At 58.4% G+C, this 57,331-nt stretch carries 52 protein-coding genes (2 of these 52 only partly in view); 20 read left to right on the forward strand and 32 right to left on the reverse strand.

What is annotated here, in order from left to right:
• The 4 genes in view from AC0KVQ_RS05780 to ampD are tightly spaced (at most 2 nt apart) and all read left to right on the forward strand, a layout consistent with a single transcriptional unit that may run on beyond the window.
• Positions 1 to 36, forward strand: the end of a protein-coding gene (locus AC0KVQ_RS05780) for an RNA pyrophosphohydrolase (protein ID WP_473420192.1). The gene continues 480 nt to the left of window position 1, outside the view; 36 of the gene's 516 nt are visible here — the last part of the coding sequence; the start codon falls outside the window, past its left edge; its stop codon occupies positions 34 to 36.
• Positions 37 to 38: 2 nt separating this feature from the next.
• Positions 39 to 1,652 carry a sensor histidine kinase gene (locus tag AC0KVQ_RS05785; RefSeq protein ID WP_473420193.1) on the forward strand — a complete coding sequence of 538 codons (1,614 nt, stop codon included), beginning with the start codon at positions 39 to 41 and terminating at the stop codon, positions 1,650 to 1,652.
• Positions 1,630 to 2,994 (forward strand): sigma-54-dependent transcriptional regulator, encoded by a 1,365-nt coding sequence (locus AC0KVQ_RS05790; RefSeq protein WP_473420194.1) that lies wholly within the window; start codon positions 1,630 to 1,632, stop codon positions 2,992 to 2,994. The genes AC0KVQ_RS05785 and AC0KVQ_RS05790 overlap by 23 nt, the downstream gene beginning before the upstream one ends.
• The gene (gene ampD / locus AC0KVQ_RS05795; protein ID WP_473420195.1) at positions 2,991 to 3,539 is read left to right on the forward strand and encodes a 1,6-anhydro-N-acetylmuramyl-L-alanine amidase AmpD; all 549 of its coding nucleotides are present in this window, start codon (positions 2,991 to 2,993) and stop codon (positions 3,537 to 3,539) included. Before AC0KVQ_RS05790 ends, ampD begins: the two co-directional genes overlap by 4 nt.
• A gap of 59 nt (positions 3,540 to 3,598) precedes the next feature.
• On the opposite strand, the gene AC0KVQ_RS05800 is transcribed toward ampD, so the two are convergent.
• The 6 genes from AC0KVQ_RS05800 to AC0KVQ_RS05825 all read right to left on the reverse strand — a co-directional run bounded on the left by AC0KVQ_RS05800 (position 3,599) and on the right by AC0KVQ_RS05825 (position 10,156).
• A complete protein-coding gene (locus tag AC0KVQ_RS05800) occupies positions 3,599 to 4,390 on the reverse strand; it encodes an ABC transporter ATP-binding protein (RefSeq protein ID WP_473420196.1) in 792 nt (263 codons plus the stop codon).
• An 11-nt stretch (positions 4,391 to 4,401) separates the two neighbouring features.
• Positions 4,402 to 5,241, reverse strand: a complete 840-nt coding sequence (locus tag AC0KVQ_RS05805; RefSeq protein WP_473420197.1) for an ABC transporter ATP-binding protein — start codon at positions 5,239 to 5,241, stop codon at positions 4,402 to 4,404.
• 11 nt (positions 5,242 to 5,252) lie between these two features.
• On the reverse strand, positions 5,253 to 6,170 hold the full coding sequence (locus tag AC0KVQ_RS05810; protein ID WP_473420198.1) for an ABC transporter permease: 918 nt from the start codon (positions 6,168 to 6,170) through the stop codon (positions 5,253 to 5,255).
• The gene (locus tag AC0KVQ_RS05815) at positions 6,170 to 7,207 is read right to left on the reverse strand and encodes an ABC transporter permease (protein ID WP_473420199.1); all 1,038 of its coding nucleotides are present in this window, start codon (positions 7,205 to 7,207) and stop codon (positions 6,170 to 6,172) included. Before AC0KVQ_RS05815 ends, AC0KVQ_RS05810 begins: the two co-directional genes overlap by 1 nt.
• A 78-nt stretch (positions 7,208 to 7,285) precedes the next feature.
• Complete coding sequence (locus AC0KVQ_RS05820) at positions 7,286 to 8,896, reverse strand: ABC transporter substrate-binding protein (RefSeq protein WP_473420200.1); 1,611 nt, start codon at positions 8,894 to 8,896, stop codon at positions 7,286 to 7,288.
• 105 nt (positions 8,897 to 9,001) lie between these two features.
• Complete coding sequence (locus AC0KVQ_RS05825; protein WP_473420201.1) at positions 9,002 to 10,156, reverse strand: mandelate racemase family protein; 1,155 nt, start codon at positions 10,154 to 10,156, stop codon at positions 9,002 to 9,004.
• 267 nt (positions 10,157 to 10,423) lie between these two features.
• On the opposite strand from AC0KVQ_RS05825, the gene AC0KVQ_RS05830 reads away from it, so the two are divergent.
• The gene (locus AC0KVQ_RS05830; protein ID WP_473420202.1) at positions 10,424 to 11,176 is read left to right on the forward strand and encodes a FadR/GntR family transcriptional regulator; all 753 of its coding nucleotides are present in this window, start codon (positions 10,424 to 10,426) and stop codon (positions 11,174 to 11,176) included.
• A 153-nt stretch (positions 11,177 to 11,329) separates the two neighbouring features.
• Here the strand turns inward: AC0KVQ_RS05830 and AC0KVQ_RS05835 are convergent, their stop codons facing one another.
• Together AC0KVQ_RS05835 and AC0KVQ_RS05840 are read right to left on the reverse strand one after the other, a co-directional pair.
• Entirely contained in the window at positions 11,330 to 12,307 is a 978-nt protein-coding gene (locus AC0KVQ_RS05835; protein ID WP_473420203.1) for a tripartite tricarboxylate transporter substrate binding protein, read from the reverse strand.
• A 123-nt stretch (positions 12,308 to 12,430) separates the two neighbouring features.
• Positions 12,431 to 13,576, reverse strand: coding sequence for an L-talarate/galactarate dehydratase (locus AC0KVQ_RS05840; protein ID WP_473420204.1), 1,146 nt, complete (start codon positions 13,574 to 13,576; stop codon positions 12,431 to 12,433).
• Positions 13,577 to 13,993: 417 nt separating this feature from the next.
• Between AC0KVQ_RS05840 and AC0KVQ_RS05845 the strand changes: the two genes are divergently transcribed.
• Positions 13,994 to 14,992: a LacI family DNA-binding transcriptional regulator gene (locus AC0KVQ_RS05845; protein ID WP_473420205.1), complete on the forward strand. Its 999-nt coding sequence runs from the start codon at positions 13,994 to 13,996 to the stop codon at positions 14,990 to 14,992.
• Between the two features lie 467 nt (positions 14,993 to 15,459).
• On the opposite strand, the gene AC0KVQ_RS05850 is transcribed toward AC0KVQ_RS05845, so the two are convergent.
• The 12 genes from AC0KVQ_RS05850 to argB all read right to left on the reverse strand — a co-directional run bounded on the left by AC0KVQ_RS05850 (position 15,460) and on the right by argB (position 29,126).
• Positions 15,460 to 16,626 (reverse strand): sugar diacid recognition domain-containing protein, encoded by a 1,167-nt coding sequence (locus tag AC0KVQ_RS05850; protein ID WP_473420206.1) that lies wholly within the window; start codon positions 16,624 to 16,626, stop codon positions 15,460 to 15,462.
• 2 nt (positions 16,627 to 16,628) lie between these two features.
• Positions 16,629 to 17,513, reverse strand: a complete 885-nt coding sequence (gene garR, locus AC0KVQ_RS05855) for a 2-hydroxy-3-oxopropionate reductase (RefSeq protein WP_473420207.1) — start codon at positions 17,511 to 17,513, stop codon at positions 16,629 to 16,631.
• A gap of 92 nt (positions 17,514 to 17,605) precedes the next feature.
• Positions 17,606 to 18,505 (reverse strand): dihydrodipicolinate synthase family protein, encoded by a 900-nt coding sequence (locus AC0KVQ_RS05860; RefSeq protein WP_473420208.1) that lies wholly within the window; start codon positions 18,503 to 18,505, stop codon positions 17,606 to 17,608.
• 386 nt (positions 18,506 to 18,891) lie between these two features.
• Positions 18,892 to 19,866: a Bug family tripartite tricarboxylate transporter substrate binding protein gene (locus AC0KVQ_RS05865; protein ID WP_473420209.1), complete on the reverse strand. Its 975-nt coding sequence runs from the start codon at positions 19,864 to 19,866 to the stop codon at positions 18,892 to 18,894.
• Between the two features lie 84 nt (positions 19,867 to 19,950).
• Positions 19,951 to 21,462, reverse strand: coding sequence for a tripartite tricarboxylate transporter permease (locus AC0KVQ_RS05870; protein WP_473420210.1), 1,512 nt, complete (start codon positions 21,460 to 21,462; stop codon positions 19,951 to 19,953).
• Between the two features lie 10 nt (positions 21,463 to 21,472).
• A complete protein-coding gene (locus AC0KVQ_RS05875) occupies positions 21,473 to 21,982 on the reverse strand; it encodes a tripartite tricarboxylate transporter TctB family protein (protein ID WP_473420211.1) in 510 nt (169 codons plus the stop codon).
• Positions 21,983 to 22,183: 201 nt separating this feature from the next.
• Positions 22,184 to 23,332 (reverse strand): glycerate kinase, encoded by a 1,149-nt coding sequence (locus AC0KVQ_RS05880; RefSeq protein WP_473420212.1) that lies wholly within the window; start codon positions 23,330 to 23,332, stop codon positions 22,184 to 22,186.
• Between the two features lie 138 nt (positions 23,333 to 23,470).
• The gene (gudD, locus tag AC0KVQ_RS05885) at positions 23,471 to 24,808 is read right to left on the reverse strand and encodes a glucarate dehydratase (protein WP_473420213.1); all 1,338 of its coding nucleotides are present in this window, start codon (positions 24,806 to 24,808) and stop codon (positions 23,471 to 23,473) included.
• Between the two features lie 542 nt (positions 24,809 to 25,350).
• Positions 25,351 to 26,703 (reverse strand): MFS transporter, encoded by a 1,353-nt coding sequence (locus AC0KVQ_RS05890; RefSeq protein WP_473420214.1) that lies wholly within the window; start codon positions 26,701 to 26,703, stop codon positions 25,351 to 25,353.
• A gap of 348 nt (positions 26,704 to 27,051) precedes the next feature.
• A complete protein-coding gene (locus AC0KVQ_RS05895) occupies positions 27,052 to 27,705 on the reverse strand; it encodes a pyrimidine 5'-nucleotidase (protein ID WP_473420215.1) in 654 nt (217 codons plus the stop codon).
• Entirely contained in the window at positions 27,702 to 28,133 is a 432-nt protein-coding gene (locus AC0KVQ_RS05900) for a CBS domain-containing protein (RefSeq protein ID WP_473420216.1), read from the reverse strand. The genes AC0KVQ_RS05895 and AC0KVQ_RS05900 overlap by 4 nt, the downstream gene beginning before the upstream one ends.
• Before the next feature lie 111 nt (positions 28,134 to 28,244).
• Positions 28,245 to 29,126, reverse strand: a complete 882-nt coding sequence (gene argB / locus AC0KVQ_RS05905; protein ID WP_473420217.1) for an acetylglutamate kinase — start codon at positions 29,124 to 29,126, stop codon at positions 28,245 to 28,247.
• A 203-nt stretch (positions 29,127 to 29,329) separates the two neighbouring features.
• Here argB and AC0KVQ_RS05910 point away from each other — a divergent pair, with 203 nt between their 5' ends.
• The 4 genes from AC0KVQ_RS05910 (at position 29,330) to AC0KVQ_RS05925 (ending at position 34,990) form a co-directional block, all read left to right on the forward strand.
• Entirely contained in the window at positions 29,330 to 30,643 is a 1,314-nt protein-coding gene (locus tag AC0KVQ_RS05910; RefSeq protein ID WP_473420218.1) for a TolC family outer membrane protein, read from the forward strand.
• A 92-nt stretch (positions 30,644 to 30,735) separates the two neighbouring features.
• Positions 30,736 to 31,059: an H-NS histone family protein gene (locus tag AC0KVQ_RS05915; RefSeq protein ID WP_473420219.1), complete on the forward strand. Its 324-nt coding sequence runs from the start codon at positions 30,736 to 30,738 to the stop codon at positions 31,057 to 31,059.
• Positions 31,060 to 31,146: 87 nt separating this feature from the next.
• Positions 31,147 to 33,261, forward strand: a complete 2,115-nt coding sequence (locus AC0KVQ_RS05920; RefSeq protein WP_473420220.1) for a UvrD-helicase domain-containing protein — start codon at positions 31,147 to 31,149, stop codon at positions 33,259 to 33,261.
• Between the two features lie 13 nt (positions 33,262 to 33,274).
• On the forward strand, positions 33,275 to 34,990 hold the full coding sequence (locus tag AC0KVQ_RS05925; protein WP_473420221.1) for a response regulator: 1,716 nt from the start codon (positions 33,275 to 33,277) through the stop codon (positions 34,988 to 34,990).
• A gap of 105 nt (positions 34,991 to 35,095) precedes the next feature.
• Here AC0KVQ_RS05925 and ntrC read toward each other — a convergent pair whose 3' ends face one another.
• From ntrC to glnA, 6 genes are all read right to left on the reverse strand, one after another.
• Entirely contained in the window at positions 35,096 to 36,493 is a 1,398-nt protein-coding gene (ntrC, locus tag AC0KVQ_RS05930) for a nitrogen regulation protein NR(I) (protein ID WP_473420222.1), read from the reverse strand.
• 2 nt (positions 36,494 to 36,495) lie between these two features.
• Entirely contained in the window at positions 36,496 to 37,557 is a 1,062-nt protein-coding gene (gene glnL / locus AC0KVQ_RS05935) for a nitrogen regulation protein NR(II) (RefSeq protein WP_473420223.1), read from the reverse strand.
• 325 nt (positions 37,558 to 37,882) lie between these two features.
• On the reverse strand, positions 37,883 to 38,365 hold the full coding sequence (locus tag AC0KVQ_RS05940) for a DUF4124 domain-containing protein (RefSeq protein ID WP_473420224.1): 483 nt from the start codon (positions 38,363 to 38,365) through the stop codon (positions 37,883 to 37,885).
• Positions 38,366 to 38,397: 32 nt separating this feature from the next.
• Positions 38,398 to 38,694 carry an Rdx family protein gene (locus tag AC0KVQ_RS05945; RefSeq protein ID WP_473420225.1) on the reverse strand — a complete coding sequence of 99 codons (297 nt, stop codon included), beginning with the start codon at positions 38,692 to 38,694 and terminating at the stop codon, positions 38,398 to 38,400.
• Between the two features lie 279 nt (positions 38,695 to 38,973).
• A complete protein-coding gene (locus tag AC0KVQ_RS05950) occupies positions 38,974 to 39,597 on the reverse strand; it encodes an HAD family hydrolase (protein WP_473420226.1) in 624 nt (207 codons plus the stop codon).
• Positions 39,598 to 39,687: 90 nt separating this feature from the next.
• Positions 39,688 to 41,097: a type I glutamate--ammonia ligase gene (gene glnA, locus AC0KVQ_RS05955; protein ID WP_473420227.1), complete on the reverse strand. Its 1,410-nt coding sequence runs from the start codon at positions 41,095 to 41,097 to the stop codon at positions 39,688 to 39,690.
• 331 nt (positions 41,098 to 41,428) lie between these two features.
• Between glnA and AC0KVQ_RS05960 the strand changes: the two genes are divergently transcribed.
• From AC0KVQ_RS05960 to AC0KVQ_RS05995, 8 genes are all read left to right on the forward strand, one after another.
• A complete protein-coding gene (locus AC0KVQ_RS05960) occupies positions 41,429 to 41,881 on the forward strand; it encodes a rhodanese-like domain-containing protein (protein WP_473420228.1) in 453 nt (150 codons plus the stop codon).
• A gap of 99 nt (positions 41,882 to 41,980) precedes the next feature.
• On the forward strand, positions 41,981 to 42,793 hold the full coding sequence (aroE, locus tag AC0KVQ_RS05965; protein WP_473420229.1) for a shikimate dehydrogenase: 813 nt from the start codon (positions 41,981 to 41,983) through the stop codon (positions 42,791 to 42,793).
• Positions 42,793 to 43,500 (forward strand): monofunctional biosynthetic peptidoglycan transglycosylase, encoded by a 708-nt coding sequence (gene mtgA / locus AC0KVQ_RS05970; protein WP_473420230.1) that lies wholly within the window; start codon positions 42,793 to 42,795, stop codon positions 43,498 to 43,500. Before aroE ends, mtgA begins: the two co-directional genes overlap by 1 nt.
• An 83-nt stretch (positions 43,501 to 43,583) precedes the next feature.
• Complete coding sequence (locus tag AC0KVQ_RS05975) at positions 43,584 to 44,588, forward strand: serine/threonine-protein kinase (RefSeq protein WP_473420231.1); 1,005 nt, start codon at positions 43,584 to 43,586, stop codon at positions 44,586 to 44,588.
• The gene (locus AC0KVQ_RS05980; protein WP_473420232.1) at positions 44,581 to 45,405 is read left to right on the forward strand and encodes a Stp1/IreP family PP2C-type Ser/Thr phosphatase; all 825 of its coding nucleotides are present in this window, start codon (positions 44,581 to 44,583) and stop codon (positions 45,403 to 45,405) included. The genes AC0KVQ_RS05975 and AC0KVQ_RS05980 overlap by 8 nt, the downstream gene beginning before the upstream one ends.
• A 5-nt stretch (positions 45,406 to 45,410) precedes the next feature.
• The gene (locus AC0KVQ_RS05985; protein WP_473420233.1) at positions 45,411 to 46,088 is read left to right on the forward strand and encodes an FHA domain-containing protein; all 678 of its coding nucleotides are present in this window, start codon (positions 45,411 to 45,413) and stop codon (positions 46,086 to 46,088) included.
• Positions 46,089 to 46,090: 2 nt separating this feature from the next.
• Positions 46,091 to 46,852: an MBL fold metallo-hydrolase gene (locus tag AC0KVQ_RS05990; protein ID WP_473420234.1), complete on the forward strand. Its 762-nt coding sequence runs from the start codon at positions 46,091 to 46,093 to the stop codon at positions 46,850 to 46,852.
• A gap of 26 nt (positions 46,853 to 46,878) precedes the next feature.
• Positions 46,879 to 48,513, forward strand: a complete 1,635-nt coding sequence (locus AC0KVQ_RS05995; protein ID WP_473420235.1) for an HD domain-containing phosphohydrolase — start codon at positions 46,879 to 46,881, stop codon at positions 48,511 to 48,513.
• Here AC0KVQ_RS05995 and AC0KVQ_RS06000 read toward each other — a convergent pair whose 3' ends face one another.
• The 6 genes from AC0KVQ_RS06000 to yiaK form a co-directional block, all read right to left on the reverse strand.
• Entirely contained in the window at positions 48,514 to 49,287 is a 774-nt protein-coding gene (locus AC0KVQ_RS06000) for an SDR family NAD(P)-dependent oxidoreductase (protein ID WP_473420236.1), read from the reverse strand.
• 90 nt (positions 49,288 to 49,377) lie between these two features.
• On the reverse strand, positions 49,378 to 50,298 hold the full coding sequence (locus tag AC0KVQ_RS06005) for an SMP-30/gluconolactonase/LRE family protein (RefSeq protein ID WP_473420237.1): 921 nt from the start codon (positions 50,296 to 50,298) through the stop codon (positions 49,378 to 49,380).
• Between the two features lie 203 nt (positions 50,299 to 50,501).
• Positions 50,502 to 51,608, reverse strand: coding sequence for an ABC transporter substrate-binding protein (locus AC0KVQ_RS06010; RefSeq protein ID WP_473420238.1), 1,107 nt, complete (start codon positions 51,606 to 51,608; stop codon positions 50,502 to 50,504).
• 12 nt (positions 51,609 to 51,620) lie between these two features.
• Entirely contained in the window at positions 51,621 to 52,703 is a 1,083-nt protein-coding gene (locus tag AC0KVQ_RS06015; protein ID WP_473420239.1) for an ABC transporter permease, read from the reverse strand.
• A 26-nt stretch (positions 52,704 to 52,729) separates the two neighbouring features.
• Entirely contained in the window at positions 52,730 to 54,280 is a 1,551-nt protein-coding gene (locus AC0KVQ_RS06020; RefSeq protein WP_473420240.1) for a sugar ABC transporter ATP-binding protein, read from the reverse strand.
• A 23-nt stretch (positions 54,281 to 54,303) separates the two neighbouring features.
• Positions 54,304 to 55,302, reverse strand: a complete 999-nt coding sequence (gene yiaK / locus AC0KVQ_RS06025) for a 3-dehydro-L-gulonate 2-dehydrogenase (RefSeq protein ID WP_473420241.1) — start codon at positions 55,300 to 55,302, stop codon at positions 54,304 to 54,306.
• Between the two features lie 348 nt (positions 55,303 to 55,650).
• On the opposite strand from yiaK, the gene AC0KVQ_RS06030 reads away from it, so the two are divergent.
• Both AC0KVQ_RS06030 and AC0KVQ_RS06035 read left to right on the forward strand, forming a co-directional pair.
• On the forward strand, positions 55,651 to 56,469 hold the full coding sequence (locus tag AC0KVQ_RS06030) for an IclR family transcriptional regulator (protein ID WP_473420242.1): 819 nt from the start codon (positions 55,651 to 55,653) through the stop codon (positions 56,467 to 56,469).
• Positions 56,470 to 56,515: 46 nt separating this feature from the next.
• Positions 56,516 to 57,331, forward strand: the 5' portion of a protein-coding gene (locus AC0KVQ_RS06035; protein WP_473420243.1) for a Gfo/Idh/MocA family protein. The gene runs 156 nt beyond the window's last position; only the first 816 of its 972 coding nucleotides appear in the window; its start codon is at positions 56,516 to 56,518; the stop codon falls past the right edge of the window.

Raw genomic sequence — 57,331 nt, forward strand, 5'->3', positions numbered from 1 at the left:
CGCCCGACGCGACGTGTCATTTCGCATCGCAGCTGAACGTGACCGGCTTCGTCCACACCGTTTCCTCGCTGGACAAGGCTGAGCGCAAGACCAGCCTTGTCCACTGGAAATCGCTGGCTGCATTCAATGTCTTCCGCCTGCTCAGCGTGGTAGCACTGCTGGCAGGCGGTTTCGCTTTCCCTTCCCAATCTTTCCTGTCGCTGCGCAGCCTGCCGCTGTTCCTGTCGATCTGCGCGGTCTATGCACTGCTTGCCCTGGTATTTACCGTGGGTATCGCCCGGCGCCGGCCAGTGCTCGATACCCAACTCGCGATCCATGTGGCGGTCGATGTTGCCTTCATCGTCACGATCATGTTCATGATGGGGGGGCTCAAAAGCGGCCTGGGGCTGCTGCTGTTGCCCTACCTGGCCGCTGCCGGGTTGATCGCGCGTGGCCGCATGACGCTGTTTCATGCCGCACTGGCCACGATTGCTCTGCTGACCGAAGAGATCTTCCAGTTCCTGAACAGCGGGCTGTCGGATTATGACTTCACGACGCCGGCCCTGCTGTGCGTGGCCTGTTTTGCCGTGGCTTGGGTGGCCCACCGGCTGGCGCGCTATGCACAGGAAAGCCAGAAGCTGGCCGAGCAGCGCCGGGTTGATCTGGCCAAATTGGACCAGCTCAACCAGCGTATTCTCGAAGATGTTTCCGATGGCGTGCTGGTGGTGGACGATCAAGGGCGTTTGCGCCAGACCAATCCGCAGGCGGTTCGTCTGATCGGGCAACGTCCGGCGCCAGCCGTGGAGCTGGCCACGATCTTGCCGGCGCTGGCGATCGAGCTCAAAACCTGGCGGGATAACCCGCGTTACATGCCGCGCCTGGTGCCGTCGGAGCGGACCAACAAGCTGGTGAGGCCGCGCTTTATTGCTCTATCGGAAGATTTTTCCGGCGCCGTGCTGATCTATCTGGAAGACATGGACCGTTTGCGGCGTGAATCGCAGCAGGTCAAGCTTGCCGCACTCGGGCGCTTGACTGCGAATCTGGCGCATGAAATTCGCAACCCGCTCAGCGCGATCAGCCATGCCGCGCAGATTCTGGGAGAGGAATCGCGCGATCCACTGATCGACAAGCTCACGCGCATCATCGGTGACAATGCCTTGCGGCTGGAACGCATGGTCAAGGAGGTGCTGGAGCTCAACCGGCGTGATCGCGTCCACATGACCGAGATCGACTTGAGTGACTGGCTTGCCCGCTTTCTCGAAGAGTTCATCCAGGTGGAAAAAATCCCGGCAGTTGTCGGGATAGCCTGCCCTGAGCAGGTAAGGATCCGTTTCGATCCGGGACATCTGCACCAGGTTTTGTGGAATATCGTGCGCAATGGCTGGCGCTATTGCAGCAAGCGCGATGGCAGTTTGCGCCTGGAAGTGCGCAGGTTGCACGAATGCTGGGTACTGGATGTCTGCAATGATGGCCCGCCGGTGCCGGAAGATGCCCAGACCCAATTGTTCGAGCCCTTTTTCACTACCGAGGCCAAAGGTACCGGGCTTGGCCTGTATATCGCGCGCGAAATCTGCCAGGCGAATGCCGCGCAGATCGAATATCTGCCACCACAACAGGGTGGTGTCTGCTTCCGTCTGAGTTTCGGGATGAATGATGGCCAGAAAACCGACTAGATCCGCACGCCGGGCGCTGGTGGTCGACGATGAGGTCGATCTTGCCGACCTGCTGGAATTGACCTTGTTGCGCATGGGGCTGGAGGTCGACAAGGCCCACAGCGTATCTGCGGCCCGCCAGTTGCTGAACAGTAACGCCTACGATCTGTGTCTGACCGATATGCGCATGCCTGATGGCGAGGGACTGGAAATCGTGCGACATATCCAGCAACGCGAACTGGATGTGCCGGTCGCCGTTATCACGGCGTATGGCAGCACCGAAAATGCCGTGGCCGCACTCAAGGCCGGTGCTTTTGATTACCTGGCCAAACCGGTATCGCTTGAGCAGTTGCGCACACTGGTCAAATCCGCCTTGCGACTGGATGGCGATGCGGCTACCGCAGTGCCTGCGCCGGAAAGTGGCACCTTGCTGCTGGGGCAATCTCCGGCCTTGCGGCAGGTGCTGGAACTGATCGACAAGCTTGCGCGCAGCCAGGCACCGGTCTACGTCACGGGCGAATCAGGCTCTGGCAAGGAGCGTGCTGCCCGCATGATCCACGCCAAATCCAGTCGTTCGGCCAAACCGTTTGTGGCGGTGAACTGCGGGGCGATTCCGGAAAATCTGATGGAAAGCGAATTCTTCGGTTATCGCAAGGGTGCGTTTACCGGTGCCACCGAGGATCGCGACGGTTTCTTCCAGGCCGCCCACGGCGGCACGCTGTTTCTGGATGAGGTGGCGGATTTGCCGTTGGCGATGCAGGTCAAGCTGTTGCGTGCCATCCAGGAACGCAAGGTTCGCAAGGTTGGTGCAACCTCGGAGGACGATGTGGATGTGCGCATCATCTCGGCCACGCACCGCAACCTGGCGCAATGCGTCGAGGCTGGCAGTTTCCGGCAGGATTTGTTCTATCGGCTCAATGTCATCGAACTCAAGATGCCGCCCTTGCGCGAGATGGGGGACGATATCCTCTTGATTGCCAGGCAGATTCTGGCGCGCCTGGCACAACGCCAGGGTATCGTTGTGCCGCGTTTTTCGGCCGAGGCGGAACTGGCGCTGCAGCGCTATGATTTCCCCGGCAATGTGCGCGAGCTGGAAAACGTGCTGGAGCGCGCATTGGCGCTGTCTGATGGCGAATGCGTCACGCCGGTGGATCTGCAGTTGCAGATCGTGGAGCGCTGCGATATTGCCGAAGGCGAGGCGGGTGAAAAGTATCCGCTGCAGGATTATCTTGATCGGCTGGAGCGCACTGCCATCCTCGAAGCGCTGGAGAAAACCCGTTACAACCGCACCCAGGCCGCGCGCATTCTGGGCGTGACCTTCCGCTCGATGCGCTATCGCATGGAAAGGCTGGGAATTCAATGAATGGCCCGGATGTCATGCGCGTGGATGAGGACGGTTGGATAGCAGGGGTGCGGCGCGTTCCCAGCCCCAACTGCGATGCCCGCCCGGCCGGCGTGCCGGTCGACATGGTCGTTCTGCACAATATCAGCCTGCCGCCGAACGAGTTTGGCGGGCCGGATGTCGAGCGTCTGTTCACCAATACACTCGATGTGACCGCGCATCCGTTTTATGCCGGCCTGCGCGATCTGCGCGTCTCGGCGCATTTTTTGCTGCGGCGTGATGGCGAGCTGGTGCAGTTCGTCTCCTGCAATGAGCGGGCCTGGCATGCCGGTATTTCGCGCTGGCAGGGGCGTGAGCGCTGCAATGAATTTTCTATCGGCATCGAGCTGGAAGGCTCCGATTACGTTCCGTTTACCGAAATCCAGTACGCCCGGCTGGAAGCGCTGCTGCAAGCGTTGCGCCAGCGTTATCCGCTGCAGCACCTGGTCGGCCACAACGATATTGCCCCACAGCGCAAAACCGATCCTGGCCCGTTCTTTGACTGGGGTCGGGTGCCGACTGCCTGAAAAAAATCGCGCCACCCGATTCGGGATGGCGCGATTTTGTTTTCAGGCCAATGCCTGTATCAGGCCGTGGTTTCGGCCGTGGGCAACGCCTGCGGCCGGCGGCTGTATTCACGGCTGGCTTCGACCAGCATGCGCGTATATGGATGCATGTCGGTTGCGCCGGCCAGGGTTTCGGTCGATAGCGTTTCCAGGATTTCGCCTTGCTGCATTACCGCCACGCGATCGCACAGGTGTGCAACCACGCCCAGATCGTGTGTCACCAGCAGGTAGGTCAGGCCATCACGCTGGCGCAGGTCAGCGAGCAGGTTCAGGATTTCCGCCTGCACCGATACGTCGAGCGCCGAGGTCGGCTCATCCAGCAGCAACACACGCGGCTCCAGGATCAGCGCGCGGGCGATGGCGATGCGCTGGCGCTGGCCGCCGGAGAGCTGGTGCGGGTAGCGGAAGCGGTAGCTGTCGTTCAGGCCGACCTTGAGCAGGATGGAGTGAATCCGCTCCTGATGGTTGTCCAGGCCGTGGATGGCCATCGGCTCGGTCAGCGCGGTTTCCACGGTATGACGCGGATGCAGCGAACCGTACGGGTCCTGGAACACCATCTGTACATGGCGGCAACGCGCACGGTCGAGCTTGTGCTCCAGCGCCTTGCCGTCAATGCCGAGCTTGCCGTTCCAGTGCGTGTACTGTCCGGCCAGACAGCGCAGCACCGTGGTCTTGCCCGAGCCGGATTCGCCGACCAGGCCGAAAGATTCTCCATCCTTGACGACAAAGCTCACGTCGCGCAGCACATGGTTGGCCTGTGCGCCGTGGCCAAAGGTCAGGTTGAGCGTATCGACTTCGATCATGTTTTTCATGGGTGACTCCTTCATGCCGCCAGCCAGGCGGGATCGCGCTGCAGCACCGGCAGGCGCGTGCGGCGGTGGTCAATGCTGGGCAGCGAGGCCAGCAACCCTTGGGTATACGGATGCTGGGCGTGCTCCAGATCGGCCGCGGCGATCGATTCCACCACGCGTCCGGCGTACATCACCAGTACGCGGTCGCAGAAGGTGCGTACCAGGTTCAGATCGTGGCTGATGAAGATCAGCCCCATATTGTGCTGGCCGACCAGATCATCCAGCACGGAAAGCACCTGCTGGCGCACCGAGACATCGAGTGCGGAAGTCGGTTCGTCGGCGATGATGATCTCCGGGTCGGTGATCATCATCATGGCGATCATGATGCGCTGGCCCATACCGCCCGATACTTCATGCGGATACAGGTTGAACACACGGCGCGGATCGCGGATGCGCACCTTTTCCAGCATGTCGAGCGTGCGCTCGGCGGCTTCGGCCTTGCTGGCCTTGTGGTGGACCAGATAGGCCTCGGCAATCTGCTGGCCGACCCGCATCACCGGGTTGAGCGAGTATTTCGGATCCTGCATGATCATCGAGATGCGCCGGCCACGAATCTGCTGCATTTCCTTGGTGGAAATGTTCAGGAGATCGATATCGCCAAAACGCATGGCCTTGGCCGTGACATTGGCGCTGGCCGGGTGCAGGCGCAGCAGGCTGCGGCCCACCGTGGATTTGCCCGAACCGGATTCGCCGACGATGGCCAGTTTTTCCTGGCCAAGGTTGAACGAGACATTGCGCACGGCATCGGTGATGCGGCCATCGTTGCGGAACTGAACGCGCAGGTCTTCAACTTGAAGCTTGAATTCAGACATGATTGTTTTCCTTATTCGCTGCGCGGATCGAGCACATCGCGCAGACCGTCACCCAGCAGGTTGAAGGCCAGGCTGACCAGCATGATGGCCAAGCCGGGCATGGCCACCAGCCACCAGCATTCGAGCATGTAACGGCGACCGGTCGAGATCATGGCGCCCCATTCCGGCGCCGGTGGCAGCGCGCCCAGCCCCAGGAAGCCCAGACCCGCGGCGGTCAGGATGACGCCGGCCATGTTCATGGTCAGCCGGATCACGACCGAAGACAGACACATCGGCACGATATGGCGCAGGATGATGCGTGTAGACGATGCGCCTTGCAGCTGGACGGCGACCACATAGTCGGCATTGCGCAACTGCAGCGTTTCGGCGCGGGCCAGACGGGCGATCGGCGGCCAGGCAGTCAGCGCGATGGCGATGACGGCGTGGTCCAGTCCCGGTCCGAGTGCGGCAACAAAGGCCATGGCCAGTACCAGGCTCGGGAAAGAGATGAAGATGTCGGTAATGCGCATGAAGATCGTATCGACCTTGCCGCCAAAGTAGCCGGAAATGGTGCCGACTGCCAGGCCGACCGGGCCGACGATCACCGTGACCAGGCTGATCACATACAGCGTGATGCGCGAGCCATACACCAGCCGGCTGAACACATCGCGACCGTATTCATCGGTCCCGAACCAGTGGCTGGCACTGGGCGGCTGCAAGGTGTTGTTGAGATCCTGGATCAGCGGGTTGTGCGAAGCGATCAGCGGGGCGAAGATCGCAATCAGCAACAGCAGCACGACAACGACCAGGCCGGCCACGGATAGCGGGTTGTGAACCAGGCGGCGCAAATTGCGCTGCACGTTCTGGCGCAGGGCCTCGTTGCGCGATTGCGGTTGCATCGATTTCTCGGCGGCCGGCGCGGGCATGAGGGTGGAAACTGGGCTATTCATCAACGTGTCCTCGGATCAAATACCTGATACAGCGCATCGGCCAGCAGGTTGAGTGCAACAAAGATCAGGCCAATCAGCAAGACGCAGCCCATCACGGCGTTCATGTCGCCGAGCAGCAGGCTGCTGGTGAGGTAACTACCAAAGCCAGGCCAGGCAAACACGGTTTCGATCAGCACGGCGCCTTCGAGCAGGTTGCCGTAAGTCAGCGCGACGATGGTCAGCAATTGCACCAGGATGTTGCGGAAAGCATGGCGCCACACCACGGTGCGCTCGGGCAAGCCCTTGACGCGGGCGGTGAGGATGTATTCCTGCGACAGTTGCGCCAGCATGAAAGAGCGTGTCATGCGGCTGATATAGGCGGTGGAGTGCAAGCCCAGAATGCAGGCCGGCAGCGTGATGTGCTTGAGGGAGCTGAAGAAGATGTCCCATTCGCCCGCCAGTACGGAATCGATCAGCATCATGCCGGTAACCGGTTCCAGCAAGCCATCGTAGGCCAGGTCAACCCGACCAGCACCGCCTGCCCAGCCAAGCCAGGCGTAGAAAATGATCAGCCCCATCATCCCGAACCAGAATACAGGCGTGGAATAGCCAAACAGGCTGATCACGCGCACGACATGATCGCCCAGGCGGCCGCGACGGGTGGCAGCATACACGCCGAGCGGAATGCCGATGAAGATGCCGAGCGTAATGGCGAAGGTTGCCAGTTCGATGGTGGCGGGGAACACGCGGCGGATGTCATCCATGACCGGCAGGCCGGTCAGCAGTGCATTGCCCAGGTCACCATGCAGCAGATCGCGCAGGTAGTAGCCAAACTGCACATACAGCGGGCGATCCAGTCCCATGCGCTGGAAAACCTGGTCATAGGTCGACTGGTCGGCATCCGGGCCGACAACGGCCAGTACCGGATCGAGCGGCATCACGCGGCCGATGAAGAAAGTCAGTGTCAACAGGCCCAGCAGCGTTAACGCTACGGTACCTAGTCGGCGCCCGAGTTGCCGCAGCTTGTCTGGCGATAGCTGCAAATTTGAAACTGCCATGTGTCAATCTCCGGAAAAACTTTAAATACAGCCCGCCGGAGCGAGGCGAGGAGGGGAACCTCGCCCCGGCGGTCTGCATCAGCGCTGCTTGTAAACTTCGCGGAAGCGGGTGGTGGCAGACGGGTGGCTGATGTGGTTGCGGATATCCTTGCGCAACACTTCAGTTTCAATCATCTGCGAGATCGGCATGATCGCGCCCACTTCTTTGTCGTAAATCTTCTGCGCATCCTGGTAGAGCGTGATCTGCTTGAGCGGATCCTTTTCCACTTCGGCTTTTTCAATGATCTGGTTCAGTTCCGGCACGAAGAACGAGGTGCGCCAGCCCTGGAAGTTGCTCAACTTGGCTTCATCGCTGTTGTTCGGGTTGTAGGCCAGTGCGCGCAGGCTGGAGTGCGGATGCGGCTCGGCACCGCCACCGCCGCGACCCACGATCATTTCAAATTTGCGATCGCGCATCGCCCCGTAGATCTGGTTGCCGGTGCCCGAGATCACGCTGGCTTCGATGCCGGCCTGGGCGAGCGTTGCCTGGATATTGGTCGCGATATTGATGAATGGCGGATCAGACAGTACGCGCAAGGTGGTCTTGAAGCCTTGCGGGAAACCGGCTTCGGCCAGCAGTTTCTTGGCCGCAGCCACATCCAGCTTGTAACCCGGATTCTGCAAGGTTGCTGGCAGGCCCATCTGCACCGGACGCTGGTGGTAAACACCATAGTTCGGCATGACGGTCTTGTTGATGCCGTCGTAGTCGATCAGGCTGCGGATGGCCTGGCGCACGCGCTTGTCGGCAAACTTCGGATCTTTCATGCTGACGGCGAGGTAGTAGAGCGTGCCGCGCTTGACCGATTCGATCTCGACATTCTTGTTGCCTTTCATGGCCTCGATATCGGGCACCGACATGCCGATGGCCAGGTCGATATCGCCACGGTCGATCATCAGGCGCATCGATTGCGATTCGGTCATGTGACGCACCACCACGCGCCGCAGTTTCGGTGCGCCACGCCAGTAGGTCTCGTTGCGACTCATCAGCAGCGAATCCTTGGCACGCCAGGTATCGAGCTTGAAGGCGCCGGAGCCGGCGGCATTGGTGGTCAGCCAGGCATTGCCCATGTCGCCGTCTTTGTCGTGCTCCATGACGGCCTTGCGGTCAAGAATAAAAGCGCTGGGCGAAGCGCCCAGCGTGTAAAGCACGAGCTTCGGGTCGGTCGGCTCGGGCAATTCCAAAACGAAGGTGTTGGCATCCGTGGCGCGCAGGTTTTTTTCGGCGTTCTGCGCGGTGAAACCGTAGGATTTCCAGGTGGTGGCGAGCGCCATGTTGAGTTTGAGCACGCGCTGGAACGACCAGGCTACATCCTCGGCGGTTAGCGGATTGCCGGATTGAAACTTCACGCCCTTGCGGATATTGAAGGTAATGGTGCGGCCGTCATCGCTGATCTTCCAGCTCTCGGCCAGCGCCGGGACCAGCTTGCTTGGATCCTTGGCATCCAGTTCGACCAGCATGTCATACAGGTTGGCGCCGATGGTGGCCACATCCAGACCGGTAGCTGCAGCTGGGTCGAGCGAGAGCAGGTTGTTCATGCTCATGCCGATGATCAGCTGATCGGGCGGGGTGGCGGCATGCACAGCGGCATACGGCGTTGCGGTAAGTGCCAGTGCCAGTACACAGGCCTTGAGCGACGTACGGATTTTCATTGACTGACTCCTCTTCTTCCAGGTTGTCCGGCCGCAGGTTCTGCTGCCTGCTTGCTGGCCGGGAAATGAGCGTCCACATCGGGATGCCCGTATCTCTCTATTCGTTTAGTAGGTTTCCACCGTGTGGTCGGCGATATAGTCGAAGTTGATGTCTTCGCCCAGGCCCGGTCGGGTCGGCAAGTGGACATAACCTTCGTCGTCCATCGGGTCAACCAGGCTGTTCAGGTAAGCAGGCGGCTGGTCGTAATCCAGGAACGGATGCAGCAGGCCGCGTTCGTACCAGTCGCAATTCTTGATGGCGCCCACCACATTCAGATTGGGCGCGCCGTTGCCATGCACTTCACAGTTCATGCCGAACGATTCGGCCAGATGCGCCACCTTCAGGCAGGCGCCAATGCCGCCTACGCCCGGTGCGCCGGCGCGCAGGATGTCGCAGACATTGTTCTTGACCCAGCTGGCGCGGCTGAGGAACTTGCCCGGCAGCGATTCCGGCCCCAGGATCGGAATATCGAGCTGCGCGGCCAGCCAGGCATACGATTCGGCCGATTCTTCTTCCATCGGTTCTTCAAACCAGGTGAAGTTGAGTTTCTCCAGTTCACGGCCGATGTAGAGCGCTTCGGTACGGCTGTACCAGTGATAACCATCGAGCATCAGTGCAATATCCGGGCCGACGGCTTCGCGCACGGCGGCACAGGCCTGTACATCCATCTTGGGGTTGGGCGCGAACGAAATCGGCGGCATCCACGTATGCAGCTTGATCGCCTTGTAACCGCGCTTGACCAGTTTTTCGGCGAACTGTGCGTATTCATCCGGAGTGGAAAGCCCGCCGGGCAGATCGTCGCCGCACATGGTGCTGCCGTAGGCCAGGATCTTGTCGCGATAGCCGCCAATCAGCTTGTGGACTGGCATATTGAGCTTGCGCCCCACCAAATCCCACATGGCGTGTTCAATGATGGCCAGCGCGCGATCGGTGAGCTGGCCGGCGCTGCCACGCTGCCAGTGCGCCAGCTCATGCCACAGGCGTTCGCGGTCAAACGCGTTTTGCCCGATCAATACCTTGCGTGCGAATGATTCGATAACGTGCGAGCGAATCACTTCCTGCGGGCCAAATGCATAGCCTTCGGTGCCATCGTCGGCACGGATGCGCAGCATGGCTTGCTTGACTTCCTTTTCCGGACCCGGGTGGGCATGGCCGGCGGTATCGCGGGCAATGCGTGCCGGGTAGGTAAATACGTCTACCGAGATTTTCTCGATCTTCATTGTGGGGCTCTCCGTCCGTCTTGATGTATGTTGTCATACGTGTAGCCATTTTATGAATGCTACATTTGCGATGTCAATCCTGTTTTTTATTTTTGCTAAAAATTGAGATTAACTATATGAATTTAATGAATAAATAATTTTACTTTGGATGGATATTATTGGTGATTGGTGAATTTTGTTGAGATGTGCTTGGGGGTGGATGTATTATGTCGTCATACAAGATGACAGTTTGACGCAGCTGGTGTCTACTTCACGTCAGGATAAAACATGGAAATGCAGATCATGCGGCGGCGGGAAACCTTGAGTGGCAAGATCATCCGGGTCGTTTCGGAGCGTATCGAAGCGGGCCAGTATCACATTGGCGATCGCCTGCCGAGCGAGCAGGATATGATCGAGGAGTTCGGCGTGAGCCGGACGGTGGTGCGCGAGGCGATTGCCAATCTCAAGGCCAATGGCGTGGTCAATACCGTGCAGGGGCTGGGTGCCTTTGTTGTGCGGCCGGATCGGCCCAGCACCTTTCAGATCGAGGAAGCAGCGAATCTGACCGTGGCGCAGGAGATGCTGCGGGTGCTGGAATTACGCTTTGCCCTGGAATGCGAGGCGGTAGCACTGGCTGCCATGCGCCGCAGCGAAGCCCAGCTCGCCACTATGCGCAAGACCATGGACGATATGGCGCAGATCGCAGCAAGCGAAGGTGAGCAGACTGAAATCGGCGAAAAGGCCGCCTTGGCGGATATCGCGTTTCACCGCGCGATTGCCGATGCCACCGGCAACCCGCATTTCCTGCGTCTTTTCAATCATCTGGGTGAATACATGCTCTCGCGCAGCCGCATGCAGACCTTCAAGTTCGGTGGCGGTTCGGTCAAGGAATATCTGGCGCGCACGCTGGCCGAGCATGACCGCATCTATCAGGCCATTGCCGCACAGGATGCCGATACCGCCCGTGCCGCCTTGCGCCTGCATCTGGCGGGCAGTCGGGATCGGCTGCAGCGCAGAATCAACAATTTCACGACGCCCTGATGGAGTTGGGCTAACTGTTGTGGATGGCTTTAAAAACAATAAAAAATGCCCGACTCTGCGCAGTCGGGCAAAACAGCAACACAACAGTCAAATATCTTCCAGTTAACGAGGAAGCTGTCAGAAATCAGCCATTGGTGTTGCCTGGGTCGAACCTTATTTGCTTTCCTTTTTGACTTCCGCAGCCGTCTTGGATAGTTCGGCGAAATCGGCCTGCATCTTGGCAAAGAACTTCATGCTGTCTTCGGGGGTGGTGTAGCGAACCGGCAGACCAATCTTTTCCATGTCCTTTATATAGGCAGGATCAGCGGCCACCTCCTTGGCAACTTGCGTGAAGCGCTCACGAATTTCCTTCGGGGTTCCTTTGGTGAAATGGAATCCATACAGGAAGGGTGGGTAGGTGAAGGAAACGCCCTGCTCGGTATAGGTTGGAACCTGCGGCGCATTGGGGGTGCGTTTTTCGGAAGGAACGCCCAGTACATTGAAATCGCCATTGTCGATATAAGCCTGTGTGCCGGCGGTTACCTTGGGCATGATGTCAATAAAGCCGCCAAGCAATGCCGTTACCTTTTCCGAATCGCCGCCAACGTCAACCAGGTTGAATTTTACACCCGTGTCTTTCTGGAATTTGAGCAGAAGGTAATACGATGTGGCGCCATACTCGGTTGCGGCTTTGAGCTTGCCGGGGTTGGCCTTGGCTTTTTCAATGAGATCCTTGGCGTTTTTTATGCCGGACTTTCCTTGGGTGAAGAACGCCATTGAGCCATCTTCGACCATGGCTGGGCCGGTATCAAAGCCATCATAGGAGTAGGGGGCGGTTCGCGTCAGGTAGTTGCTGACCAGACTGTTGTGGAAGTACAGAACCTTGTAGCCGTCAGGATTGGCTTCGTGAACCATCTTTGACCCGTTATACCCGCCAGCACCCTTGACGTTCACAATCACGACTGGCTTGCCGAATTTCTTTTGCGCGTACTTGGCAAAGGTGCGCGCGCCCAAGTCGGTACCACCCCCTGCTGCAGCCGGTACATATATTTCGATTGCTTTTTTGGGGTAGTCCACGGCTGCATGGAGTTGGATGGTGCTCAGACTGACCAGGGCTGTCATCACGCAAGTGCTCAAAATCTTGGCTTTCATATTACTTCTCCTCATATTTGAATAAATACTGCAAACAACATGAAAAACCAGCGTCTACTGCTACTGCCAATTTGCGATGAATGACTGCGCATGCGATGCGCAATCATTCATCGCCGTACAGTCTTACGGGCGCTTGCCAATCTCGACCTGCTCACGCGTCCACTCGGTAACTTTTTCCGTCAGCGTCAAACCCAGGCCGGGTCGGGTCGGAACGATCATGCTGCCATCCTTTACTTCCAGCCGTTCGTTGAAAAGCGGTTCCAGCCATTCGAAATGCTCGACCCAGGGTTCGGTCGGGTAGGTGGCGGCCAGATGCACATGCAGCTCCATGGCGAAATGCGGGGCGAGCATCAGGCCGGCGTGGTTGGCCAGGGTGGCAACCTTCAGGAACGGGGTGATGCCGCCGACTCTTGGGCCATCCGGCATCAGGTAGTCGGCGGCGCGGTGGCGGATCAGCTCGCCGTGTTCGGCGGCACTGGTCAGCATCTCGCCGGTGGCAATCGGGGTGTCGAACTGGGCGGCGAGTGCGGCATGGCCTTCGTAGTCATAGCAATCGAGCGGTTCCTCGATCCAGACCAGATTGAACTGCTCAAAGATGCGGCACATGCGCTGCGCGGTCGGGCGATCCCACTGCTGGTTGGCATCCACCATCAGGGGCACGTTGTCGCCCAGATGCTTGCGGATGGTTTCCACGCGCTTGATGTCGATTGCGCAGTCGGGCTGGCCGACCTTGAGCTTGATGCCGCCGATCCCCTTGGCCAGCGAGGCCGAGGCATTCACGGTGAGTTGATCGAGCGGGGTGTGCAGGAAGCCGCCGGAGGTGTTGTAGCAGCGGACCGAATCGCGCTCGGAGCCCAGCAGTTTCGACAGCGACAGGTTGGCGCGCTTGGCTTTCATGTCCCACAGTGCCACATCGAATGCGCCGATGGCCTGGGTCGACAGGCCGCTGCGACCGACCGAAGCGCCGGCCCAGCACAGCTTGACCCACAGCTTGGCGATGTCGTTCGGATCTTCGCCGATCAGCGCCGGGGCAATTTCCTTGGCGTGCGCAAACTGGCCTGGGCCGCCCGCGCGCTTCGAATAGCTGAAGCCCAGCCCTTTATGGCCGTCAGCGGTTTCGATTTCCACAAACAGCATGGCAATTTCGGTCATTGGTTTCTGGCGGCCGGTGAGAACCTTTGCGTCGCTGATCGGGTTGGCCAATGGTAGATAGCATGAGGAAATCTTGATCCACGCAATCCGGTCGCCGGAAATAATGTCTGTACTCACGATGACTTCTCCTGGGTGTTGATGGTTTCAAGAGTGACGGCACGGAAACGACCGGCTCTCAATGTCTTTTGTAAATGACAGCGCTGTCAATTTATCATCGTTGCGCAATGGGATAAATATTTATTTGTTTTATAAATGCTTTTAAATATGCAAATATGGAATATTATTTCCATAATATCATTATTTAACAGTGAGTTATCATGAGGAAAAGTTGGAGGTGTGTTTGTGTGAGAGTGTGTGTCTAAAATGATATCGCTGTCATTTTTGCGAGGGCGAGGTAGGTGTCCGCACGTCTGCGCGTGAAGATACGTTGCCGTGAGACGGAACCTGCTAACATCCACAGAACCTTTGTGTATTAGCCGCAAACCGTCTTCAAACATGTCCCAAGCCCCCTCTCGGAAAAGCTCAAATCCATCCATGGAAAAGCCCAGTGCACCGACACTTGACGATGTGGCCCGCGTAAGCGGGTTGTCTCCGATCACGATTTCTCGTGCCTTGCGCAATCCGCATATGGTGCGTCCGCAGACCATCGAGAAGGTCAAGGAAGCTGTCGCGCTGACGGGCTACATTCCCAACATGCTGGCGGGTGGCCTGGCATCCAAACGGAGCCGGCTGATTGCAGCGGTGGTGCCGCAACTCAACAACGCCATGTTCGTGGATACCGTGCAGGGCTTGAGCGATCAGCTGGAAGCGCGTGGCTACCATCTGCTGCTGTGTCTGAGTGGCTATTCCGCGCAGCGGGAAGAAGACGTGGTGTCGGCGATTCTCAGCCGGCGCCCGGATGGTGTGGTGCTGACCGGCATCAATCACTCGCAGCCATTAAGGCAACGGCTGCTGGCTTCCGGTATCCCGGTGGTGGAAACCTGGGATCTGACGCCAACGCCGATAGATATGCTGGTGGGGTTTTCGCATGAAAAGATCGGTATTCAGATTGCCCAATACTTGTACGGCAAAGGCTGTCGCCGCTTCGGTCTGGTCTGGGGAAATGACGAGCGGGCGGCACTGCGACGCAAAGGGCTCCTCGATACCTTGAACAGCCACGGTATCAGCGATGTGCCCGTGCAGACCGTGCCGATTCCTGCCACGTTGCAACTTGGTCGGGATGGCCTGTGCGATTTGCTGGCAACCGGCCAGCAATTTGACGCGATCGTGTGCAGCTCGGATTCGCTGGCACATGGCGTGATGATCGAGGCGGCTGAGCGTGGCCTGAAAGTACCCGAGCAACTGGCCGTGATGGGTTTCGGTGATATGGATTTTTCCAGATGTACTTCGCCGGCGATTTCGACAGTACGCATCGGCAAGCACGAGATCGGCGAGCTGGCTGCCAAGGCATTGCTGGCGAAAATCGAGGGGCAAGCGCTGCCTGAAAGAATATTTGATGTGGGTTTCGAGTTGATCGAGCGCGGCTCGACGTGAGACGGCGTTGCTGGCAACAAACGCATGCCGTAGCGCTAAGAGCCTGTTCACGATCATTTCACCGCAGCGCCAGACAGGAAAAGGGTTAGCCACAAGGCGAACGACGCTGGCAATAACGGGTTATTTCCAAGGCGTTCAACGCAGTGGATGGCCATTTTCCTGCCTGGCCCGGCGGGTTCCGGGCATTGCCGGCAGCCGCCGGCGTTACAAACCGCTTGTGGTACACGTACCACGGCACGGTTTGTGCCTTGGCCTCTATCCGGCACTGCCCAGAACGCTGCGGTGAAATGATCGTGAACAGGCTCTGATACCGTTCATATAAGACTATTCTGGCTACTTTCTCCCGCATGCGGGAGATGGAGAACGATCGGTGGAATAGCTAAATACTCCCCTCGCCCACTCGCGGAAGAGGGGCTGGGGAGCGGGTAAATCGCTACTCAGGTGAACGACGGAGAGGGTGGTAGGGCCTATTCTTTTTCGATCGGCTGGTCGCCGACCAGCAACAGTGCGATATAGAGCAGCAGACGATCGTCGAAGCGCTCAAGATTCAGGTCAGTCAATTCTTCGATGCGCTTGAGACGATAATCGAGCGTGTTGCGGTGGATGCTTAGCGCCTGTGCGGTGGCAAGCGCCTGGGTATCGTTGGCAAACCAGCGTGTCAGGGTTTTGCGGAATACACCGTTGTTGTCGTTCGTGACCAGTTTGGAGAGCGAACGGCGCAACTCTTCGGCTTGCCAGCCGGTCTTCAGACTGTTGAGCAGTACCGGCAGGATCAGGTCCTGGTAGTAGAAAGCCTGGCTTTCCGGGTGACGCTGCTTGCCGACCTGCAGCGTGGTGCGTGCGGTACGGTAAGAACGCGCAATGCCGCCGGGGCCGGGGAAGTAGTGGCCCAGCGCGATACGCATGCCCAGTTTGCTGCTTTCCTTCATGCGCGAAATCAGGGCTTCAATCCGGGTGCGGTGGCGGTCGATTTCGCGTTGATCGTGCGGATTGCGTGTCGGTTTGAGCACAACGATTTCGGTCAGCGAGACCGTGGCGATCAGGTTGTCGCGCTCGGGGGTGGTCAGCAGGGTTTGCAGCTGCTGGATTTCGGTCAGTGCGGCATCGACACCCATGGTGCCGCTGTCGATTTCGATCACGGCGGCGATGCGCGGCATCTTCAGGTTGACGCCCAAGCGCTGTGCCCACTCATCCAGTTCCGGTGAGGTATCGTCCGAGCGGATCAGGTGCAAAACCAATTCTTCGCGCAGACGGCTATCGCGAGCCAGCAAGCGCATCAGCTTGGCCTGCTCCAGCATCATTTCTGCCGTCATCTGCACCAGTTGGCCATAGCGACGGACTTGTGATGGCTTGCCGGTGAGACCAACCACGCCAACGATCTGGCCTTCCAGTCGCAGTGGCAGATTGATGCCGGGGCGCGCACCACGCAGGCGGTCGGTCATCGCATCATCGACTTCCACCGTCTTGCCCTGCAGCAGTGCCTGTTGCGCGCCCTCGTGCAATTCGCCGATTCTGGATGGTTCCCCGCTGCCCACGATGATGCCGTTGGCGTCCATCACGTTGACGTTGTAGTCAATGATGCGCATGGTGCGCGTAACGATTTCCTGAGCGAGCAGGGGATCCAGAAAGGCCATTTTTAGCGCGTCACTTCAATTTTTGCCATCTTTTCGTAGAACTGGACCAGCGCGCAGTGGTCGGCATCGCCCAGCCCGTCGTTGCGCAGGGCTTGCATCATTTCCATCACAACGGAAATCAGCGGCAGCGGTGCGCCCACTTCGTGCGAAGTGTCGAGTACGTTCTGCAGATCCTTGATGTGCAGGTTGATACGGAAGCCCGGGTTGAACTTGCGATCCATTACCAGCGGAGCCTTGGCATCCAGCACGGTGCTGCCAGCCAAGCCGCCACGGATGGCCTTGTACACCAGATCCGGCTCGCAACCGGCCTTGGCGGCCAGAACCAGTGCTTCGGACATGGCAGCAATGTTGATGGCAACGATGGTCTGGTTGCACAGCTTGGCGATGTTGCCGGCGCCGACTTCACCCACGCGCACCACGGAACCGGCCATGGCTTGCAGTACCGGAGCGATCTTGTCGAAGATTTCCTGATTGCCACCCACCATCACGGACAGGGTGCCGTCGATGGCTTTCGGTTCGCCACCGCTTACCGGGCAATCCAGCAGCGCGATGCCCTTCTTTTCCAGTTCGACTGCCAGTTCACGGCTGACCAGCGGAGCGATCGAGCTCATGTCGGCCACGATCAGGCCCGGCTTGCCGCCTTCCACAACACCGCCAGCACCCAGCAATACTTCCTTCACATGCGGCGAATTCGGCAGCATGGTGATGACCAGTTCAACCTGAGCAGCAACTTCTGCAGCGTTATTGGCCGACGTGGCGCCCAGGGCAACCACTTCTGCCACGGCAACCTGGTTGCGATCCAGCACTACCAGCTCATGGCCAGCCTTGATCAGGTTCTTGCTCATGGGCTTGCCCATGATACCCAGTCCGATAAAACCGATTTTCATGTTTGTTTCCTTTCCTTGCTAATTAAACAGCAGATTAGAAATTTGTGCACAAAGCATCATCCGCAGCTGGGCTGCGGATGATGGCAATCAAATCAATCCAGCAAGCCGATTTGCTTGAGGATGCCCTTCAGCTTTTCCACGTTTTCCGGCTTGCAATGCTGCACCGGCTCGATCGGATCGCCTGCTGGCACGCCGATCAGGTTCAGCGCATCCTTGGCCATGGCCGGGAAAGTGCCCAGGCCAAAATTCAGGCGCAGCGGGTTGAGCTTGAACTGGGCAGCCAGTGCGCCCTGGATATCGCCTGCCTTGAATTTTTCGTAGATTTCCACCACCAGCTTCGGTGCGATATTGGCGGTCGTGGCTACGGCACCGTCACCACCATGGGCCAGCGTGCCGTAAATCAGCGTGTCGCGGCCGGCAAATACCTTCATGCCCTTGGGCTTGCCGCGGCGGATGAATTCGGAGGTCAGCGTCATGTCGCCGCTGCTATCCTTGATCGCAACGATATTGTCGATTTCGGCCAGGCGTTCGCACAGATTGGCGGAAATGTTCACGCCGCCGGTACGATCCGGGTTGGTGTAGAGCACGATCGGCAGCTTGGTCGATTTGGCCACGGCCACATAGTGATCGTACATCTCGTTTTCAGTCGGGCTAATATAGAACGGAGTCAGTACGCTCAGCGCCTGGGCACCGAGTGCTTCGGCCATTCGTGCGTGTTCAACGGCTTCGCGCGTGGTGATGGCGCTGGCGCCAACGTATACCGGCACACGGCCAGCGACCTGGTCTACGGTAATTTCCATGACGCGGCGCTTTTGTGCCTGATCCAGCGCGTAAAACTCACCGGCACCACCCAGAACGAAAACACCGTGAACGCCACCGTTGATGACGTGATCGAGCAGACCGCGCAGATTGCTTTCGAGCACATTGCCCTTGGCATCGGTCGGGGTAATCATCGGGGGGACGATGCCATGCATAAAGCCATTGTTTTTCACTTGGACTCTCCAAAAAAGTCGCCAGACAAGGATAGGGTCAAGTAGTTCGTATGCAGCCAGCAGTTGGTGCTGTCACAGCATCCGGACAATGTAAGGGGGGTGTTTGTCCGCTGCTGCGTGATGGATCTGCGATTACTTGATATTCATATAATCGCACAAACAAAAATTTTTACTGCTGGGCTATTGACCTAAAAAAATCGGCCAATAATGTTTTATCTATGTGTAATAGCACTAATTGATACGAGCTTGCTTGGGATTTTGGTGATTTGACATAAGATTTTTACGGCAAGTGCACGTGGCAACACGGGCAAGGATGTTGCAAAAGCAAGAAAAAACCCCACGGCATGGCCATGGGGTTTCACAGAAGCAGTCAGAGGGATAAAGGCTTACTTGCTGCCCTTGCCCACTTCCATCTTCAGCTTGGCCAATTCGTTCAGTTCGGCCTTGATGGCGTCGAAGTTCTTGGAGGCTTCTGCCGGCGAGCGATAGCGTGCGACCACGCCAACCTTGATCAGATCCTTCTGGAAGTCTGGGTCTGCTGCCACTTCCTTGGCCACTTTGTCGAACTTGGCTTGTGCGTCAGCCGGTGTGCCCTTCGGGAAGAACATGGTGAAGGGGTAGGCCGGGTAGGTGAACTTGATGCCTTGCTCGCCAAAAGTCGGGATATCGGCCGCGTTGGAAGGACGCTTTTCCTGCATTACACCCAGCGGAAGCATGTCGCCATTCTTGACGTAATCGGCAGTACCCAGGGTCGATTTCGGCATCAGGTCGATAAAGCCGCCCAGCATGGCGGTAACCTTCTCGGAATCGCTACCCACGTCGATCATGTTGAGTTTGATGCCCAGATCGCGTTGCAGTTTCACCAGCATGAAGTAGGTAAAGGCACCGTATTCGGTGGCGACCTTCAGCTTGCCCGGGTTGGCCTTGGCGGCGTCAACCAGTCCCTTCAGGTTCTTGATACCGCTCTTGGGGCCGGCAAACATGGTCAGGGAGGCATCTTCAACCACTTGCGGGCCTACATCGAAGCCAGTGTGGTCATAGGGCGAGGTGCCCATCAGGTTGGTGGTGACCACGTTGGCGTGGAAATACAGCACCTTGTGGCCATCCGGATTGGCATCGTGTGCGGCCTTGATACCGTTGAAGCCACCAGCACCCTTAACGTTCACGATCACCACCGGCTTGCCGAATTTCTTCTGGGCATACTTGGCAAAAGTGCGGGCGCTCAAGTCGGTATTGCCGCCCGGTGCTGCCGGAATAATCAGTTCAATTGGCTTGGAGGGCTTCCACTCTGCAGCCATGGCACCGCTGCTGGCTACGCCGAAAGCGGCCAAAACGCACAGACCCAAAACGCTTTTTTTCATGGTACTTCTCCTCGTTAAAAAGGCACTGCAAACAAAAAATTTTCTGCCATTCCAGCACCATGCCGGAATGGCAGTCAATGCTTATTAAGCTGCTGCACTGGCTTTCACATGCTTGTGGTGGGCGATCATCGACTTCATGATCGGATAGACCAGAGCCAGAATGGCGGCCAGTAGGAAGCCCAAGGCAATCGGCTTGGTAAAGAAGGCCCAGAAGCTGCCATCAGTGAACATCAGACCGCGACGCAGGTTGGTTTCCACCAGCGGCCCGAGAATAAAGCCAAGGATTGCAGGCGGCATCGGTACCTTGCCCTTGTTCATGGCATAACCAAGCAAGCCAAAGAACAGGATGGACTGGGCATCGAACGGGTTGCTGTTCACGGCAAAGGAACCCACCACGCACAGCACCAGAATCACTGGCAACAGGAAGTGCTTCGGAATCTTCAGCAGTTTCACAAAGATACGCATGCCGAAGAATTCCATGATCAGCATGATCACGTTGGCAACCAGACAGGCAGCAAAGATGCCATAGACGAAATCGGCATTGGTCTTGAACAGCAACGGTCCGGGGGTGAGGCCGTGGATCAGGAAGCCACCCAGCATCATTGCGGTCACGCCGTCACCCGGAATACCTAAGGCCAGCAACGGCACCAGTGCGCCGCCGATGGTGGCGTTGTTGGCTGTTTCGGAGGCGACCACGCCATCAAGAATACCAGTACCAAATTTTTCCGGGGTCTTGGATTGTTTCTTGGCGGCAATGTAGGCCAAGATACCGGAGGTGGAACCACCGATGCCCGGCAGGATACCGATAAAGATACCGATAATGGCGGAGCGCCACATGTTCCATTGCTGGCCCATGAATTCGGCCATGCTGAAGCCGAAGCCCTTGATCTTCTTCAGCGGAATCGGCTCGATGTGCTTGTCGGACGAGAATTCTTCGGCTGCCAGCACGATTTCTGTCACGGCGAACAAACCAATCAGTACCGCCAGCAGGTCAAAGCCGGAACTCAGGTTTTCGATACCCAGGGTGAAACGACGGGCGCCATCGATCGGTGCCAGGCCCACGGTGGCGAAAATCAGGCCGATCATGCCGCTGAGCATGCCCTTGACCATCGAGCCGGAAGCCAGCGCGGCAATCATGGTCAGTGCAAACACGGTAATGGCAAAGTATTCGATCGGCGAGAATTGCAGCGTGAGTTGCGCCAGCGGCGGGGCCAGGAAGATCAGCGCGATGAATGAGATCAGGCCACCCAGGAACGAGAACACCACGCCTGCGCCCAAGGCTTTGCCAGCATCACCTTGCTTGGCCATGGGCGAACCATCGAAACAAGTCGAGATTGATGACGGTGTGCCCGGAATGTTGATCAAGATGGCTGAGATCAGACCACCGGAAATCGCACCGATATAGAGCGATACCAGCAAGGTCATGCCAGCGTTCGGTCCCATGCTGAAGGTAACCGGCAGGAACAGTGCCACTGCCATGGCGGCCGACAGGCCCGGAATCGAGCCGAAGATAATGCCCACGCCCACGCCTAGGATCATGATTCCCAGGTTGGCCAGCGTGAACATGCTCAGTAGTGCTTCAAGAAAGAGTTCCATTGTTCACCCCTTAGTACATCAGCGTATCAAGGATGCCCTGCGGCAGCATCACATTGAAGCCGGTGACGAAAATGTAGTTGATGCTGAAAGCGGCAACCAAGCTGCCCACCAGGTAATAGGCCTGGTGCTTGAGCGTCTTCTGGTTTTTCGGGGCGGCTACATTGAACTGCAGGAAGAGGTACGCCACGGTGGCTGGAACAAAACCGAGCGGTTCAAACAAACCCACAAAACCCAGAATCAGCAGGATGGTCAGTACCACTGCCATATTGTTGGGCTTTTCTTCCTCGGCTTGCTTTGCTGGCTTGGCTGCCGCTTTGCCGGTTTCGCGCTTGAGCTTGTTCAGGCTCATCACGATCAGGATAACGCTCAGCAAACCCGTTATGCCCGCAATCACTTCCGGGAAGAATTTGGGACCTACGCCGGAATCACCGGCAATTTCAATCAGTGAGGTTTGATAAAGGTAAAACCCGGTAAAGACCAGGAATACCACCCCCACAATCAAGTCTCTGTATTTAGTCATCACTACACCTCTTTTCCCTCTTCAGATAAAAAAATGGTCAACACAGCCGTGTTCTTGTTCTTGGATGGCTGTTTTTTTTACGTATGCAAAGCTTTGCCAGCTTCGTAACCTCCTTGTTATAGGTAAGGATCCAAACGTTGCGCAGTATTCAAATAAGTGTCGTTTCGCGTGCCCTTCACACATGCATGTGTATGGCGGCGATTATCTCTGCAGAGTGTCGTTGCCAATTTTTACCGTGGCCGCGATGTTGCGTGCAGCCAATCGGATGTTGTCTGCCGCATTGCCCAGTGCCTCCTGCAAACTGCAGATTTTGTAGAGCACACTGAACACCGCATCAATGCCGTGATCGTGTACGACGCTGACATCGGCAGAGAGTCCGCCGGCGATGCCAATTACCGGAATATTGAAGCGCTTGGCTGCGCGTGCCACGCCAATCGGAGTTTTGCCGTGGATGGTCTGGCTGTCGATGCGACCTTCACCGGTTACCACCAGATCAGCGCCTTGCATGGCTTGCTCTAGTCCGGCAGCCTTCACCACGATTTCAATACCGGGGCGCAGATCGGCTTTCAGGAAAGCCAGCATGGCGGCACCCATGCCACCGCCGGCCCCGGCACCAGGCGTATCGCAAATGTCGATACCGAGATCGCGCTTGATCAGTTCGCAGTAGTGCGCAAGGTTGGCATCCAGTTGCTTGATCATTTCCGGCGTGGCGCCCTTCTGCGGGCCGAATACGGCCGACGCGCCCTTGGGGCCAACCAGCGGGTTGTTGACGTCGCAGGCCACTTCGATTCCACATTGAGCCAGGCGGGTATCCAGCTGGCTGATGTCAATGCGATCCAGTTGATTCAATGTGCCGCCACCAAAGCCGATTTCCTGCCCGTTCGAATCGAGAAAGCGTCCGCCCAATGCCTGCACCATGCCGACACCGCCATCATTGGTGGCGCTGCCGCCAATCCCAAAGATGATGTGGCGCACACCGGCATCCAGCGCATCGCGCACCAATTCGCCTGTGCCGTAAGTCGTGGTGACCAGCGGGTTACGCTGCTCGATCGGCACGATTTCCAGGCCACTGGCTGCTGCCATTTCGATGATGGCGGTCTGACCATCGCCGGTGAGGCCGTAAAAAGCTTCAACCGGCTGGCCCAGCGGGCCGGTCACGGTCTTTTTCACTATGCGGCCATGCGTGGTCGCCACCAAGGCGGCAACAGTGCCCTCACCACCATCGGCCATCGGCAATTTCACGTATTCGGCATCCGGGAATACCTCGCGGAAACCGGCTTCGATCTGGTTGGCCACTTCCTCTGCAGACAGGCTTTCCTTGTAGGAGTCTGGTGCAATGATGATTTTCATAATTTTTCTTAACCGTTTTATGTATGTGAGACCCGATACTGCTTTATGGTTATTGCCGGGTGCAGTTGCCATCTGTCACGAAAACCTGCCAGAACAGGCTTTCGTGACAGCCCTCCGGCTGGAGGGCTGGGCACTTGATTAGCGCACCATGCAAGGCTTCTTGTTGTCGAACTTCCAGCCCGGAATCAGGAACTGCATGCCGAGCGCATCGTCACGACCACCGAGACATTTTTCCTTGTACAGCGCGTGCGCCTTCTCGACCTGTGCCATGTCGATTTCAACGCCCAGGCCACCCTTCTCCGGTACGGCAACCATGCCGCCCTTGATCTGGAACGGTTCCTTGGTCAGGCGCTCGGTGCCTTCCTGCCAGATCCAGTGGGTATCGATCGCGGTAACCTTGCCCGGTACCGCAGCAGCCACGTGGGTGAACATCGCCAGCGAGATATCGAAGTGGTTGTTGGAGTGCGAGCCCCAGGTCAGACCGTGGTCGTTACAGGTCTGGCCCACGCGTACCGAACCTTGCATGGTCCAGAAGTGCGGATCAGCCAGCGGGATATCCACGGAATGCAGGTTGATCGCGTGGCTCATCTGGCGCCAGTCGGTGGCGACCATGTTGGTCGCGGTCGGCAGGCCGGTGGCCTTGCGGAATTCCGCCATGATTTCACGGCCGGAGTAGCCTTGTTCGGCACCGCACGGATCTTCGGCATAAGCCAGGATGTGGCCCATGCCCTTGCACAGCTTGATCGCATCTTCGAGCAGCCAGCCACCGTTCGGGTCCAACGTGACGCGAGCGTTCGGGAAGCGTTCTTTGATCGCAATAACGGCCTGCATTTCTTCTTCGCCGCGCAGCACACCGCCCTTGAGCTTGAAGTCGTTGAAGCCGTATTTTTCATAGGAAGTTTCGGCCAGACGGGCTACGGTTGCCGGGGTCAGTGCTTCCTGGTGACGCACTTGGTACCAGTCGCACGAGGCGTTTTCGCCCGTCATGTACGGCAGGTTGGTCTTGTTGCGATCGCCAATGAAGAACAGGTAGCCGAGCATTTCGACTTCGCTGCGTTGCTGGCCATCGCCCAGCAGGGCGGCAATTGGCTTGTTCAGGAATTGGCCGAACAAGTCGAGCATGGCGGCTTCAACGGCGGTGACTGCGTGGATGGTGGTACGCAGGTCGAAAGTTTGCAGGCCACGGCCGCCCGAATCACGGTCGGCAAATTCCTTGCGCATCTTGTTCAGAACAGCGTTGTAGCTGCTGACTTCCTGGCCCACGACGAAGGGAATGGCGTCTTCCAGGGTTTGACGAATCTTTTCGCCACCGGGAACTTCGCCTACGCCGGTTTTGCCGGAATTGTCTTTCAGGATCACCAGGTTACGGGTGAAGAACGGGAAGTGTGCACCGCTCAGGTTCAGCAGCATGCTGTCGTAACCGGCGACAGGAATGACCTGCATTTCGGTAACGATGGGGGTGGTTGCCTTGCTCATCAAAAACTCCTGTTGGTCGACTTGTCGCGACGTGAGTTATTAAAAATAGGGATGGCAAACGGGAGAGGAGGAGATCGTTTGCGCATCCCTGGTAAAACTTTGTGAAGCAGATCGGCCACAAGATTGGATCAGCAGCCACATGCAGCATTTTTATGCTGGAGCTTTTATTGCCAGCACAGGGTCATGCCATATTTGCTGCTTTTGACCCCTGTTTTTCTGTAGCGCCGAAGGTCTGATTACAGTGCGATCAGCATAAGTCAGGAAGAATGGAGTTTCTTCGTGCATGTGCTTTGTAATTTTTTATTTGATAGTGCTTTTTTTGTTGTTTTGCACAGTTATCTTGTGGCATTTGCTCTGGCTACGGGAAAATGAGCTGATTTGGCCGGTTTTTTTATGCCTGCGCACAGATGTCGGGTGGAAAGCTTGCTGCTTTTTGAGCGTTTTTCAGTGAAATATAATGCCGCGGAGCTTGTCGGCGAGTTCTGCAAGGGAGGTGGTTTTGGGCAGGCACACAGCTCGCTGTGTGCCTGGGAGGGGGGTAATTACTTCAGTTCGAATCGCTTGATTTCACCCACAAAGAACAAATAGCAGGCGATGGCAACAAAAGCGTGGGCACCCACATAAACCAGCGCGCCATTGAAGGAGCCGGTGGTCTGGATGATGTAACCAATGGCAATCGGCGTGGTGATGCTGGAGAGATTGCCGCAGGTGTTGAGCAGACTGCCCGAGAGCCCAGCGATCTGCTTGGGTGCGGTATCGGAATTGACGGCCCAGCCCAGTGCACCAATGCCCTTGCCGAAGAATGCCAGGGCCATGAAGAAGATGACGGCCTCAACACCATTGACGTAGTTGCAAAACACCATGGTCATCGAGAGCAGCATGCCCAGCACGATTGGGGTTTTTCTGGCAACGGACAAGGAAAACCCACGCTTGAGCAGGTAATCGGAAATGATGCCGCCCAGTACGCCACCCACAAAACCGCAGACGGCGGGAATCGCAGCGGCGAAGCCTGCCTTCAGGATGGTCAGCCCTTTTTCCTTGACCAGATAGATCGGGAACCAGGTAATGAAAAAGTAGGTCAGGGCCGTGATGCAGTATTGCGCAATATAGATACCCACCATCATGCGATTGCCAAGCAGTTGCTTGAGATAGTGCAACTTCGGGCCTTCGACCTTGGCACCATCTTTCTTGCTCTGATCCATGCTGACCAGCCCGCCGCCTTGTTCGATGTACTGAACTTCGGCTTCGTTGGCCATCGGGTGATCCTTCGGATCGTGGATCAGCTTGTTCCAGACGAGTACGTACAGAATGCCCAGCACGCCCATCACGGTAAATACCGAATGCCAGCCGTAGTTCTGGATCAGCCAGCCCATCAGCGGCGCAAAAATCACGGTCGCGGCATATTGCGCGGAGTTGAAGATGGCCGATGCCGTGCCGCGTTCGTTGGCCGGAAACCAGGCCGCCACAATGCGGCTGTTCGCGGGGAACGATGGGGCTTCGGATGCGCCAACCAGGAAACGCAGGCAGAACAGTGTTGCTACTGCGGCAAACCCGGTCAGAAAGCCCACCAGGCCGGTCATCAGCGTGAACAGGGACCAGAAGAAAATACTGAGGGCGTAAACGACCTTGGAGCCGAAACGATCCAGGAACCAGCCGCCTGGCAACTGTGCGATTACATAAGACCAGCCGAAGGCCGAGAAGATATAGCCCAGGGTGACGGAATCAAAGTTCAATTCCTTCGCCATTTCCGGACCGGCCAGCGAGATGGTGGCGCGGTCGGCATAGTTGATCACGGTAATAAAGAACAGGACCGCGACGACGATCCACCGGACATTGGTTTTTTTGGCGCTTAGTGCGTCTGCGCCGGACTTCAGCGCGACTTCGTTGTTCTGCATGTTAAATATCGACCCTTGAGAATTGTTATGAAGACCATTTGGGGGCCAGTTGACTGGCTTCTGTGTGGGACAAGCCTCTGCAAAATGGAAAAATTGCTTGAGAGTGTGGACCAGATGGTTTTCCCAGGACATCACGCTGCCTTGCCAATGATCTGCTTTTGCAAAATCGGTGATGTTTGGACGCGAGAAGAATAAGGTAGTCTCTGAGCGCTATCTTCGTGCGAGAGTCAGAATGCTTGGCTTTATATGGCTTGGTTACTGGACCGATGCACAGTTTTTGTTGTGGTGTTGGATTTTTGCCAGAAATTCGGCAGTTTGGGTGAGTTTCCGGTGAAGAGTGCCGTCAGTTTATATTTGGGAGGTACGCGAGGTGAGATCCGCCAGATTGCGGATGACAATATCCACGGCCGGATCTAGGTGCGCGCTTCGGCGCAACCAGACGGTTTTCATGCCCAGGCGTTTGGCTGGCAACAGGTTGTGGACAGAATCTTCCACCATGATGCAGCGATGCGGATTCAGTCGCAGCCGGTGCAATAGCGTGCGGTAGGCGGCGATCAGGGGTTTGGGTTGTAGGTGGACATCTTCCACACTGAAGACGGCATCAAAGCAGTCGGTGATTTGCAGTGCCTCAAGCAGTGCAAACGCATAAGCCGAGGGGCTATTGGTAAACAGCACTTTTTTGCCGTGCAGCCGGCGCAGGGTGCGATGCAGGCCAGGCATCGGGTGGATTTCGCGTGTGACTTCTTCCAGTGGGTGCGCAGCATGCAGGAAGTGGTGCGGGTCGATTTCGGGATGGTGCCGCATCAGCCCCAGCAAGGTGGCGCCGTAGCGGTGCCAGTAGCGCTGGCGTAGCGCCGAAGCTTCGTCGTGACTCAGCCCCAGGCGCTCGGCAATGTAGACGGTCATCGAGCGGTTGATGACCGGAAAAGCATGCCGGCTGGCATTGTGCAGGGTGTTGTCCAGATCAAAGATCCAGGTGCGTCCAGCCGTATGCATGCTCATTGGTAGATGTAGCTTTCCAGTTGTTCGATGGTGAACTGCTTTTCTTCCAGTGTGGCTCGCACCAGGTCACCGATCGACAGCACCCCTAGAATCTTGCCTTCCTCCTTGACTGGCAGGTGGCGGATGCGCTTTTCCGTGATCAGGGCCAAGCATTCGCTGACCAGTGTATCGGCACGCACACAGACGACATGGCTGGTCATGACTTCGTTGACCTTGGCAGTGGCGGTGGAGCGGCCTTGCAGCACCACTTTGCGTGCGTAATCACGTTCGGAAAAGATGCCGATGAGCTGGCCGTTTTCCATGACCAGGGCTGCGCCGACATTCCATTCGGCCAATACCTGCAAGGCCTGGAATACGGTCACCCCGGACGGGATGCTGACAGGGTGGGGGATCTGTTTGTCACTGAGAAGCTGGCGTGCGGTTTTCATCGTGGTCTCCGGTGTATTTGGGAATTATTCCCAATTTATATGCCGTTTGGCCACGCCAGGCAAGCGGTCCCGCATTGGTCCGCCTGCCGGTATGTTTCAGTTTTTCAGGCTTCAGGCTGCGCGAATCATCGTGCCCACGCCCTGGCTGGTCAGCACTTCCAGCAGCAACGCATGTTTTACGCGACCGTCGATGATGTGCACCGAGTTCACGCCATTCTTGGCGGCATCGAGTGCCGAGGAGATTTTCGGCAGCATGCCGCCCGAGATCGTGCCGTCAGCAAACAATTCGTCGATTTTCTGTGAGGTGAGTCCGGTAAGCAGGTTGCCCTGTTTATCCAGTACGCCCGGCGTGTTGGTCATCAGGATCAGCTTTTCGGCTTTCAGCGTTTCGGCCAGCTTGCCGGCAACCAGGTCAGCGTTGATATTGAGGCTCTCGCCTTCCTTGTCCACGCCGATAGGGGCGATTACCGGGATGAAATCCTCGCGATCCAGGTGCTGGACCAGGGTGGGATCAACCGATTCGATTTCGCCGACCTGGCCGATGTCGATCAGTTCATCATCGTTGGCGCCCTTGAGGAACATCTTGCGTGCCTTGATGAAGTGGCCATCCTGGCCGGTCAGGCCTACCGCCTTGCCGCCATGCTTGTTGATCAGCGAAACGATTTCCTTGTTCACGTGCCCGCCAAGCACCATTTCCACCACATCCATGGTCTCGGCATCGGTAACGCGCATGCCCTGGATGAATTCGCCTTTTTTGCCGATGCGGTCGAGCAGATCATTGATTTGCGGGCCGCCGCCATGGACGACAACCGGGTTCATGCCGACCAGTTTCAATAACACGACGTCGGAAGCGAAACCTTCCTTGAGTTCTTCGTCGATCATGGCGTTGCCGCCGTACTTGATCACGATGGTCTTGTCGAAAAAACTCTGGATATAAGGCAGGGCCTCGGACAGGATCTCGGCCTTTTGTTGTGCGGTAATGGCAGCGGTCATGACATGCTCCTTGAACGATGCCGCAATTCTAGCAGAGTGAAGGTCAAGTCTTGGCAGTTGCTTGAATCCGGATAATTCATAGGGATGCACGATGGATTATCCGGGTTGAATTGCCTGAAGGCTGAATTTTCACCACGGTGATTGCGTCAGGATGGGCTGGATCAACGATAATGACCCAATCGGCGCAATTTCGAGGAATGCCCATGAACAAGCCTCTGTTGGCTGCTTGCATGCTGTTGTTGGCGGGTTATGCTATGGCAGCAGATCTGGTTGAATCGCTGCAGGCAGCAAAAGCTTTTGATGCCACCTATCAGGCAGCCCGACAAACATGGGTAGCCGGCCAGGAAAAAACGGCTCAGGCGCAGGCTTTGATGCTGCCCAAGGTGACACTTTCGGGCAATGCCGGGTATGGCTGGACCGATTACAACGCTGCCGCGGCGGGATCTTCCTATAACAAGCATGGCGAAGGGTATGGCTATGGTGTCAGCGCCAGTCAGCCCCTCTATCGGGTCGAAAATCTGGTGGGTGCCGATCAATTGCGCTTGCAGGTCAGGCAGGCCGAAATCCAGTATCGCGCCGCCGAACAGGATTTGATCCTGCGCCTGGCCAAGGCTTATTTCGATGTCTTGGCAGCACAGGAAAAAATGCGGGTGATTGCCGCGCAGAAGGAAGCCATTTCCCAGCAATTGGCGCTCGCCAGGAAATCTTTCGAAGTCGGCGTGGCAACCATTACCGATACCGATGAAGCGCAGACCCGCTACGACGCAATGCTGTCGCAGGAAATTGCCGCTGCCAATGATTTGTCCGTCAAGCAGCAAGTCTTTGCCATGCTCACCGCACTCGATCCGGAAAAATTGGCGCCAGCGGGCGAGCAAGCCCGCGCAATGGCTCCCGATCCAGCCGAATTTTCAGCCTGGAGCACACGCGCGGAATCCGGTAATTACAGCCTGATCAGCCAGCAACTCGGTCTTGCCATTGCCAAGCGCGAAATCGATAAATACCGCGCAGAAACCTCTCCCAGCCTCGATCTGGTTGCCAAATACAACGATAAGTGGGATCCGGCCCGCAATACCGGGACTGATCGAACTGGCACCAGCAGTATCGAATTGCAATTGTCGATACCGCTCTATACCGGCGGAAATCGTAGCTCGCAGTTGAAAGAGGCTATTGCCAAAGAGGATGCCCAGCGCAGCACGGTAGAAGCAACACGGCGCAATGTGATCCAGTCGACCCAGAGTGCATTTCTGGGGGTAAAGAATGGTGCGGCGCAAATACGTGCCCTGCAGCAGGCATTGGTATCAAGCAAATCGCTGGTGGATTCCACTACGCTCGGGCAAGAGGTTGGCGTGCGCACCACGATTGATGTGCTCAACGCCCAGCAGCAATATTATTCGACCCGCTATGATCTGATGGTTGCACGTTACAATTATCTTTATGCGCGCTTGCAGCTTGAGGCAGTCGCCGGGGATTTAAGCGAAGAGGATGTGCAAAATATTAATGCCTGGTTAATAAAATAAATTGGAAAACTTGAATATAAATGAATCGCTGGGCATAATTCGATCAGTAAGTCTTTATTTATCCAATTAGAAACTCTGCAAGGGGCGCTAAAGTGATTGATCTTTCCGGTTTTAATCTGGCACAGCTGGCTGATCTGAAGAAACAGATCGATGTTGAAATCGTTCGTCGTCGTGAATCCGAAAAGCAGAACCTGCGTGCTGAAATCCAGCGCCTGGCTGCCGCTGCCGGTCTTTCCCTCTCTGAAGTGCTGAGCGAAATTTCTGAAAAGAAATCGCGCAAGAGCGCTGCTGCTGGCGTTGCACAATTTGCCAACCCGGCTGACAACACCCAGACCTGGACAGGTCGTGGCCGCAAGCCGCAATGGGTGATTGAATGGCTGGCTGCCGGCAAATCGCTGGATGATCTGCGTTTCTGATACGGGATCAATCCAATCAAGGGTGGCTGAGGCCGCCCTTTTTTATTTCGGTAAAATGTCCGCTTACTCGACTGTCTTGGAAATATCATGCCCCATCCACTTACGCTGCACCTGAATCCGGAACAATCTGCTGCGGTGGAGTTGCCGGCAGAACATGCACTGATTCTGGCTGGCGCGGGCAGCGGCAAGACACGTGTATTGACCACCCGCATTGCCTGGCTACTTTCCACCGGCATGGCCAGCCCGGCAGGGATTCTGGCGGTTACTTTTACCAACAAGGCGGCCAAGGAAATGCTGGCACGCCTGACGGCCATGCTGCCGCTCAATCCGCGCGGATTGTGGATCGGCACCTTTCACGGTCTGTGCAATCGCATGCTTCGCCTGCATTGGCGCGAAGCCGGGTTGCCCGAAACATTTGCCATTCTGGATAGTCAGGATCAATTGGCGGCCGTGAAGCGGGTAATGAAGGCGATCAATGTGGATGACGAACGTTATCCTCCCAAGACGGTTCAGCTCTACATCAATGGCCACAAGGAAAATGGCCGGCGTGCACAGGAGGTGGATGCCTGGGATGATTATTCGCGCATGCTAAAAACCATCTATGTCGAATATGAGCGGCAATGCGAGCGTGAAGGGGTGGCTGATTTTGCCGAATTGCTGTTGCGCTGTTATGAATTATTGCTGCGCAATACAGCATTGCGTGCGCATTATCAATCCCGTTTCCGGCATATCCTGGTTGACGAATTTCAGGATACCAATCGCTTGCAATATCAGTGGCTGAAGCTTTTTGCTGGCGAAAGTAACGCGCTTTTTGCCGTGGGTGATGATGATCAGTCGATTTATGCGTTCCGCGGTGCCAATGTCGGCAATATGCAGGATTTCCAGCGCGATTTTGCCGTCAGACATGTGATTCGGCTGGAGCGCAATTATCGCTCGCACGGCAATATTCTTGATGCGGCCAATGCCGTGATCGCGCGCAATCGCCATCGTTTGGGCAAGAATTTGTGGACCGAGGCCGAATCGGGCGAACCCATCCGCGTATATGAAGCCGTTACCGATTTCGAGGAGGCGGAATTCATTGTCGATGAAGCGCGCAATCTGATGCGTGATGGCACCAATCCGACCGAAATTGCCGTGCTGTATCGCGCCAATGCGCAATCACGCGTGATCGAGCATGCGCTGTTCAATGCCGGTATTCCGTACCGCGTCTATGGGGGCTTGCGCTTTTTCGAGCGCCAGGAAATCAAGCATGCGCTGGCGTATTTGCGCCTGATTGCCAATCCGGAAGACGATAGTGCCTTGCTGCGCGTTATCAATTTCCCGACTCGCGGCATCGGCGCACGCACGGTGGAAGGGCTGCAGGATAGTGCACGCCAGGCCGGGACCAGCCTGTGGCAAGCCGCTTGTTCCGGCGCGACTGGCCGCAGTGGCGCGGCCGTCAGGAAATTCATCGAGCTGGTGGAGGCGATGCGCACGCAAACACGCATGCTGCCGCTGCCGGAGCTGGTCAGCACGATGCTCGATTTGTCCGGTCTGCAGGCACATTACCGCGCAGAGCGCGAAGGTGAGGAGCGGCTGGCCAACCTGGATGAGCTTGTCAATGCCGCCGCAGTATTCGTGAGCGAAGATGAAAACAGCCTGGTTGCTTTCTTGAGCCATGCCTCGCTGGAAGCCGGCGAGCACCAGGCCGGTGCCGGGCAGGAGGCGATTCAGTTGATGACCGTGCATGCCGCCAAGGGGCTGGAATTTCATGCGGTGTTTCTGTGCGGCATGGAAGAAGGATTGTTCCCGCACGACAACAGTCTGAACGACGTCAATGGCTTGGAGGAAGAGCGTCGCCTGATGTATGTGGCGATTACCCGTGCGCGGCGGCGTCTGTATCTCACCCTGGCGCAAAGCCGCATGCTGCACGGCCAGACGCGCTTTGGCATTGCCTCGCGCTTTCTGGCGGAAATTCCTGCCGACCTGCTCAAGTATCTGAATCGCGGCTATGCACCTGCCGCACCACAGGTTGCCAGCCGGGCCGAGCCGCCTGAGCATGGCCTGCGCATTGGCATGAATGTGGTTCACCCCAAGTTTGGCCATGGCGTGGTGATCGATTACGAAGGGCAAGGCAAGGGTGCAAACGTGCAGGTCAATTTCCGCGATCACGGGCCGAAATGGCTGGCCGTGGCGTATGCCAAGCTGCAGCCGGCTGACTGACTATACTGCAAGCATGGCCGAGATCAGACCCTATTCCTTCATTCGCCCGGCAGCCGAGCCGGAGCCAGATCCCATCCCGGCGCCGGCCGGGGTGGATCTGTCCACCCTTGCTTTTTTGGTGGTCGACAGCGTGCCGGACATGCGTACTGCGACCAGTGCGCAACTCAGCAGTTTTGGCGCGACCCGGATCGACCATGCCAGTCGTGCCAGTGATGCGCTCGTCCAGATCCGGCAGACTGAATATGATGTGATCCTGTCCGAGTACGATCTTGGCAGCGGTTTCGATGGCCTGCATCTGTTCGATGAGGCGCGCCACCATGGCCTGCTCAAGGCTTCATGCGTCTTTATCATCGTTACTTCCGAGCGACGCGCCACACGCGTGATCGGTGCAGCCGAGCTGGCGCCGGATGCCATCGTGCTCAAGCCTTATACTGGCGAGCTGCTCTATACCCGCTTGAACAAGGCGCTCAGACGCAAGTCACGCTTCCGCCCGATCGACGAAGCCATTCTGGCGCATGATTTCCTGCAAGCCATTCGCCTGTGCGACCAGGGTATTCAGGCCGCAGACGAGGATGCTGCGGCTTTTCTGCGCATGAAGGTGCACCTGTTGCTGCGGATTGGCGATTGGAGCGCGGTGCGCGATGCGTGTCGCGAAATCCTGGTGGAAAACAACCTGGCATGGGCGCGCATGGCACTGGGCAAGGCGCTGTATCGGCTCAAGGGTTATGCCGAAGCGCAGACAGTGTTCCAGGGCGTGATCGCCGAGCATGAGCTGGTGCTCGACGCCTATGATTGGCTCGCGCGCACGCAAAGTGCGCAGGGTGATGATCTGGCCGCACTGGAGGTGCTGAAGCAGGCTGCGCAACGATCGCCCTTTGTGATCAATCGCCAGCGCGACTTGGGCGAATTGGCCTGGCGTGGCGGCGATCTTGCCACGGCGCAGCTTGCGCTGGAAGAAACGGTTCGTCTCTCGCGTTATTCGTTCTGGCGAGATCCGGTGGACCAGGCCCGGCTTGGCCAGGTGCAACTGGCGCAGGGCGATTTGATTGCCGCGCGCAAGACTGCGGCAGAGCTGCGCAAAGTCTTCAAGGATGGCGCAGCGGGGTTACTGGCTGATACGCTGGATGCCGAAGTCTGGCTGCGCCAGGGGGAATCGAAAAAAGCGCGCGATGTGCTGGATCTGGCGTTGCAGAGCATGGCGGGCATGCAGGAACCGCCGGCGCCGGCCATCGGTCTGGTGCTGGCAAGCGCTTGCCTGCATCAGCAACGTAGCGATGTGGCGGACCAGCTTATCCGCACCGTACTCAAGAACAGCCATGATGATCCTGCGGTGCAGGAACGTGTGCGTGATGCCTATCGGCGGGCAGGACAGGAAGACAAGGCGCAGCAACTGATTGCGCAGGTGACGCAGGATATCGTCTCGCTCAACAACGAAGCGGTGCGCATGGCGCAAGCCGGCGAGCTTGGGGCGGCGGCAGAACACTTCATCAAGGCGGTTGCCGATATGCCGGCCAATGTGCTGGTGCTGATCAACGCGGCCAATGCGCTGCTGGCCTGCGTGAATCGCGATGGCTGGCATGAAACCTATATGCGCCAGGCCTGGGAATATCTAACGCGCATTCAGGAAATCGATCCAGATAACGGCCGTGCCTTGCAGCTGACCGAGATTCATCGCCGGTTAGCGGCGCGATTGGGACCGCAAAACAGGGGTGGTACTACCCACCCCTGATGATCTTGGAACTTGTTCATGATCTTGCTGCGAAGCCGTGATCGGAGCTCATGCGCTGCTCTTCACCCCGCTGACAGTTTCTCGCCACAGATCGTGAACAAGTTCTTATACTACGCCTTCCATGCCGAGTTCCTGGATCTTGCGCGTGAGGGTATTGCGGCCCCAGCCGAGCAGTTCGGCGGCTTCGATGCGTTTGCCACCGGTGTAGGCCAGTGCCTGTTCGATTACCACCCGTTCGAATGCCGGCGTGATTTCATCCAGTACCCGGTGTTCGCCGCGTGCCAGACGCCCGGAGATTTCGGCAGCCAGCGCCGCCAGCCAGTTGCCGCTGGCCACGGGGGCCGGGCCGCTTTGTTCCAGCAGTTCCGGCGGCAGATCGTTGATTTCAACCACCTGGCCCGGTGCCATCACCGTGATCCAGTGACAGATGTTTTCCAGTTGCCGCACGTTGCCGGGAAAGGAAAAGCTGGCCAGTTGCGCCATGGCTTCTTCTGACAGCCGCTTGGCTTCGACGCCGAGTTCGGTCGCGGATTTGCTCAGGAAGAAACGCGCGAGCAACGGAATGTCTTCCTTGCGCTCCCGCAGGGGCGGCAGGCGCAGACGAATCACATTCAATCTGTGAAACAAATCCTCGCGGAACTGGCCTTGCTTGACCCGCTCTTCCAGGTTCTGGTGGGTGGCGGCGATCACGCGCACGTTGGCCTTGATCGGTTGATGGCCACCGACCCGGTAAAAGAATCCATCAGACAGCACACGCAGCAGGCGGGTTTGCAGATCTGGCGGCATGTCGCCGATTTCATCGAGAAACAGTGTACCGTTTTCAGCCTGCTCGAAGCGGCCCTGGCGCTTGGCGTCCGCGCCGGTAAAGGCGCCGCGCTCATGGCCGAACAGCTCGGATTCGAGCAGATCCTTCGGAATCGCTGCCGTATTGATGGCGATGAATGGCTTGTTTGAACGTGGGCTGTGCCGATGCAGGGCACGCGCGACCAGCTCCTTGCCGGCGCCCGATTCGCCGGTGATCATCACCGTGGCGGCCGATTGCGACAGGCGGCCGATGGCGCGAAATACATCCTGCATTGCTGGCGCCTTGCCGAGAATTTCCGGTGCGGGCGAGGCAGCTTCGATGGTTTCGGCCTGGCGCTCGCTTTCCTGCAGTGCGCGGCGAACCAGCAGCACCGCCTGGTCGACGTCAAAGGGTTTGGGCAGGTATTCGAAGGCGCCCCCCTGGAAAGCTGAAACGGCGCTGTCCAGATCGGAGTGCGCGGTCATGATGATGACAGGGATTTCCGGCCATTCGCGTTTGACGATTTCCAGGAAGGTCAGGCCTGACTCACCCGGCATGCGCATATCGCACACCACGGCGCTTGGGCGCTCGGTTTCCATGCGCGCCAGCGCTTCGGTGGCGGAAGGGAAGGTGGCGTGATCGATGCCTTCGCGCGTCAGGGCCTTTTCGAACACCCAGCGGATGGAACGATCATCATCAATGATCCAGACGGCTTTCATGTTTACTCCGAATGATGCTTGTCGTTCTGCCAGGCATTGACTGGCAGCAGAATGGTGAAACAGGTATGGCCGGGACGGCTGTCGAATTCGATCATGCCGTGATGCTGCACGATAAAGGTGTGCGCCAGATGCAGGCCGATGCCAGTGCCGCCGGGACGGCCGGAAACCAGGGGATAGAACAGCGTTTCGCGCAGCGACTCGGGAATGCCCGGGCCGTTGTCCACGATCTCGATGCGAAGCGCCAGCGGATAGCGTCGGCGGTTGAGCGTGACCTGGCGCGCAATGCGGGTACGCAGGCAGACTTCGCCAATGCCGCTCATCGCCTGCACGGCATTGCGCACGATATTGAGCACGGCCTGGATCAGCTGTTCGCGGTCAGCAATCAGCGGTGGCAGGCTGGTGTCGTAATCGCGCTTCACCGCCAGCCCGTTGGGGGTCTCGGCCTGAACCAGGCTGCGTACGCGTTCCAGCACTTCATGGATGTTGAGTTCGGTTAGTTTGGGCAGGCGGTGCGGGGTCAGCAGGCGATCCAGCAGCCCTTGCAGGCGCTGCGATTCCTCGACGATGACCTGGGTGTATTCCTTCAGGCGTGGATCGGGCAGCTCGTGCGCCAGCAGCTGGGCAGCCCCTTGAATGCCGCCAAGCGGATTCTTGATCTCGTGCGCCAGATTGCGGATCAGTTCGCGGTTGGCCTGCTGCTGCGCCTGCACGCGTTCTTCATTGGCAATGCGGCGTTGCTGATCGATATGGCGAATTTCCAGCACGAAAGCCGCCTGCGATGCTTCGATCGGCGTCACGGTCAGCGTGATGTACATCTCGCCTTGCGGGCCTTCCACGGCCAGCTCGTGTTCGGTGATCGAGATGTTGTCACGCTGGGCGGTCAGAAAGGCTTGGGTAATCGGCGAAGCCGGACCGAAGCAGGCTGCCAGTGTCAGTCCTTCGCAATCGCGCAGGGTGAACAGGCTTTTGACTGCCGGGTTGGCATAGGTGATTCGGCCATCGGTTGCGATGGCAAGTACTGCGGCATCCAGAAATTCAAGTCCGGCAAATGCGCTGTGGCTCATGGCGCTGCGCTCCTTAGGTTTGCCTGTATGAAAGCAAAAGATGGGCCAGCCCGTATAAACGCAGCAAAATCGCTTGCTGGAGCCCACCCCTGCGCTTGCTGCGAAACCGTGAACAGGTTCTCAAATCCGCATGTGTTCCCTGTGCATTCCGTTTTTTACGCGGTGTCTCACCCCGCCGGCGGTTTATCACGACCAGTGATGAACAGTTTTCACGCGATGATTGATTGTGCTTGCACCAGTATAGCGCACCAAAGTGGGGCGATCAGTGCACGTGCGGAGGGCAGGTTTGGCTGTGCCAAATCAGTGCATGGAAGGGCAGGGGCAATCAGCGCAACTTGCCAAGTTCGCTTTGCAGGGCGGCGATGTTTTTTTCATGCAGCAATACACCTTCCCGCAGGCGCCCCAGACGCTCGACATATTGTTGCGGGTTGGATTTGTCCTGTGCGCTGCGCTGGGCTTCGGCGTTGGTCAGTTCCTGCTTGCGCTCGTTCAGCAGGCGCTGCTCGTTGCCGAGTTCATCTTCCAGAATGCGGCGGCGGTTGAGGTCACGCTCTTTCTGGGTGCCGGCATCCACGCGCGGGAAGGATGAAGGCGATACCGTGCTGCGTGATGGTGCGGGCGCGGAGAGGCTGGGTGCGGCAGAGCGGGCTGTTGCGCGCGTGGGTTCGATCAGGATGCGTTGCGCACCCCTGACCGGTGCATTGGTAAAGGTGATGTTGCCGTGCTCATCGACATGCTTGTAGATGTCGGCCCATGTCGGGGCGGCAAGTACAAACAGCAGCGGCGTTAAATGGCGTAGCTTCATCATGGATCGAGAGTAGCACAGGGCCCTCAATGCTGTCAGTCGGGCTGTCGATTGTCGCTGTGGCCCAGTGATTTGTCGGGCACGATCAGATCGCGGATGCGCTGCTTGATTTCCTTGGCTTCAGGAAAGCGTTGTTCGGTCTTGCGGTCCCAGATGATGGTGTCGTTGCAGCTCACCACAAAAACGCCACCCGTTCCGGGTTGCAGGGCAACTTCGCCCAGTTCTTCGCTGAAGGTGGTCAACAGTTCTTGCGCCAGCCAAGCGGCGCGTAGCAGCCAGTTGCAACGGGTGCAGTAGTGGATAACCACGCGGGGTTTGTCTGTGCTGTTCATGACGATTTCCTCAGAGCCTGTTCACGATCATTTTACCGCAGCGTTCTGTGCAGTGCCGGATAGAGGCCAAGGCACAAACCGTGCCGTGGTACGTGTACCACAAGCGGTTTGTAACGCCGGCGGCTGCCGGCAATGCCCGGAACCCGCCGGGCCAGGCAGGAAAATGGCCATCCACTGCATTGAACGTCTTGGAAATAACCCGTTATTGCCAGCGTCGTTCGCCTTGTGGCTAACCCTTTTCCTGTCTGGCGCTGCGGTGAAAAGATCGTGAACAGGCTCTCAGGTTGGCAGGCCAAGTATGCGCAATTCCAGATGCGAGTGCCGGTCGTTGCCGTGATGTACGCCATGCCAGCCCAGTGCGCGAGCAGCCTGCACGTTGTGTTCGACATCGTCGATGAAGACGAGTTCTTCGGGTTGCAAGTCCGGCAAATCGCGCGCGATGCGATCGAACATCAGGCGGTAGAAAGCCGGATCGGGCTTGATCAGGCCGATTTCGCCCGATACCAGAATGTCGCGGAAACGGCTAAGCAGCGGGAAATTGGCGCGCGCATAGGGGAAGGTTTCCGCCGACCAGTTGGTGAGCGCATACAGCGGGATGCCTGCAGCATCCAGTGTTTCCAGCAGCGCCAAACCATCCGGCAGCGTGCCGGCGAGCATCTCGGGCCAGCGCGAGTAGAACGCCTCGATCAGGTTGGCGTGCTCGGGGAATTGCCGCACCAACAGCGCCGTGCCCTCCGCAAGCGATCTGCCGGCATCCTGCTGCACATTCCAGGTGCTGTTGCAGACATGTGTGAGGAAATAGCGGCGTTCATCCGCATCCGGGATTAGCGCACGGTAGACATATTCGGGGTTCCAGTCGACCAGAACTCCACCCAGGTCGAATACGACGGCGCGGATAGACATGATGGCAGCCTGCGATAAAAAAGGGATTCTACGAAAAACAAAGCCCCGTGCCGAGACACGGGGCTTTGCGACAGCGGTAATCCGAGTGGATTACAGGCTGTAGTACATGTCGAACTCAACCGGGTGAGTCGTCATGCGGGTACGGTTCACTTCAGCCATCTTCAGTTCAAGGTAGGCGTCGATGAATTCGTTGCTGAACACGCCGCCACGGGTCAGGAACTCGCGGTCTGCGTCGAGTGCAGCCAAAGCTTCTTCCAGCGAGGCACACACGGTCGGGATCAGCTTGTCTTCTTCCGGCGGCAGATCGTACAGGTTCTTGTCGGCCGGATCGCCCGGGTGGATCTTGTTCTGGATACCATCCAGACCGGCCATCATCAGGGCGGAGAAGCACAGGTACGGGTTGGCCAGCGGATCCGGGAAGCGGGTCTCGATACGGCGAGCCTTGTCGGACTGCACGTGCGGAATGCGGATCGAAGCGGAACGGTTGCGAGCCGAGTAGGCCAGCTTGACCGGCGCTTCGTAGTGCGGAACCAGACGCTTGTACGAGTTGGTGCCCGGGTTGCAGATGGCGTTCAGTGCCTTGGCGTGCTTGATGATACCGCCGATGTAGTACAGGGCGGTGTCGGACAGGCCGGCGTAGCCGTTGCCTGCAAACATGTTCTTGCCATCTTTCCAGATCGACTGGTGCACGTGCATGCCGGAACCGTTGTCGCCAACGATGGGCTTCGGCATGAAGGTGGCGGTCTTGCCGTACTGGTGAGCCACGTTGTGGATCACGTACTTCATGACTTGAGTCCAGTCAGCACGTTGTACCAGGGTGCTGAACTTGGTACCGATTTCGCACTGGCCGGCGGTAGCCACTTCGTGGTGGAACACTTCAACCGGGATGCCCAGCTCTTCCAGGATCAGCACCATGGTGGCGCGGATGTCTTGCAGGCTGTCAACCGGCGGAACCGGGAAGTAGCCGCCCTTGACCATCGGACGGTGACCGGTGTTGCCACCTTCGAATTTTTCGCCGGTGGCCCAGGCAGCTTCTTCGGAATTGATCTTCACGAAGCAACCGGACATGTCGGTGTTCCAGGTGATGCTGTCGAAGATGAAGAATTCTGGTTCCGGACCGAAGTAGGCGGTGTCGCCAATGCCGGTGGACTTCAGGTAGGCTTCAGCGCGCTTGGCGATGGAACGCGGGTCGCGGTCATAGCCCTTGCCGTCGGACGGTTCGATCACGTCGCAGGTGATGAATACGGTCGGTTCGTCGAAGAACGGGTCGATCTTGGCGGAAGCGGGGTCCGGCGACAGCAGCATGTCGGAAGCCTGAATGCCCTTCCAGCCAGCGATGGAGGAGCCATCGAAAGCGTGGCCGTGTTCGAACCACTCTTCATCCACAACGTGGGACGGTACGGTTACGTGTTGTTCTTTGCCACGGGTGTCGGTAAAACGCAGGTCAACGAACTTGATATCGTTTTCCTGGATAAGCTTGATTACGTCGGCTGCCGCCATGTTTGATTCTCCTTGTTGAGAGACTGAAATTTGATCTGATTCAATAGACGCCGAAACATCGCGCAGGCGCTCGGCGCGTTATGCAGCAGAATTCATGCCAGCTTTGTGCATTGGGCGTCGCTATTGTGCCACAAGGACTTAGCCCGCTGCACGAGCCAATCCATGCACCAATTTATGACATTTGATTTGATCTTGCACTGTTTGGGTGCGTTTCGGCCGGCTGTCATTTTTGCTGGTAAGCATTTCCGTATCGAACGATAAAATAAAACAAGAGCCCAACAAGCCTGGCCGGATAAACGGCATATTCAATGAATAATGGAGACACACCGCAATGAGCCAACTCGCCCACATCCTGCAACTTGCCCGTGAACGGGCAGACGATTTCGATTTGCCTTATTCCGGTGCGGTCACGCCGCAAGAAGCCTGGGCACTGATGCAGGGCCTGCCCGGCGTGAAGATTGTCGATGTCCGCACACAGCCGGAATGGCAGTTTGTCGGTGTCGTGCCACAGGCGGAACTGATCGAATGGAAACGCTATCCGCTGATGAGCTTGAATCCGGATTTCCTGACCCGGCTCAAGGCCGTGGTGGATCGTGAAAGCATGGTGCTGTTTCTGTGTCGCTCAGGCGTGCGCTCGCACGAGGCAGCAGCGCTGGCGGCGCAGCATGGCTATACCGAGTCCTACAATATTCTGGAAGGTTTCGAGGGCGACAAGGACGAGAATCAGCAGCGTGGCAAGTGCAATGGCTGGAAGGCTGCGGGGCTGCCCTGGATAAACATGTAGGGTTTCCCTCTGTCCTGGATCTATTGCAACAGATCCAGGGCAGCTCTTGGCTAAGCCCGGTGTAGAATTCGCCCTTTCAAAATTTCGCAGGGTCGTGTCATGCGCCTCGCCATTTTTGGCAATCCGATTGCCCAAAGCAAATCTCCGCTTATCCAGACGGCCTTTGCTGCCCAGTTTGGCCTCAAGGATTTCGAGTATGGCCGTATCCTGGCGCCGCTCGATGGTTTTGAAGCTGCCTTGCGCCAGTTCATTGCCGAGGGCGGCCAAGGCGGCAATGTCACCGCGCCGTTCAAGGAAGAAGCCTTCCGGCTGTGCGATCGCCTGAGCCCGCGTGCGCAGGCCGCACAGGCGGTGAATACGCTCAAGCTCGAAGCGGATGGCACGCTGGTGGGCGACAATACCGATGGCATCGGTCTGGTCATGGACCTGCGCCGATTCTGCCTGCTGGTGGGTAAGCGCGTGCTGTTGCTGGGTGCTGGCGGCGCCTCGCGCGGGGTGATCCTGCCGCTGGCGGCTGACTTGCCGGCCGAGATCGTGATTGCCAATCGTACCGCCAGCAAGGCTGCCGATCTGGCCAGTCAGTTCAGTGCGCAGATCCGCGTACCGATCAGTGGGGTGGGGCTCGATCAGGTCGAAGGTGCCTTTGACGTGATCATTGATGCCACCTCCGCCAGCCTGGGTGGCCAGGCGTTCCCGCTGCCAGCCAGCGTGTTTGCGCCGGGCTGCGTGGCCTACGAGATGGTCTACGGCAAAGGGGAAACCCCCTTCATGCAACGTGCCCAGGAAGCGGGCGTGACGCAACGGGTCGATGGCCTGGGCATGCTGGTATTCCAGGCCGTGGAAGCCTTCGAGGTCTGGACCGGCTTGCGTCCGGATGCCCAGCCGGTCTTCGATCTGTTGCGTGCTGCCTGATGGCGCGTCGCAAGCTGACGTCTGCCGGCTGGATTGCCCGGATACTGTTGGCAATCCTGCTGCTTTTCCTGTGCTGGAATGTCTGGATTCTCGGCCATGTACTGTGGTGGCGCAGCCATAATCCGTCCGAGACCGCATTCATGGAAGAGCAACTGGATCGCCTGCAGCAGAAAAGGCCCGACGCTGAATTGCGCCACAAATGGGTGCCGTACAACCGCATCTCGGGGCATCTCAAACGCGCGCTGGTGGCCAGCGAAGATGCCAAATTCCTCGAACATGAAGGTTTCGACTGGGAGGGTATCCAGCTTGCCTGGGAAAAGAACCTGAAAAAGGGGCGTATCGTTGCCGGCGGTTCGACCATCAGTCAGCAATTGGCCAAGAACCTGTTTCTTTCTTCCAAACGCACCCCGTGGCGCAAACTGGAGGAAGCCCTGATCACGGTGATGCTGGAGGCGGTCATGGATAAACGCCGTATCTTCGAGATCTATCTCAATGTCATCGAGTGGGGCAATGGCGTATTCGGGGCGGAAGCCGCTGCGCGCCACTATTTCCGCAACAGTGCATCCACGCTGACCCCGGCACAGGCCGCCCGGCTGGCGGCGATGGTGCCCAACCCGCGCTATTACGATACCCGTCGCAATGATTCGAGAATGCTGCGCAAGGCCAGCATCATCCAGCGGCGCATGTCTTACGTCGATGTGCCTTGAATCGGATCACCTATCAGTTTGGCCCGATGGCAGCTATAGCTGAGAACAGGTTCTGAAATCGGGCAGGTTGAACGGAACGCGCAATGAGCATGTTGATGATAGGGGTCATCCTGGCCGTGCTGCTGGCCGTGGGTTTGCTGGCGATCTTGCTGCTGCGGCAGTTGTTGCGTGAGCAGCCGGCAGATAGGCCGGCCGGTGTGCGCCTGGGTGCCACCGTGCCGCCCGTGGTGACGGCAGCACTGCCGGATATGGTGGGGGGATACCGGATCGAGCGCTTGCTGGGGCGTGGTGCAATGGGTGCGGTCTATCTGGCACACGAAGCACAAACCGGGCAGGCGGTTGCGCTCAAGACCATTGCGCTGGCGCCGGAATTTGCGCCGGCTCTCCTGACTGAGGTCAAAACCCGCTTTCTGCGCGAGGCCGAGGCCGTGGCACGACTGCGCCATGCGGCCATCATCCAGACCCTTGCCGCCGGCGAAGACGGCCATCTGGCCTGGATGGCGATGGAGTTTTTTCCGGGCAGGCCGCTCAGTGACTGGACCGCGCCCGATCAGCTGTTGCCCTTGCCGCAGGTGCTGGCATTGGTGCGCCAGATCGCGCTGGCGCTGGATCATGCCCATGGTCGCCAGGTCGTGCATCGCGACATCAAGCCTGCCAATATTCTCTATGATCCGCAGACAGGCCGGGTCAAGCTGACGGATTTTGGCGTGGCCAGATTGACCGATGCCAGCCGCACGCTTACCGGCATGGTATTGGGCACACCAGCCTTCATGTCGCCGGAACAGCTGGCCGGTGAGCATATCGATGGCCGCTCCGACCTCTATTCACTGGGGGCGGTGCTTTTTCAGCTCAGTACCGGCCATTTGCCGTTCAGCGGCCAATCCCTGGCTGAACTGATGCAGGCGATCCAGTCTCAACCCGTGCAAGATCCCAGAATCCTGCAGCCGAGGCTGCCGGCAGCGCTGGCGAGGATTATCATGAAGGCATTGCAAAAGACCGTGACCGAGCGATTCCAGACCGGTGCGCAGTTTGCCTTGGCACTGGCACGGCTGGAAGCATCACAGAAGAGGAAAGATCCACATGCATAGCCTGCGGGGAGCGCTGGAAATATCGGGCGCAACGGATACCGGCCGCGTACGTGAGCACAATGAGGATGCGGTGTTCTACGATGCCGAGCTGGGTGTGGTCGTGCTGGCCGATGGCATGGGCGGCTACAACGCGGGCGAAGTGGCCAGCGGGCTTACGATCGACGTGATCAGCGAGACCTTGCGTGCGGAGCTGGATGCCTTGCGTCCGCAAGCGCGGGCCAACAAGGGCTCGTCCTTGCCTGTTGCGCTGGAAATGTTGCGCATTGCCATCGACCGGGCCAACAGCGTGGTGTTCGAGCGCGCGGCCACCGATGCGCTCTGTTACGGCATGGGCACCACGGTAGTCTGCGGCCTGTTTTACGACAATCAGCTGGTGGTGGGGCATGTCGGCGATTCCCGCCTCTATCGATATCGCGAGCAGACCCTCGCACGCATCACGCATGACCACTCGCTGCTGCAGGAACAGCTCGATGCCGGGCTGATCGATGCCGAGTCGGCCCGGAACGCAAGCTACCGCAATCTGGTAACCCGAGCGGTGGGCATTGCGCATGACGTGCAAAGTGAAATCCAGCAGTGCGAGGTTCAGGTCGGCGATCTCTACCTGTTCTGTTCGGACGGGTTGACCGATATGTTGCCGGATGATCTGATCGCGGAAGTGCTGGGCCTGTTTGCCGATAATCTGCCCCTGGCGGTGCAGACGCTGATCGAGCAGGCCAATGCCAATGGCGGGCGCGATAATGTCTCGGTGGTGCTGGTGGGTATCAGGCACGGCTATGCCGCGGGGCGCGGCTGGTTTGCCCGGCTGGCATCCAGGTGATGGGCATGGCCAAACTGCAGATCAAACTGGATGGTCAGCTGTTGCGCGAATGTGCGTTGACACGCGGACGTATCACGATAGGCCGGCGCAAGCACTGTGATATCCAGCTCGAGCATCCGACGGTTTCCGGCGACCACGCCGTGATCGAACGCAGTGGTCGCCATGTCTATCTGGAAGACCGCGACAGTACCAACGGTACGCGTCTCAATGGCAAGCGCATCGGCAAGCGCCAGAAGCTGCAGTCAGGAGATGCCATCGGCATCGCGCCCTTTACCCTGCATTATCTGGATGATCAGGCTGGCGCCCAGCCCGGATTCGAGCACACGCTGATGATGACTGAAATCGGCAGTGGCGGCGGCGTGGTCGATACCCGACCGGTGGTGGCCAGCGCGCAGCCGCAAGTCATGACCGGCTGCTTGCGTGTGCTGAACGGCGCCAGTGCGGGGCGGGAAATATGGCTGGGCAAACCGCTGACCACGCTGGGCAAGACCGGTGTCGAAGTGGCTTGCATCGAGCGCCAGCCGCAAGGCTATACACTACGCCACGTCGAAGGCGTACGCAGCCCGCGCGTGAACAGCCGGGAAATCGGCCAGCGTGCACACGATCTGGTCCAGGGCGACCTTATCGATTTCATGGGCGTGCAGATGCGCTTCACCCTGGAACAGGCCGCTGGCGGGGACTGATCATGCAACTGAAAATACTGGGATGCAGCGGTGGCGTCGGCGGGGGGAATCTGACAACGGCATTCCTGCTGGATGAATGTGTCCTGATCGATGCCGGCAGCGGCGTGGGCAGTCTCTCTCTCGATGCGTTGCAGAAGATCGAGCATGTGTTCCTGACGCATGCCCATTTCGATCATATTGCCTGTCTGCCCATGCTGCTGGATACGCTGGCTGGCTGTCGCAATGGCCACTCGGTGACAGTGCATGCCAGCGCCGCCACCATCGCCTGCCTGCGCGAGCATGTATTCAACTGGCAGATCTGGCCGGACTTCACCCTGATCCCCGATGCCGCACGGGCCGTGCTGCGATTTTGTCCGCAGGAAGTCGGTGAAACGCATGAGGTGGCAGGTTGCCGCATCACCGCGTTGCCGGCTGAACATACCGTGCCGGCGACGGGCTTCTGCATCGACAGCGGCGCCGCTTCGGTGGTCTTCAGCGGCGACAGTATCGGTGGTGATGCATTCTGGGCCGCAGTCAATGCGATACCCAATCTGTCCGCCCTGATCATCGAAACGGCTTTCCCGGACAGCGAGGCACGCCTGGCGCATGCGGCCAGGCATTTGTGCCCGACCAGCCTGCGGCTACAACTGGCCCAGTTGAACCGAATGGTGGATGTGCGAATCACCCATCTCAAACCCGCCGACAGCGAACAGATCATGCGGGAGATCGCCCGGCTGGGCCTGCCGGCGCGTGCACTGGGCAACGGCGATATCATCGAATTCTGAAGCCATGAAAACTGGCGGAGCGTGGCATGCTGACTTCAAGCGAACTGCAGGAAAGGCTCGAGCGGCTTAATGCCATCGGGATTGCCCTGTCGGCGCAAACACACATCAATGAACTGATGCAGCTGATTCTGGTGGCGGCCAAGTCACTGGTGGGCGCGGATTCGGGCACCTTGTACCTGTTGCGCGATGGCCAGCTGCATTTCGAAATCCTGATGTGCGATTCGCTTGGCGTTTCGCTCGGCGGCACTTCCGGCGCGCCTATCCCGTTGCCGCCGGTGCCGCTGTATCACCCCGATGGCAGCCCCAACCGCAACAACGTGGTGGCATGTGCCGTGCTGGAAGCGCGCACGATCCTGGTCGAGGATGCCTATGCGACCGATGGTTATGATTTCTCCGGCACGCGCAAATTCGATCAGCTCACCGGCTATCGTTCGTGCTCGTTCCTGACTGTGCCGCTGAAAAACCACGAGCAGGAAATCATCGGCGTGCTGCAACTGCTCAATGCGCTTGATGCGCAGGGAAACGTCGTGGCGTTTTCCGATGACGAGCAACACGTGACCGAATCGCTGGCCTCGCAAGCTGCGGTTGCTCTGACCAACCGCCAGTTGATCCAGTCGCTCGAAGCCCTGTTCGAATCCTTCATCGGCTTGATCAACCTGGCGATTGATGACAAATCGCCGTATACCGGGGGCCATTGTCAGCGTGTACCGGAATTGACGCTGATGCTGGCCGATGCGGTCAATCGCACCTGCGAGGGGCCGTTTGCCAGCCTGGTGATGAGCGAAGCGCAGCGTTACGAACTCAAGATCGCCGGCTTGCTGCACGACTGTGGCAAGGTCACCACGCCGGTGCATGTGGTCGACAAGGCCACCAAACTGCAGACCCTTTTCGATCGGATCGAGCTGGTGGAAATGCGGCTGGAAATCCTGCTGCGCGATGCTGAAATCGCCTTCCTGCGCGGCCAGATCAGCCAGACAGCGTGGGAAGATCAACGCCGGCAGATCGAGGATGACCGCACTTTCCTGCGCCGGGTCAACATCGGCGGCGAAACCTTGCCGGATGAAGATGTGCTGCGCATCGAGGCGCTGTCCGCCCGATCCTGGCACGATGCACAGGGGCAAGTGCGGACATTGCTCACGCCCGATGAAACGGAAAACCTGAGCATCCGCAAGGGCACGCTGACGGACGCCGAGCGCAAGATCATCAATCACCATATCGAAGTCACGATCCAGATGTTGGAATCGCTGCCCTGGCCCAAGCATCTCAAGTGCGTGCCCGAATTCGCCGGCGGGCACCACGAACGCATGGACGGCAAGGGTTATCCGCGTGGCCTGACCCGCGAACAGATGTCAGTCTATGCGCGCATCATGGGGGTGGCCGATGTGTTCGAAGCGCTTACCGCCAGCGATAGGCCCTACAAGCCCGGCATGAAATTGTCGCAAGCGCTGACGATCCTGGCGCGCATGGCGCGCGAACAGCATATCGACAGCGATCTGTTTGAAGTATTCGTGCGCGAGAAGGTCTGGCTCGATTATGCCCGGCGTTTTCTGCCAGCCGAGCAGCTGGATGAGGTGGAGAGCGAAACACTTCTGGCGCTGGCACGCAACGATCTGGACGGTGACGATCCGGCGATATCGCCGGACCGAAACGATCAGGCTTGATCAGCCGGCCATCCAGCCGCCATCGACATGCAGGATCTGGCCGGTGACGAAATCCGAGCATTGCGACAGCAGGAAGGCGATCGGCCCGACCAGCAGGTGTTTTTCGCACAAGCGGCCCTTGGGCAGGCGACCCATCACCCAGTTGTAGGCTTCCTTCTGATCGAGGATGTCCTTGTTGATGTCGGTCAGCGTGAAGATCGGCGCCACGGCGTTGACGTTGATATTGTGCGGGGCGAATTCCACGGCGATCGAGCGCGTCAGGTTATTGATCGCACCTTTGCTGGCGGCGTAGGCCGAGAACTTGGCCTTGCCCTGCGAGCCGCGTACCGACGAGATATTGACGATGCGGCCAGCTTTTTTCTCCAGCATGTATTTGCTCACCGACTTGCAGCAGATCATCGTGCCGGTAAGATTGATGTCCATCACCCACTTGAACTTGTCGATGTTGAAATCCTGCTGTTCTTCCAGATAAGTCACGCCGGCGCAGTTCACCAGACCGTCGATGCGGCCATATTTCCGTACCACGGCGTCGGTCATCGCGTCGACGCTGGCCTCGTTGGTGATATCGGTCGCCACGGCAAAACCGGATAGGCCGCGCCCAGTGAATTCCTGCAGTGCCTCATCGAGCAGAGGCTGGGAAATATCGACCAGCACCGCGTGCGCGCCGATGCTGGCGAGCCCCGCCGCCACTTCGCGGCCGATACCGCGGCCGGCGCCGGTTACGATGCAGACTTTGTCTTTCAGGCCGTACATGTCTTCGAGTGTGTAATTCATGCTGCAAAATCCTCCAAAAATCCGGCGCTGGGCGCGAGCGGGCCCCGGCCGGTACCATGGGCACCGGTCAAGTGATCCGCTGATGCTGGGTCAGAGCAGGTGGGAATACTGGCAACCCTGTGTTGCCAGACGAATGTGATAGAGAGAACGCGTGGCGGTAATGAACAGCTCGTCCTGTTGCGTGCCGCCGAACGTGCAGTTGGAAACGCGCTCGGGCACCTTGATCTTGCCGAGCTTCTGCCCATCAGCGGTCAACACCAGGATGCCGTCCTCGCAACTGCAGAAAATCCGCCCGTGTTGATCGACGCGGAACCCGTCGGGAATACCCGGTTCGATCCGGGCGATGACCTGCGGATTGGCCAGCCGGCAGCCGTCGATCACGTCGTAGGCCACCAGATGGCGATGGCCCTGGGTCGGGAATTCGACGATCGACATGTCGGCCACATAGAGGCGCGATTCGTCCGGCGAAAACGCCAGCCCGTTCGGGCGCTGGATGTCGGTGGCGACCGCCCTGAGTTCGCTGTTTTGCGGGTCGAAGCGGTAGACGTAACAGCCGATGATCTGGCTTTCCGACTTGTAGCCCTCGGCATCGCCAAGAATGCCGTAGGGCGGATCGCTGAACCAGATCGTGCCGTCGGATTTCACCACCACGTCGTTGGGCGAATTCAGCCGCTTGCCGTCGAAGCGGTCGACCAGGATGCGCGCCACGCCATCGGCGTCGGTGCGGCTGATGCCGCGCCGGCCGTGCTCGCAGCTGATCAGCCGGCCCTGGCGGTCGAGCGTGTTGCCGTTGCTGTAGTTCGAGGCTTCACGGTAAACGCCGACCGTGCCGTTGCGATCCCAGCGATACATGCGGTTGGCCTTCACGTCGCTGAACACGACGGCATCTTCCCGTGGCAGCCAGACCGGGCCTTCGGCCCAGACCGCCGGTGAGGCGAGGCAGGTCAGGGCGCTGTCGTCGTACAGCAGCGTGGAAAATTCCGGGTGGTAGGTTTCAACTTGGCAGGTCATTTCAGGCAGTGCTCCGGCAAACCCCCGCAGGATCGCAATCGCAGCGAGGTAAACTTCATTTGAACCTGTTCAAAGTCTGTAGCGAGAGGCCCTCAGCAGGGTGAAGAGCAGCGCAGGAACCGGAATGTACAAGGAGTACATGAGGATTCTGAGCAGCACATGAGCCCTGATCAGGGCCTCGCAGCAAGACTATGGACCGGTTCTTACTTCACGCCCCAGATCTTCTTGTACTGGTTCTGGTAATCGTTCTGCGGGTCGTAGACGTTCTTGTCGCCGCCATCGAAGGCCACATTGTCCTTGGTCACCAGGTGCACCGGCGTGACATAGCCCGAAGGCTTGGCTTTGGCGAAGGCACGGTTCAACTCATCGACCAGCTGCCAGCCATGCAGGCGCAGCGGTTCCGGTACGGTAGCGCTCTGGTGATCGCCGTTGCGGATGCGCTGGTAGGCGGACATCGAGCCATCGCCAGCCGAGATGTTGTACGGTGCAGCCGCACCCTTCTTGCCGGCGGTTTTCAGCGATGAACCCATAAAGTCGAAATACAGATCGTTGATGCCGAGCGCGTATTCGAAATCGTCACCGTACTTCTGCAGCAGGCTGAAGGTCATCTGCGGCATGCGGTTGGAGGTATCGGCCAGCGGCGTGTCGATGAATTCCACCAGCTTGCAGCCACTGCACTTCTCGATCACGGCCTTCATCGCGTTGGCTTTCTCCAGGGCGATCTGATAGAGCGAATCGGTGAAGATCAGCACGCGCGCCTTGCCTTCCGATTTGGCCACGGCGTACATGGCAGCCACTTTCGAGACTTCATTCGCATCGGAGCCGACGTTGAAGAACAGGTTGTATTCCGGCGCCGGTCCCGGTTGCGGCACGGCATGCCAGCCCACCAGCGCGATTCCCTGCTCGTTGGCTTTCTTCAGCGGAATCTTGGCTACGTTCGGATTCCAGCCGCCGATGACGATACCGGCCGGTTTCTTGGCGATGGCCTGGTTCAGCGCAGCCAGTTGATCCTTGACCGACCCCGCGCCGTCGAGCACGTCGAGCTTCCAGCCAGCGGCCTTTGCGGCTTCCACCACGCCTTCCTTCACGCCCTGCACGCCGCCATTTTTCATATCGGAGGCGATGTAGACGATGGTCTTGTTCGGCGCGATCTTCGGCCCGGTCGTCGGTCCATCCCATTTGTTGGACGGAGCGACGGCCTTGGCGACGACGGCCTTGGCCTCATCCAGAAAGGCGTCGGCGTGAACGGCCGGACTCAGCGTAAACAGGGCGCCAGCAACTGCAACTGCACATGCGGTGATGCGTTTCATAGTGACTGCCTCCTAAACATGATTGGTTTGAACTTGCGGATCGATCACTTTCTTGGCGGTGACCTTTTGGACTGCTTTCTGGTTAAGCAGGCGCCGCCGTTGGGCGTAGCCGGCAAAACTGATCGACAGCAACAGCGTGGCACCGTTGAACATCGGTTCCACCCAGAACGCGCCGCCGAACTGCTGGATACCGGCAATGCCGATCGCCAGAATCGAGATGCCCACGATCGTGCCCCAGACGTTGACGCGCCCCGGACGGATGGTGGTGCTGCCAAGGAAGGCCCCCACCAGCGCGGGCAGCAGGAAATCCATGCCCACGCTGGCCTGGCCCACGCCCTGTTCGGCCGAGACCAGTACACCGGTGGCACCGGTCAGTACGCTGGAGAGGATGTAGCTGCCGATCACGTAGCGTTTGACCGGGATGCCGTTCAGGTGCGCGGCGGTCGGGTTGCCGCCGATCGCGTACATGTTGCGGCCGATTGGCGTGTGTTCGGTCACCAGCCAGAGCAGGATGGCCGCAGCGATGACATAGAAAGCCGCGATCGGTACGCCGCCGATATCGCTGTGATGCAGCGCGGTGAAGGCTTCCGGCAAGTCGCCGACGATCTGGCGGCCACCCGAGTGCCATAGCGCCACGGCGTACAGGAAAGTGCCCGAACCGAGTGTGGCGACAAAGCTGTCGATATCGGCCAACGCGACCAGAATGCCGTTGAGCAGGCCATACAATGCAGCCAGCACCAATACCACCAGGATTGCCATGGGCCAGGAAAGCCCGAGGTTGATCTGCAGCGTGATTGCCAGGATGTGCCAGAGCACGATACCGAAACCGACATTCAGGTCGATCTTGCCGACGATCATCGGAATGGTGGCCGCCAGTGCCAACAGCGCGATCTTGGATTTGCTGGCCAGAATGGCCTGCAAGGTGAGCATGGAAGCAAACGAGGGCGTGGTGGCTGAAAACACCACGACCAGCACCACGCTGAGGATCAGCAGGCTGTAGCGCGATGCAGTTTCGCTCAGCCAGGGCAGCCAACCATCGCGGGCCAGACTGACGTTCTCTTCCAGTGCCGTGGATTTTACTGATGTTTGAGACACTTTGATTTCCTCCCTACTCGTATTGGTTATGCTGTTTGCAGCGAGGCTGCCGGCTGATCGTTGTTTGTATCGCTGCCGCATGCCAGTGCCAGCAGATTGGCAAAGCTCACGTCTTCATCACGCAACTCCCCCACGACCTGACCGCGGTTGAACACCAGGGCGCGGCTGCAGATGTGGGCGATTTCCTCGAAATCGGTCGAGACCACCAGCACGGCGATACCCTGATCGAGCGCGGCGTTGAGGATGTGGTAGATATCTGCGCGCGCGCCGACGTCGACACCGGCGGTGGGGTCTTCCAGAATCAGGAGCGGGCTGTGCATGTTGAGCCAGCGTGCCATCACCACTTTCTGCTGGTTGCCCCCGGATAGCGCACTGATATCCAGATTGACGTTTTTCGGGCGAACGTCGAATTCCTTCACCTTCTGGTTCGCGAGCGGAATTTCATCGCCGGCGCCATAGGCCGACAGCGGCTTGCGTCCCAGATTGCATGGGTTGAGGAACAGGTTCTCGCGTACCGACATCGACATCACCACGCTTTCGTGGATGCGATCGCCCGCCACCATGGAAATGCCGGCGCGGATGGCTTCGAGCGGCGAATTGGCCTTGAGCGGTTTGCCGTTCAGGGTGATGCGCCCTTTTTCCAGCGTGCGCAGCCCGAACAGACTGCGGCCGATTTCCTCCTGACCCGCGCCGCGCAAGCCGGCCAGCGCAAGCATTTCACCGCGGCGCAAGGTGAATGTCACCGGGCCGGTTTCGCCGATCACCACATCATCCAGCGTGAGCAGCGTTTCAGCGTTGGGCGAAACCTGCGGCCGGCGCAGATTGCGTTCGGCTTCCTGGCCGACGATGGCGCGGACCAGATCGCGCAAGGTGTAGGCCGAGGTCGGCCCGCCGGCGACCTGGTTGCCATCGCGCATTACGCAGATATCGTCGGCGATCTCGATCACCTCATCCAGACGGTGGGTGACATAGATCATGCCGACCCGCTTTTCCTTGAGCCGCTTGAGCACCGTGAACAGATGGCGCACGTCGTCGGCCGGCAGCGATGCGGTGGGCTCATCAAGCACCAGCACTTCGGCTTCGACTGCGACAGCACGGGCAATGGCCAGCAGCGATTTTTCGGTGCGCGAAAGATCGAAAACGCGTGCATCCGGGTCGAGATCAATGCCGACTTCCTGCAGTGCCCGATGTGCGCGCCGCCGTACCAGATCCCAGTTGATCAAGCCGACGCGGCGTGGAAAACCCATGACCAGCGCCATGTTTTCCGCGACCGTCATCCACTCGACCAGGCCCAGATCCTGATGGATGAAGGCAATCGGTTGCGTGGTGCGTTTTTTCAGCGCGGCGGCGGATTTGATTTCCTGGCCATGAAACAGGATGCGGCCGCCATCGCGCTTGTAAACGCCCGCCAGCACCTTGATCAGCGTGGATTTGCCGGCGCCGTTTTCACCGAGCAGCGCCAGAATCTTGCCGGGCTCGATGTCGATGCTGACATTGTTGACGACGGTATTGCTGCCGAAGCGTTTGACGATGCGATCCAGCCGCAGCAGCGCCTGGTGTGGGGTATGCGAATTCATCTGCGATTCCTTGTGATCATTGATCAAAGCGCTCTGATCCGCGCCCATACCCGCTCATCGACCGGAATACCGTTCTGACGGTTTTCTGCCAGCAATTGCGGGAATTCATGGCCGGGCATGCGGATGGGGGTTTGTGGGTCGGCGCGCTCGGCGCTCTGCACGTATTCGCGGATGCGCTCAAGCTTGGCATCGCGGCTGGGGCCGTCGATCAGGCGGTCAACCTCGATGGCGATGAACACCTGTGAGATGTTGTATTCGTCATCCATTTCCTCGGTGACCTCGGCAACCGACAGGCCGCCCGAGAGCAGCGTCGCGATCATGTCGAGCACGATCGAAAGACCCGAGCCCTTCCAGTAGCCCATCGGCAGGATGCGGCGGTTCTTCTCGATCGGCGCCGGATCGCGCGTCAGATTGCCCGCGTCGTCGAAGCCGCCGTCGACCGGCAGCATGCGTCCGGCCAGGCGGTTCACTTCGAGCATGCCGTAGGAGAACATCGACATCGACATGTCGACCATGGTGACCGGATCGCCCGGCACGGCCACGATCAGCGGGTTGGTGCCGATACGACATTCCTTGGCGCCCCACGGTGGCATCACGGCGATCGAGTTGGTCCAGCAGATGCCGATATAGCCTTTTTCCGCGGCCTGGTAACCGTAACCACCGCCGCGCATCCAGTGATTGGCGTTGCGCAGTGCCACAAGGCCAATGCCGTGCTGGTCGGCCAGTGCCATCGCGCGGTCCATCATCTGCTTCGCAGTGAGGTTGCCGATCGCGCGTCTGGCATCCCATTGCTCGATCGCGCCGAGCGAGAGCAGGCATTGCGGTTCGGCATCGGGCCGGACATGGCCGGCCTTGAGCTGCTCGATAAAACGCGGAAAACGGTTGACGCCATGCGAATACACGCCGGTTTCCGTGGTGTCGGCAAACAGGCTGGCGCAGGCTTCCGCCTTGGCCTCCATAACGCCGCAGCCAAGCAATACCCGCTTGAACTCCTGCTTCAGCTCTTCATAACCCAAACGCATTTGATGATCTCCGAATCCGGTTTCAGTCCAAAAACAGGGGCACGGTTCACGGCGAATGGAGGGCAAAGCAGGGGCGTGACACGCCGCCAATTCAAGTTTGACGGGGTGTTGGGGGTCTTCTCCATCCTCTGCTATGATCGTTCCATATGTTGGAAGCGTGTTTTAACAAATACTAGGACACCAGTTTGTGCGTGTCAATCGTCCGACATGAAAAAAACGCCGGCATGGCGCAGGGCGTGGAAGCCTTGGTAAAAAGGGTTATCCTTCCGGACTGCCAGGGTCTGGAAAATAGTCCGGCAGATTGGGCTTTGTGCGTGGCGTGCGGAGCTGAAACACACAGGTAGAGTGATGCGAAAAGAAGAAGACGATTCCTTGATGAATGACCCGCCGGGCAAGGCCGAGGTGCCGTTCGGTACGCAAAGCCTGTTGCGCGGCCTGCAGGTCATGGAAACCCTGAGCAATTTCCCCAATGGTTGCCCGCTGGCCAAACTGGTCGAGCTGTGCGGCATGAACAAAAGCACCACGCACCGCCTGTTGCAAGGCTTGCAGAGTGCTGGATACGTGACCAACGCTCCGACGCCGGGCAGCTATCGCCTGACCACCAAGTGCGTGGCGGTTGGGGAAAAGGCGCTGTCCTCGCTCAATATCATTCACGTGGCCGCGCATCATCTCGAAGCGCTGAATATCGAAACCGGCGAAACGGTGAACCTGTCGTTCCGCGAAGGCGATCACGCGATCCTGATCTACAAGCTGGAATCAACGATTGGCATGATCCGCACCCGTGCCTATATCGGTCAGCATTTGGCAATGTACTGTTCGGGTATGGGCAAGATTTTCCTGGCCTACGACCATCCGGCGAATGTGGCCCGGTACTGGCAGCAAAACAGGGACAGCATCGTGCCGCTGACGCCGAGCACGATTACCGATGAAAAGGTCATGCTCGACGAACTGGCCGAGATCCGAAAACAAGGTTACGCGCTGGATCGAGAGGAGAATGGCCTGGGCATGTGGTGTATTGCCGCGCCGATTTTCAATATCCGCCAGCAGGTGGAATATGCAGTATCGGTGGCCGTGTCGACGGCAGGGCTGAGCCAGTCCCGAAAGACCGAGCTGGTTGAGCGGGTTCGGCAGGCGGCGGAGCAGATTACCCGGGAACTGGCTGGCTAGGGTATTAGGCTCTCTGAGGAAAGCTCTTAAATAAGGAGAAACAACAATGCGCTATGTCTTGATCGGTACCGGCAACATCAGCAACACCTACATCAATGCCATCGGCAAGATTCCGGGCAGCGAGATTGTTGGCTGCGTGTCGCGCAGCGGCAAGCGGCCCAAATCCGCGCCAGAGATCGAATGCAGGGCTTCACTGGCTGAAATCGAGATCCCGTTTGATGCCGTGATCATCACCACGCCCAACGGCTTGCACGCTGACCCAGCCATTGAAGCGGCGCGGCTGGGCAAGCATGTGCTGACCGAAAAGCCGCTCGATATCACGCTGGATGCGATGGACCGGATGATCGCGGCATGCGAATCGGCTGGCGTGGTGCTCGCCACTGCCTACCAGCGCCGCACCAATCCGGACAACCTCGCGATCAAGCAGCTGGTCGATGCCGGTGCCTTCGGGCGCATCTACGCGGCAGATCTTTCCTGCAAGTTCTGGCGCGATCAGGCCTATTACGAGAGTGGCGCGTATCGCGGCAGTTGGGATGTGGATGGCGGTGGACCGTTCATGATGCAGGCTTGCCACAACATCGATTTCTACCTGTGGCTGTTTGGCATGCCTGAGCACGTGAGCAGCCATTACGGCACTTTCATGCACGCTATCGAGGTGGAAGACCATGGCGCGGCCTTGCTGAAATATGCCAATGGCATGATCGGTACCATCGTGGCTTCCACTGCGACCAAGCCCGGTTTTCCGGCGCGGCTGGAAGTGCATTGCGAAAAGGGCAGCTTTGTCACCCTCGATGATGCGATCAGCTACTGGGATATCGAAGGCGTGCCCAATCCGTCGACCCCGACGCAAACCAATCGCGGT

The organism is Formivibrio sp. oc-25 (genome assembly GCF_055810895.1).

Bases quoted from the DNA above. Each gene is read 5' to 3' on its own strand.
- AC0KVQ_RS05805 (WP_473420197.1), bottom strand. From the start codon at position 5,241: ATGTCTGAATTCAAGCTTCAAGTTGAAGACCTGCGCGTTCAGTTCCGC.
- AC0KVQ_RS05910 (WP_473420218.1), top strand. From the start codon at position 29,330: ATGAACAAGCCTCTGTTGGCTGCTTGCATGCTGTTGTTGGCGGGTTAT.
- AC0KVQ_RS05995 (WP_473420235.1), top strand. From the start codon at position 46,879: ATGCTGACTTCAAGCGAACTGCAGGAAAGGCTCGAGCGGCTTAATGCC.
- AC0KVQ_RS05830 (WP_473420202.1), top strand. From the start codon at position 10,424: ATGGAAATGCAGATCATGCGGCGGCGGGAAACCTTGAGTGGCAAGATC.
- AC0KVQ_RS05825 (WP_473420201.1), bottom strand. From the start codon at position 10,156: ATGAAGATCGAGAAAATCTCGGTAGACGTATTTACCTACCCGGCACGC.
- garR (WP_473420207.1), bottom strand. From the start codon at position 17,513: ATGAAAATCGGTTTTATCGGACTGGGTATCATGGGCAAGCCCATGAGC.
- AC0KVQ_RS05895 (WP_473420215.1), bottom strand. From the start codon at position 27,705: ATGAGCATGCATACGGCTGGACGCACCTGGATCTTTGATCTGGACAAC.
- mtgA (WP_473420230.1), top strand. From the start codon at position 42,793: ATGGCGCGTCGCAAGCTGACGTCTGCCGGCTGGATTGCCCGGATACTG.
- glnA (WP_473420227.1), bottom strand. From the start codon at position 41,097: ATGGCGGCAGCCGACGTAATCAAGCTTATCCAGGAAAACGATATCAAG.
- argB (WP_473420217.1), bottom strand. From the start codon at position 29,126: ATGACCGCTGCCATTACCGCACAACAAAAGGCCGAGATCCTGTCCGAG.
- AC0KVQ_RS05960 (WP_473420228.1), top strand. From the start codon at position 41,429: ATGAGCCAACTCGCCCACATCCTGCAACTTGCCCGTGAACGGGCAGAC.
- AC0KVQ_RS05850 (WP_473420206.1), bottom strand. From the start codon at position 16,626: ATGGCCTTTCTGGATCCCCTGCTCGCTCAGGAAATCGTTACGCGCACC.
- ntrC (WP_473420222.1), bottom strand. From the start codon at position 36,493: ATGAAAGCCGTCTGGATCATTGATGATGATCGTTCCATCCGCTGGGTG.
- AC0KVQ_RS05875 (WP_473420211.1), bottom strand. From the start codon at position 21,982: ATGACTAAATACAGAGACTTGATTGTGGGGGTGGTATTCCTGGTCTTT.
- gudD (WP_473420213.1), bottom strand. From the start codon at position 24,808: ATGAGCAAGGCAACCACCCCCATCGTTACCGAAATGCAGGTCATTCCT.
- AC0KVQ_RS05975 (WP_473420231.1), top strand. From the start codon at position 43,584: ATGAGCATGTTGATGATAGGGGTCATCCTGGCCGTGCTGCTGGCCGTG.
- AC0KVQ_RS06000 (WP_473420236.1), bottom strand. From the start codon at position 49,287: ATGAATTACACACTCGAAGACATGTACGGCCTGAAAGACAAAGTCTGC.
- AC0KVQ_RS05835 (WP_473420203.1), bottom strand. From the start codon at position 12,307: ATGAAAGCCAAGATTTTGAGCACTTGCGTGATGACAGCCCTGGTCAGT.
- AC0KVQ_RS05940 (WP_473420224.1), bottom strand. From the start codon at position 38,365: ATGATGAAGCTACGCCATTTAACGCCGCTGCTGTTTGTACTTGCCGCC.
- AC0KVQ_RS05865 (WP_473420209.1), bottom strand. From the start codon at position 19,866: ATGAAAAAAAGCGTTTTGGGTCTGTGCGTTTTGGCCGCTTTCGGCGTA.
- AC0KVQ_RS05890 (WP_473420214.1), bottom strand. From the start codon at position 26,703: ATGCAGAACAACGAAGTCGCGCTGAAGTCCGGCGCAGACGCACTAAGC.
- AC0KVQ_RS05945 (WP_473420225.1), bottom strand. From the start codon at position 38,694: ATGAACAGCACAGACAAACCCCGCGTGGTTATCCACTACTGCACCCGT.
- AC0KVQ_RS05950 (WP_473420226.1), bottom strand. From the start codon at position 39,597: ATGTCTATCCGCGCCGTCGTATTCGACCTGGGTGGAGTTCTGGTCGAC.
- AC0KVQ_RS06030 (WP_473420242.1), top strand. From the start codon at position 55,651: ATGCGAAAAGAAGAAGACGATTCCTTGATGAATGACCCGCCGGGCAAG.
- AC0KVQ_RS05985 (WP_473420233.1), top strand. From the start codon at position 45,411: ATGGCCAAACTGCAGATCAAACTGGATGGTCAGCTGTTGCGCGAATGT.
- AC0KVQ_RS05820 (WP_473420200.1), bottom strand. From the start codon at position 8,896: ATGAAAATCCGTACGTCGCTCAAGGCCTGTGTACTGGCACTGGCACTT.
- AC0KVQ_RS05980 (WP_473420232.1), top strand. From the start codon at position 44,581: ATGCATAGCCTGCGGGGAGCGCTGGAAATATCGGGCGCAACGGATACC.
- AC0KVQ_RS05920 (WP_473420220.1), top strand. From the start codon at position 31,147: ATGCCCCATCCACTTACGCTGCACCTGAATCCGGAACAATCTGCTGCG.
- AC0KVQ_RS05810 (WP_473420198.1), bottom strand. From the start codon at position 6,170: ATGAATAGCCCAGTTTCCACCCTCATGCCCGCGCCGGCCGCCGAGAAA.
- AC0KVQ_RS05870 (WP_473420210.1), bottom strand. From the start codon at position 21,462: ATGGAACTCTTTCTTGAAGCACTACTGAGCATGTTCACGCTGGCCAAC.
- AC0KVQ_RS05880 (WP_473420212.1), bottom strand. From the start codon at position 23,332: ATGAAAATCATCATTGCACCAGACTCCTACAAGGAAAGCCTGTCTGCA.
- yiaK (WP_473420241.1), bottom strand. From the start codon at position 55,302: ATGCGTTTGGGTTATGAAGAGCTGAAGCAGGAGTTCAAGCGGGTATTG.
- AC0KVQ_RS05900 (WP_473420216.1), bottom strand. From the start codon at position 28,133: ATGAAAACCGCACGCCAGCTTCTCAGTGACAAACAGATCCCCCACCCT.
- AC0KVQ_RS05790 (WP_473420194.1), top strand. From the start codon at position 1,630: ATGATGGCCAGAAAACCGACTAGATCCGCACGCCGGGCGCTGGTGGTC.
- AC0KVQ_RS05815 (WP_473420199.1), bottom strand. From the start codon at position 7,207: ATGGCAGTTTCAAATTTGCAGCTATCGCCAGACAAGCTGCGGCAACTC.
- ampD (WP_473420195.1), top strand. From the start codon at position 2,991: ATGAATGGCCCGGATGTCATGCGCGTGGATGAGGACGGTTGGATAGCA.
- AC0KVQ_RS05925 (WP_473420221.1), top strand. From the start codon at position 33,275: ATGGCCGAGATCAGACCCTATTCCTTCATTCGCCCGGCAGCCGAGCCG.
- glnL (WP_473420223.1), bottom strand. From the start codon at position 37,557: ATGAGCCACAGCGCATTTGCCGGACTTGAATTTCTGGATGCCGCAGTA.
- aroE (WP_473420229.1), top strand. From the start codon at position 41,981: ATGCGCCTCGCCATTTTTGGCAATCCGATTGCCCAAAGCAAATCTCCG.
- AC0KVQ_RS06010 (WP_473420238.1), bottom strand. From the start codon at position 51,608: ATGAAACGCATCACCGCATGTGCAGTTGCAGTTGCTGGCGCCCTGTTT.
- AC0KVQ_RS06005 (WP_473420237.1), bottom strand. From the start codon at position 50,298: ATGACCTGCCAAGTTGAAACCTACCACCCGGAATTTTCCACGCTGCTG.
- AC0KVQ_RS05990 (WP_473420234.1), top strand. From the start codon at position 46,091: ATGCAACTGAAAATACTGGGATGCAGCGGTGGCGTCGGCGGGGGGAAT.
- AC0KVQ_RS05800 (WP_473420196.1), bottom strand. From the start codon at position 4,390: ATGAAAAACATGATCGAAGTCGATACGCTCAACCTGACCTTTGGCCAC.
- AC0KVQ_RS06020 (WP_473420240.1), bottom strand. From the start codon at position 54,280: ATGAATTCGCATACCCCACACCAGGCGCTGCTGCGGCTGGATCGCATC.
- AC0KVQ_RS05845 (WP_473420205.1), top strand. From the start codon at position 13,994: ATGGAAAAGCCCAGTGCACCGACACTTGACGATGTGGCCCGCGTAAGC.